Below are 57671 nucleotides of genomic sequence, written 5' to 3' on the forward strand. Positions count from 1 at the left end.
GACTGCCGCCGAATTCGGACCGCGCTTCCTGCACTCCACGGGTCAGGCCTACAAGGGCGGGCCCGACAGCGGCGTGTTCCTCCAGATCACTGCAGATGACGCCAAGGACCTGGCCGTGCCGGGCCAGAAGGCAAGTTTTGGCGTGATCAAGGCGGCGCAGGCACGCGGCGATTTCGACGTGCTCACCGAGCGCGGCCGTCGCGCGCTTCGGGTGCACCTGAAGGGGCCGCTCAAGAAAGGTCTCGCTGCGCTCAATGCCGCGCTCACTGACGCGCTGAATTAAGAGGAATTTCTCAATGCAACTCGGCATGATCGGCCTCGGCCGGATGGGCGGCAACATCGTTCGCCGGCTGATGCGCCACGGCCATTCGACCGTGGTCTATGACAAGGACGCCAAGGCCGTCGCCGGTCTCGCCGCAGACGGCGCAGTCGGCTCGGCGACGCTGGAAGAGTTCATCGCGAAACTGGAGCGGCCGCGCACGGCCTGGGTGATGCTGCCTGCGGGCCGCATCACCGAGCAAACCATCGACACGATCGCCGGCGTGATGCAGGAGGGCGACGTCATCATCGACGGCGGCAACACCTTCTGGCAGGACGACGTCCGGCGCGGCAAGGCGCTGAAGGCGCGCGGCATCCACTATGTCGACGTCGGCACGTCCGGCGGCGTCTGGGGGCTCGACCGCGGCTATTGCATGATGATCGGCGGCGAGAAACAGGTCGTCGACCGGCTCGATCCGATCTTCGCAGCCCTAGCGCCCGGCGCCGGCGATATTCCGCGCACGGAGGGACGTGACGGGCGCGATCCGCGCATCGAGCAGGGCTACATCCATGCCGGTCCCGTCGGCGCGGGCCATTTCGTCAAGATGATCCACAACGGCATCGAATACGGCCTGATGCAGGCCTATGCGGAAGGATTCGACATTCTCAAGAACGCCAATATCGACGCCCTGCCCGCCGATCATCGTTACGATTTCGATCTCGCGGACATCGCCGAAGTCTGGCGGCGCGGCAGTGTGATCCCGTCATGGCTGCTCGATCTCACCTCGACCGCGCTCGCCGACAGCCCCGCACTGGCTGAATATTCCGGCTTCGTGGAGGATTCCGGTGAGGGACGCTGGACCGTGAATGCGGCGATCGACGAGGCCGTGCCGGCCGAAGTCCTGACGGCTGCGCTCTACACACGTTTCCGTTCCCGCAAGGACCACACCTTCGCCGAAAAAATTCTCTCGGCGATGCGCGCGGGATTCGGCGGCCACAAGGAGCCGAAGCAGCCGGACGCTTCGAAGCCCAAATAAGAAGTCGAAGCAACAAGCAACACAGCGAAGGGCCAATCGTTCGTGACAAAAGACCCGCAAGCAAAGCCCAAGCCGGAAAATTGCGCCTTCGTCATTTTTGGTGCCACCGGCGATCTCACGCACCGTCTCGTGATCCCCTCGCTTTACAATCTTGCCGCAGAACATTTGCTGCCGGAGAAATTTTGCGTCGTCGGTGTGGGCCGCAACGCCATGTCGGATGACGATCTGCGCGACGGTCTGTTGAAGGGCCTGAAGCAATTCGCAACGCGACCCGTGGACGACGATATCGCCCAGAGACTGCTGGAATGCGTCACCTTCGTCGAGGCCGATCCGAAGGACCCGCCCTCCTTCGATCGTCTGCGCGAGCATCTGGATTCGCTGGAATGCGCGCAAGACACCGGCGGCAATCGCCTGTTCTATCTGGCGACCCCGCCCGCTGCATTCGCACCGACCGCACGCGAGCTCGGCCGCACCGGCATGATGAAGGAGAACGGCGCCTGGCGGCGGCTGGTGATCGAAAAACCGTTCGGCACCGATCTCACCTCGGCGCGGGCCCTGAATGCCGAGTTGCTGAAGATCATGGGCGAGCACCAGATCTACCGGATCGATCATTATCTCGGCAAAGAGACGGTGCAGAACATTCTGGTGCTGCGCTTTGCCAATGGCATGTTCGAGCCGATCTGGAATCGCAACCACATCGACCACATCCAGATCACGGTCGAGGAGAAGCTCGGCGTCGGCCATCGCGGCGGCTTCTACGACGCCACCGGCGCGCTGCGCGACATGGTGCCGAACCATCTGTTCCAGCTGATGTCGCTGGTCGCGATGGAGCCGCCGGCGCGTTTCGACGCCCATTCCGTGCGCTCCGAGAAGGCGGAGGTGCTCACCGCGATCCAGCAGCCGAGTCACGAGGAGGCGCTCAAGAATTCTGTCCGCGCGCAATATCTCGCGGGCCGGATCGGCGACGACGAAATACCGGACTATCGGAAGACCGAGGACGTCAAGCCCGGCAGCGCCACCGAGACCTTTGTCGCGCTGAAGCTGATGATCGACAATTGGCGCTGGGCCGGCGTGCCGTTCTATCTGCGTACCGGCAAGGCGTTGGGGCACAAGCGAACGGAAGTCGCAATCAAGTTCAAGCAGGCGCCGCTCTCGATGTTCTCCGGCACGGCGGTCGACCGTCTCTCGCAAAATTTCCTCACCATCGGCATTGCGCCGACCGAGACCATCGAGCTTCAGTTCAACGCCAAGATTCCGGGGCCGAGCATCACCATCGACGGCGTCGAGATGAAGTTCAAGTACGGCGATTATTTCCAGGCCGATCCCTCGACTGGCTACGAGACGCTGATCTACGACTGCATGATCGGCGACAACATCCTGTTCCAGCGCGCCGACGGCATCGAAGCCGGATGGCAGGCGGTGCAGCCATTCCTCGATGCCTGGAAGGACGCAGGCAGCAACGGCATCGAAACCTACCCCGCCGGCAGCGACGGCCCGGCCTGTGCCGACGAGCTGCTGCGGCGCGACGGCCGCAGCTGGCGGAAATTTTCGTGATGGCGACGGCCGGGCAGCCGAAGCTGATCGTCGTGGCCGACGCGGAAGCCCTCGCGCAGGCCGCCGCGGAGCGGGTGGTGGCGCGGGTGGTTGCCAATCCCGGCCGGATCGCAATCTGCCTCACCGGCGGCTCGAGCCCGAAGAAGCTCTACCAGCTGCTCGGCAGCGAGGCTTGGCGTGGCAAGATTCCATGGGATCGCGTACACTGGTTCATCGGCGACGAGCGTTTTGTCCCCGAGAGCGATCCCCTCAACAACATGGCCGTCGCGCGCGAGATCTTCCTCGATCGCAACGCGCCACCAGGCCATATCCATCCGATTCCGACCACAGCCGAGAGTCCCGACCAGAGTGCGGAAACCTATGCGCGCGAGCTGCAGGCCTTCTACGGCTCGGACCAGCTCGATCCGGCGCGGCCGCTATTCGATCTCGTCCTGATGGGCGCCGGTCCTGACGGCCACACTGCCTCGCTGTTTCCCGGCTATCCCGCCGTCGAGGAGACCGCGCGCTGGGTCGTCGGCGTGCCGAGGGCCAATGTCGCGCCCTTCGTGCCGCGGGTCTCGCTGACGCTGCCTGCGCTGGCCTCCTGCCGCGAGATGCTGTTCGAGATTGCCGGGCATGACAAACAGCCGATCTTGACGCGCCTCCTCAATGGCGAGACTCTGCCGGCTGTACGCGCGCGCTCGAATGGCGGGACCCTCTGGCTGGTCGACCAGGCCGCGCTTCCGGAGGGGATTCGTGGCGGGCGCTAAAGCACCTTGTGCGTTGATCGTGATGGGCGTGTCGGGCTCGGGCAAGAGCACAGTGGCGGAATTGCTCGGCAAGCGGCTGGGCTGGCGATTCGAGGACGGCGACAGCTTTCACCCCGCGAGCAATGTCGAGAAGATGAGAGCCGGCCGTCCGCTCACCGACGAGGACCGCTGGCCCTGGCTCAACGCCATCGCCGACGAGATCGCGCGGGTCTGCAACAAGGGCGAGCACGTCATCATCGCCTGTTCGGCACTCAAGCACACCTATCGCGACGTGCTGCTGCGCGGACGCGACGACGTGCGCTTCGTGTTCCTGAAGGGCACGCAGGAGCTGATTGCCGACCGGCTCGCGCACCGCAAGGGTCATTTCATGCCGCCCGGGCTCCTCACCAGCCAGTTCAACACGCTGGAGCCGCCCGAGGCGAGCGAGCATGTCATCACGGCGTCGATCGATGAATCGGTCGAGGCGATCGTGGACGGCATCGTGCGGCAGTTGAAAATCGACGGCGGGAAACGCAAGCCATGACGAAAATATCACTGGTGGTCTCCGACGTCGACGGCACGCTGCTGACCAAGGACAAGACGCTGACGGAGCGCGCGAGGTCCGCCGTGCAGCAGCTGCACCAGGCCGGCATCGGCTTCACCATCACCTCCAGCCGGCCTGCGATCGGCATGCGCTTCCTGATCGAGCCGCTGGCGCTGTGGCTGCCGGTCGGCCCGTTCAACGGCTCCTCGATCGTCGATCCCGAGATGAACCCGGTCGAGCAGCATTTGATCCCGAAAAGCGCCGCCGAACGGTCACTGCGGATCCTCCGTGAATTCGGCGCCGACATCTGGCTGTTCACCTACGACAAATGGCTGATCGACAACCCGGCCGGCAAATATGTCGCGCATGAGCAGCACACGATCCGCTCCGATCCGACCATCGTAACGGATTTCTCGCCCTATCTCGCCAGCGCCTGCAAGATTGTCGGCGCCAGCGCCGATGCGGCGGGCCTCGAGGCTTGCGAGAAGGCGATGCAGCAGGCGCTCGGCGGCGAGGCCACTGCCGTCCGCTCGCAGACCTATTATCTCGACGTCACCCCGCCCGGCTTCGACAAGGGCACGTTCGTGCAGGCCATGGCCAAGCGGCTGGGCATCTCCACCGACGCGGTCGCAACCGTCGGCGACATGCAGAACGACCTTGCGATGTTCCGCGTCAGCGGCGTCTCGATCGCCATGGGCAACGCCACCGACAGCGTCAAGGACCAGGCGACAAACGTCACCGCAACCAACGAGCAGGATGGCTTTGCGGAAGCGATGGAGATGATCTTGAAGCGGAACGGGGCCGGCTAAGTCACTACTTCGATCGCTGCATCGCCGGCTTCTCGCTCGCGTGCCTTGCTGCCGAAAGATTGTGCGCGGTGTTGATGAGCGCGATGTGGGTCAGCGCCTGCGGGAAATTTCCGGTCTGGCGGCGGGCGACGGAATCGTATTCTTCGGCGAGCAGCCCGACATCGTTCGCCAGCGCAGCGACGCGATCAAACAGCATTTGTGCCTTGTCGAGATTGCCCGCCAGCACATGGGCGTCGGCCAGCCACAGCGTGCAGGCCAGGAACGCGCCCTCGATCGGCTGTTTCTCCTCGGAGATCTCGCGGGGATCGTGCCGGAGCACGAAACCGTCGCGCATCATGTGCTTCTCGACGGCGGCGATGGTGCCGCGGATGCGCGGATCGTCCGACGGCAGGAAGCCTACGCCCGGCAGCAGCAGCACGCTGGCATCGAGCAGTTTCGAACCATAGGATTCGACGAAGGCGTTCTCCTCCGCATCAAATCCCCTGTGGCAGACGTCGCGGTGAATGGCCTCGCGCAAGGCGCGCCAATGCAAGAGCGGCGCCTTGAAGCCGAAGGTCTCGGCGCTCTTGATGCCGCGATCGAAGGCGACCCAGGTCATCACCTTGGAGAAAACGTAATGCTTCGGCTTGCCGCGCCGCTCCCAGATGCCGTGGTCGGGTTGGTCCCAGACCTCGGCGAGATGATTGAGCACGGCGCATTCCAGCGCCCAGGTCGCCTCATTGTCGAGCTTGAGCTTGGCCATGCGCGACTGGTGGAAGGCGTCGATCAGCTCGCCATAGACGTCGAGCTGGAGCTGGGCGTGGGCGGCATTGCCGACCCGCACCGGCTGGGCGCCTTCATAGCCATCGAGCCAGCCCGCCTCCCATTCCAGCAGCCGCCGCTGGCCCCAGATGCCGTACATGATCTGCATGTTCGCCGGCGAGCCAGCGGCGGCGCGCAGGAGCCAATTGTGCCAGGCCGAGGCTTCCTCGGTGTAGCCCGAGTTCATCAGCGCCAGCAGCGTGAAGGTGGCATCGCGCAGCCAGCAGAAGCGGTAGTCCCAATTTCTGGCGCCGCCGAGCTTTTCCGGCAGCGACGTGGTCGGCGCCGCGACGATGCCGCCGGTCGGACCGAAGGTCAGCGCCTTCAGCGTGATTAGCGAGCGCATGACGAGCTCGCGGTAGTCGCCCTCGCGAACGCAGCGGCCACTCCACTCCGTCCAGAATTTCCCGGTCTCCTGGAACGCGATTTCGGGATCGATTGGCTCGGGCGGATCGAGGTGCGAGGGACCATAGGTCAGCACGAACGGAACGGTCTCGCCGGCCTTGACCTCGAAGTCGGAGACGGTGGTCAGGTCCTCGCCGCGCGTCTCGACCGGCGTGCGCAGCACCGTCATGTCCTGGCCGGCGACTGCCAGCAGCGAGCGATCCTCGCAGCGGCGCACCCAGGGAATGTCCACACCGAAGCCGAAGCGGATCACGAGCTCCATCCGCATCTTGACGGTACCGGTGAGGCCGCGCACCAGCCGCACGATGTCGGAGGCCTTGCCCCGCGGCGGCATGAAGTCGATCAGCGCAACGGTGCCGCTCTTGGTCTCAAATCGCGTTTCGAGGATGAGGGTATCGCCGAGATAGCGGCGCGAGACCGTGGTGACGTCGTCGCCCGGCGCGACCAGCCAGCGGCCGTTCTTGTGCGTGCCAACGAGCGCGGCAAAGCAGGCATCGGAATCGAAGGCCGGCCAGCACAGCCAGTCGATCGAGCCGTTGCGCCCGACCAGCGCCGCGGTCTCGCAGTCGCCGATCAGCGCATAATCCTCGATCTTCTCTGACAATGTCTTGCGAGCCTGAAAGATACCCGCCTATCAACTCCCGCCGATCAGGGAACGTTCCCGCGTCGCGGCCCTTAAAGCCGCGAGATCGACCTTGGCGGCGATCTTGTCAAGCGCAACCGGCAGACGCTGGCGCCAGTTCGGATGCTCGTCGATCGTGCCGGGAATGTTGGGCTGGTCGATCACGCCGAGCAAATCTTCCATCGACACCGCGAGCAGCCGCGACGGCGTGCGCGACAGGAAATTGAGCACGGAATAGAGATCGTTGCCGGTAATGCCGTTCTGGCGCAGGATCTGGTCGAGTCCGCCGAGCGCGTTCCACCGCGCCTGGTCGTCCTCGCCGGGATCGAGCCCGAGCGAGCGCTTCATCCTGAGATCGCTAAAGGAGCGCCAGCCCGCATAGGTGCAGAGATCATGCGTGTTCAGCGTCACCAGCGCGTTCGGCCGGTAGTGGTCGATATTGCGGAAATGGCCGGCATCGTCGCGCTCGAACATCATCACGAGATAGGACCAGATGCCGAAATCCTGCATGGTCTCGCGAAAACCTTCCGGCACGGTGCCGAGGTCCTCGCCGATCACGATGCATTTATGGGTGACGCTCTCGCGCACGACCGCGGCCAGCAGCGCCTCGAGCGGCATCTGCACATAGGCGCCGTTGTCGGGCTTGAAGCCGCGCGGCACCAGATACAAACGCTTCAGGCCCAGCACGTGATCGAGCCGGATCGCGCCGGCATGCCGCATCGAGGCGGCCACCATGTTGGCGAACGGCACGAAGGATTGCGCCTCGAGGCCGCCGGCGTTGAAGCCGGCGAGGCCCCAGTCCTGCCCGACGGTATTGAGCACGTCGGGCGGCGCGCCGACCGCAAGGTGGCGGGAGATCGCCGTCTGCTCGTTCCAGGCGTCGAAGCCGTTGGACTGTACGCCGACGGCAACGTCGAGATAGAGCCCGACGCGCATGCCGAGCTCGGCAGACAGCTGCTTGGTGGCGTGCAATTGCGCGTCAGCGGTCCACTGCACGAATTCGACGAACTCGACCTCGCGGCGGTCGGGACCCCTGCGGAGCTCGGCGCATCTGGCATCGTCCGGTTGCCGCCATTCCACCGGCCATTCCCACCATGGCATATTGAAACGATGTCGCAGCACCTCGAAGCAGGCGAAGCGCGACAGCAGCGGCCCCCGATCGGCACGGAAAGCGTCAAACTGGTTGCGGCGGACGCCGCTCGCGCTTTTCACGAAACTGTCAAAGGCGGCGCGCAGGCCCAGCCATTTAAGAGCCGCCGTATCGGCATACGGGACGCGATCACCTTTGCGCAGCCGCGCGGCGGTCGTGGCCGCGTCCGGGATGAAGTCTGCCGAGAATTCCGGGATGGCCTCGACGTCGATATAGAGCGGATTGAGAAACAGCCGGCTGTTCGGCGAATAGGGGCTGCAATCGGCCGGATGATCGTCGAACAGGACGTGCAGCGGATTGAGCCCGACGCCGTCGGCGCCCAATTGCTTGGCGAGCCTGACCAGGCCCGCTAGATCGGTGAAATCGCCGATGCCCCAATTGCGATTCGAGCGGACGCCGTAGAGCTGCACGGCGAGCAGCCAACCGCGGTCGAAATCGCCGCCGAAGGCGCGCTCGGGTGCCACGATCATCGGCACCTCTTCCGTTGCACCTGCCGCGTCGGTCAGCGTCAACCGATGATAACCAAGCGGCAGGCCGTTCGGCCAGGCGATCACGGGCTCGCGCGTCTCGCCTTGGGCGATCACATTGCCGCTGCCCGTGATTTGCCATTGCAAGGGCGCGGCGCCGAGGGCGGCCAGCTCGGTGCGGGGACTGCCGAGAGCGCGAACCACGACCGGCCCGCTGACGAAGCGGTAAACCCGCTTCTCGGGCAGGGCGTCGAGGATCGATTTCAGCGCGCCGGGCGCGGTGACCCGCAGCTTTCCGAGGGCATCGACGAATTCGGATTGAACGCCCTTGATCCGGGCTTGAGCTAAAAGGTCCATTCGGCACGCAGCTTGCAGGCCATTCTCAGGCCGGGGGCATCGATTTTAACGTGGTCGCGGAAGAAGTTAGCTGCACTTAACTCGCAAACTGCGCCTGCCGTTCCCAAGGGAACCAATGACACACAAGCGGCTTTCTATATAGGTACCAAGCGTAGGTTCCCGACAAGGGAAACGGGCCCCTGCACTCTTGTCAATGGCATCACCGTGAACAAGACAATTCAAACTGTCGAGAGTGCCGCTGCCGGCAGCGCTTTCCTGATCGAAGACGTCTATCCGTTGATCGACGGCGGCCGCTTCGCCGTGAAGCGGATCGCGGGCGATCGCGTCGAGGTGTGGGCCGACATCTATCGCGACGGCGACGCCACAATCAGCGCCGCGCTGATCTGGCGCGGCGAGCAGGACCGCGAATGGCAGCGCGAGATCATGACCCACCATGGCGATGACCGCTGGTCCGGTGCGTTCACACCAGTCGTATCAGGTCAATATGTCTACGCCATCGAAGCCTGGACCGACGAATTCGCCACCTGGCGTCACGGGCTTGAGCGCAAGCAGCTGTCCGGCGGCGACGTCACGCTCGATGCGATCGAGGGCGCGGGCCTGCTGACCAAGGCGCATGGTGCGCGGCAGGACGCCGCGGTCGTGATTGTCAGGCAATGCGAAAACTATCTCGGCAGCGGCGATGTCGCGCCGCTGCTTGCGGCCGAATTGGGCGCGGCCATGGCCGAGAGCCAGGCGCGGCCCGACCTCACCCGCTCGCCGCTGTTTCCGTTGGTTATCGACCGCGACAGAGCGCGCTTCGGCGCCTGGTATCAGATGATGCCGCGCAGCCAGAGCCAGGCCGCCGGCCAGCACGGCACGCTCCGCGACTGCATCGCGCGGGTACCCGACATCGCCGCGATGGGTTTTGACGTGCTGTATTTCACGCCGATCCACCCGATCGGCCGTACCCGCCGCAAGGGCCGCAACAATGCACCTGTCGCAACCGAGGGCGAGCCCGGCTCGCCCTATGCGATCGGCGCCGCCGAGGGCGGCCATGATGCGCTGCATCCCGAACTCGGCACCATCGAGGATTTCCGCGCGCTGGTCGCGACCTGCCTGGAATACGGCCTCGAGCTCGCGCTCGACTTCGCCGTGCAATGCTCGCCGGACCATCCCTGGCTGACCCAGCATCCGGAGTGGTTCAAGTGGCGGCCGGACCGTTCGGTGCGCACGGCGGAAGGCCCCTATTCGGATATCGTCATTCCCGATTTCGCCTCCGTCGATCGGGTCGGGCTCTGGAACGCGTTTCGCGACGCGATGCTGTTCTGGATCGACCACGGCGTGACCATCTTCGCCATCGACAATCACGACACCGCGCCGCTTCCGTTCTGGGAGTGGCTCATCCTGGACATCCGCCGCCGGCATCCCGAGGTGATCCTGTTCTCCAAGACCTTTGCGCGGCCGAAGCTGATGAAGGGCCTCGCCAGGCTCGGCTTCGCGCAATCCTTCACCTATTTCCCCTGGCGCACCAGGAAGTGGGAGCTGGAGCAATATTTTGGCGAGCTGACGGGTTATCCGGAGCGGGACTTTTGTCGGCCGAACCTGTTCGTCAACACGCCGGACCTGCTGCCCTATCACCTCCAAAGCGGTGAGGCCTGGGCGTTCAAATCGCGGCTCGCGCTGGCCGCAACGTTATCAGGCAATTACGGCGTCTATAGCGGGTTCGAGCTGCTCGAGCATGAAGCCGTTCCCGGCCGCGAGGAATATCAGGATTCCGAGAAGTACCAGATCAGGCAGCGCGACTGGGACAAGGCCGGCAACATCAAGCCCTACATCACGGAGTTGAACCGCATCCGCAACGAGAACGCTGCGCTTCAGCAGACGGTGGACCTGCGCTTTCTCGGCCTCGAGGACGGCGAGACCATCGCCTTCGCCAAGGAGGCGGTTGATCCGGCCAACACCGTTGTCGCGGCAATCGCACTCTCACGTCATGCGCGCGAGTTCTGGTTGCCGCTCGGCGACCTCACCATCGATGTCGGCGGCGAACGCCGCCACGTCACCGCCCTCGAAAATCTCCTCACCGGCGAACAGTCCCGCATCGAATGGGGCGGGATCAAATTGCGTATCGATCCCGACCGCGATCCGGCGCTCTTGTTCCGCTGTCTGGCGTAAGGATTCACGCCATGAATGTTTTGTCTTCCGTCGATGCCAAGAAGGTCGAGGCTGCCGAGATCGTGGATGAGCTCTGGTACAAGGACGCCGTCATCTACCAGCTCCACGTCAAGGCCTTTGCCGACAGCAACAACGACGGCATCGGCGATTTCGCGGGCCTGACCGAGAAGCTGCCCTATCTGCAGGATCTCGGCGTCACCGCGCTGTGGCTGCTGCCGTTCTACCCCTCGCCCGGCCGCGACGACGGCTACGACATCGCCGACTACGGCGCCGTCAATCCCGATTTCGGGACGATGAAGGATTTCAAGCGCTTCATCCAGGAGGCGCAGAAGCGCGGCTTGCGCGTCATCACCGAGCTCGTCGTCAATCACACGTCCGACCAGCACAAATGGTTCAAGCGCGCGCGCCGCAGTCCTGCCGGCTCGAGCGCCCGCAACTGGTATGTCTGGAGCGACACCGACCAGAAATACCAGGGCACGCGGATCATCTTCACCGACACCGAGAAGTCGAACTGGACCTGGGATCCCGAGGCCGGTGCCTTCTACTGGCACCGCTTCTTCTCGCACCAGCCGGATCTCAATTTCGACAATCCGCGCGTGGTCAGCGCTCTCATCCAGGTGATGAAGCGCTGGCTCGATGCCGGTGTCGACGGCTTCCGGCTCGATGCGATTCCCTATCTCTGCGAGCGCGAGGGCACCTCGAACGAGAACCTCCCCGAGACGCATGCGATCATCAAACGTCTGCGCCAGGAGATGGATGCCTACTCCAAGGGAAAGCTGCTGCTGGCCGAAGCCAATCAATGGCCGGAGGACGTGCAGGAATATTTCGGCCGTGGCGACGAATGCCACATGGCCTACCACTTCCCGCTGATGCCGCGCATCTATATGGCGATCGCGCAGGAGGACCGCTTCCCGATCACCGACATTCTGCGGCAGACGCCGGACATTCCCGCGAGCTGCCAATGGGCGCTATTCCTGCGCAACCATGACGAGCTGACGCTGGAGATGGTCACCGACGTCGAGCGTGACTATCTCTGGACCACTTACGCCAATGATCCGCGCGCCCGCATCAACGTCGGCATCCGCCGGCGCCTCGCGCCGCTGATGGACAATGACCGGCGCAAGATCGAGCTGATGAACTCGCTGCTGCTGTCCTTCCCCGGCACGCCAATCATCTATTACGGCGACGAGATCGGGATGGGCGACAATATCTATCTCGGCGACCGCAACGGCGTGCGCACGCCGATGCAGTGGAGCCCGGACCGCAACGGCGGCTTCTCGCGCGCCGATCCCGCCCGTCTCTATGCGCCGCTGATCATGGATCCCGTCTACGGCTACGAGTCGGTCAACGTGGAAGCGCAGTCGCGCAGCCTGTCCTCGCAGCTCAGCGCCACCAAGCGGCTGATCTCGGTACGCAAGTCGACGCTGGCCTTTGGCCGCGGCACCATGACCTTCATCCGCCCGGCCAACCGCGCCGTGCTCGCCTATGTCCGGCAATATCGCGACGAGGTGATCCTCTGCGTCGCGAATCTGTCGCGCGCGGCGCAGGCGACCGAGCTCGATCTGTCGCCGTGGAAGGACCGCATCCCGCAGGAGATGCTCGGCCGCACGCGTTTTCCGTCGATCGGCGAGCTGCCTTACATGATCACGCTGGGGCCTTACGGCTTCTACTGGTTCCAGCTTCAGGAGCGCGACAAGTCCGAGCTGGTGGCGCCGAGCGCCGTGCCGGAATTCGAGACGCTGGTGGTCCCGGTTAATTCGACCTGGGTATCGCTGGCCCGCGAACGCGGCGTGTTCGAGCACGACGTGCTGCCGGGCTTCCTGTCGCGAACGCGCTGGTATCCCGAGCACAACCCCAAGCACATCAAGCCCACGCTGACCTCGGCGGTGCCGTTCTGCGACATCGGCGACAACCGGCCCTGGATCGCATTCTTCGAGACGGCGAAGGACGGCGTCACCACGCGCTATGTGCTGCCGATGCAGATCGAGTGGATGCGCTTCGACCGTGAACGCTTCAACCCGAAGGCACTTGCCGCCGTACGCCAGGGCGCGCGCGAAGGCACGCTGCTCGACGTCGCCACGGATCAGATCTTCATCGGACTGTTCCTGCGAGGCTTGTCGCAGAACCTGGCGGTGGAGGAGAACAATCTGAGGCTCGAATTCAGGCCGACCAGCCTGTTTTCCGAGTACACCGTGAAGGAGCCCGCGCGCATCCGCGCGATCGAGCAATCGAACAGCACAGCCCTGGTCGACAACCAGTATGTCGCCAAGATCTATCGCCAGCTCGAAAGCGGCGCCAACCCGGAGATCGAGATCGGCCACTATCTCACGGAGATCGTGCGCTTCCCCAATACACCGGCGCTGCTTGGCAGCGTCGAGCTGGTCGAAGGCGATAGCCGCAGCGCGGTCGGCGTTTTGCACGCCTATGTCGAAAACCAGGGCGACGGCTGGGCCGTGACCACGGGTTATCTCGACCGCTACATCGATGAGCAGCGGCTGGGGCCGGTGGACGAGATGCCCCGGGCCACCCAGGAGCAGGCGCCCTATCTGCATTTCATGGCGCAGACCGGCCGGCGACTTGCCGAGCTGCACGTGGCTCTGGCCGCCGCAAAGCCCGCCGCTCTCGCGCCAGAGCCGATCGGCTCAGCGCACGTCAAGCGCTGGATCTCAGACCTCAAGGCTCGCGCTGAGCGCGTCATCGAACGGCTGGCTGACAGCCGCGATGGCCTGCGTGAGGGCGACCGTCCGCTGATCGACCAGCTGGTCGCGGTGCGCGCGACCCTGCCCGACCACCTCAATGCGCTCTTGCCATCGGACATCGGCGGGTTGAACATCCGCCATCATGGCGACTTCCGCCTCGGGCAAATTCTGATCGTGAAGGACGACATCTTCATCATCGATTTCGACGGCGATCCGCGTCTCGCGCTGGCAGACAAGCGGGGCAAGCTGCCTGCCGCGCGCGACGTCGCGGGTCTGGTCCGCTCGATTGATCTTTCGGTTAACGCGGCGCTTAACCGGGCGATCTCCGGGGGCAGCGACGAGCAGGGCCGGCTCACGGCCGCGCTGGACGAATGGCGCGAGCGCGCCACCGCGACCTTCCTGTCCGCCTATCGCGAGGCCATGACCGATCGACGGCTCTGGCCGGAAGAGAACCATTCCGCGGACGGCATGTTAAGGTTTTTCCTGCTTGATCAAGCGTTCGACGAGGTAGAGTACGAGCTGTCCCACCGGCCGGAGGGGCTCAATGCGCCGCTGACCGGCCTGCTTCGCATTCTGTCCAATGCCGAGAGCGAAGCCCATGCCTAAACTGCCAGCCGAAGCCTACGCGATCATCGAGGGCCGCCACTCCGACCCCTTCCACTATCTCGGGCTGCACCCCGAGGGGAGCAAGAGCGTCGTGCGCGCCTTCCTGCCCGAAGCCTCGAATGTCGAGGCCGTCGGCGAGCATGGCGAAGTCGCCCAGCTCGACCGCGTCCACGATTCCGGCCTGTTCATCGGTGCCCTGCCCAACGGCTCGAAGCATTACCAGCTCCGCGCCAAATTCGGCGACAACGTCGTCGAGTTCGAGGATGCCTATCGCTTCCCGCCGATCCTGACCGATTTCGACCTCTACCTGCTCGGCGAAGGTACCCATCAGCGGATCTACGACAAGCTCGGCGCGCATCCGATGCGGCTGGAGGGCATCGACGGCATCGGCTTCGTGGTGCTGGCTCCGAATGCGCGACGCGTGTCCGTGGTCGGCGATTTCAATTTCTGGGATGGGCGGCGTCACCCGATGCGGGTGCGCGGCGCCGGCTATTGGGAATTGTTCATTCCGCACGCCAAGGCCGGCGACCACTACAAATTCGAGATCATCGGGCCACACGGCCACCTTCTGCCGCTGAAATCCGACCCGCTGGCATTTGCCAGCGAGGTTCGGCCGAAGACGGCCTCCATCGTGTTCGACGAAGCGCATTTGCCACGGCCGCGTCCTGCGCCCGACGGCATCAACGCGCTCTCGGCACCGATGTCGATCTACGAGGTCCATCTCGGCTCGTGGCGGCGCAAGAACGGCGACGAATGGCTGACCTATCGCGAGCTCGCCGAGCAGTTGCCGGCTTATGCGCGCGATATGGGCTTTACTCATCTCGAATTCCTGCCTGTCAGCGAGCATCCGTTCGACGGCTCCTGGGGCTATCAGCCGACCGGCCTCTATGCACCGACCAGCCGCTTCGGTTCGCCCGAGGATTTTGCCGCCCTGGTCGATGCCTGCCATCGCGAGGGCATCGGTGTGCTGCTCGACTGGGTGCCCGGTCATTTCCCGGACGATCCGCACGGGCTCGGCAGCTTTGACGGCACCTCGCTCTACGAGCACGCCAACCCGCTGCAGGGCCGCCACCTCGACTGGGGCACGCTGATCTACAATTACGGTCGCACCGAAGTGACGAACTTCCTGGTGTCGAACGCACTGTTCTGGCTCGAGCGCTACGCCATCGACGGCCTGCGCGTCGATGCGGTCGCGTCCATGCTCTACCTCGATTACAGCCGCCCGCCCGGCGCGTGGATTCCGAACCAGTATGGCGGCCGCGAGAACATCGAGGCCATAAACTTTCTGCGCCGCTTCAACACCGAACTGTTCGCGCGCTTCCCGCAGGCGACCACGGCGGCCGAAGAATCCACGGCATGGCCGCAGGTCTCGCGTCCGGTGGAATTCGGCGGGCTCGGCTTCGGCTACAAGTGGAATATGGGCTGGATGCACGACACGCTGAACTACATCAGCAAGGATCCCATCCATCGCAAGCATCATCACGGCGATATCCTGTTCGGCTTGCACTACGCGTTCTCGGAAAACTTCATCCTGCCGCTGTCGCATGACGAGGTCGTGCACGGAAAGCGCTCGCTCCTCGGTCGCATGCCCGGCGACGAATGGCAGCGCTTTGCCAATTTGCGCGCCTATTACAGCTTCATGTTCGGCCATCCCGGCAAGAAGCTGCTGTTCATGGGCGCGGAGATCGCGCAGAGCCGCGAGTGGAATCACGATCAGTCGCTCGACTGGCACCTGCTCGAATACAAATATCATTCCGGCATCCAGGCACTGATCCGCGACCTCAACCGGGCCTATCGCGCGGTGCCGGCGCTGCATCAGATGGATTGCGACCAGGCCGGCTTCGAATGGCTGATCACGGATGACGCCAACCGCAACGTGTTCGCCTGGATGCGCAAGGGATTTGATGAGCACGCGCGGTGCCTGGTGATCGTCAACTTCTCCCCGAACGTCTACCGCAACTACCGCGTTCGCGTGCCGTTTGCCGGCAAGTGGAAAGAGGTGTTCAATTCGGACTCCGCCCATTATGGCGGCACCAATGTCGGGAACATCGGCGAGGTCCAGACCGTTGACGGCAAGACGCCCGAGCTCCGCCTCACCATTCCGCCGCTCGCCGCGATCTTCCTCGTTCCGGAAAGCTGACCGATGCGTCTGACTACTGGATCGCACGCACGCCTCGGCGCAAGCTGGGACGGACGCGGCACCAATTTCGCGCTGTTTTCCGCCAACGCGCAGAAGGTAGAGCTCTGCCTGTTCGACCCCCAGGGCCGGCGCGAGCTGGAGCGCATCGAATTACCGGAGCGTACCGAAGACGTCTGGCACGGCTATCTCAACGACGTCTCGCCGGGCCAGCTCTACGGCTACCGCGTGCACGGCCCCTACGAGCCCGAGCACGGCCACCGCTTCAATTCCAACAAGCTGTTGCTGGACCCCTACGCCAAGCGGCTCGCCGGACGGCTGGTTTGGAGCGACGCGCATTTCGCTTACCGCACCGGCTCGGCGCGCGAGGATCTGTCCTTTGATCGCCGCGACAATGCGCGCGGCATGCCCAAGGCCGTCGTGGTCGACGAGACCTTCAACTGGGGCCGGCGCGAAATCCGGCCCAATATTCCCTGGGAAGACACCATCATCTACGAGGCTCACGTCAAGGGCCTGACGCAGAAGCGCGATGACGTGCCGCCAAATTTGCGCGGCACCTATGGCGGCCTGTCGTCGCCGGCGATGATCGAGCATCTGAAGAAGCTCGGCGTCACCACGGTCGAGCTACTGCCGATCCACGCCTTCGTCGACGACCGCGTGCTGGTGGAGAAGAAGCTCGTCAATTACTGGGGTTACAACACGCTGTCCTTCTTTGCGCCGGAGCAGCGCTACGCCCAGGACAACGTGCTCGATTCCTTCCGCACCACGGTAGCGCGCCTGCACGATGCCGGCATCGAGGTGATGCTCGACGTCGTCTATAACCACACCGCCGAAGGCAATCATCTCGGACCGACGCTGTGCTACCGCGGCATCGACAATGCCTCCTATTACTGGCTGAACCGCGAGAACCCGCGCTACTATGACGACTTCACCGGCTGCGGCTCGTCGGTGAAACTCACCCATCCGCGCGTGCTGCAGATGGTGATGGATTCGCTGCGCTACTGGGTCGAGGTCTGCCATGTCGACGGCTTCCGCTTCGACCTCGCCACCACGCTGGCACGCGGCCCGAACGGCTATGATCGCGGCATCTCGTTCCTCACCGCGATCCGGCAGGACCCGGTGCTCGCGACCGTCAAGCTCGTTGCCGAGCCCTGGGATCTCGGCCTCGGCGGCTATCAGGTCGGCGCATTCCCCTCGCAATGGTCGGAGTGGAATGACCGCTATCGCAGCGCCATGCGCCGCTACTGGAGCGGCGAAGGCAGCCTGATCGGCGACATCTCCAGCCGCATGACCGCGTCCTCCGACCTGTTCAACCACGACGGACGGCGCCCCCGCGCCAGCATCAACCACATCACCGTGCATGACGGTTTCACGCTCGCCGACCTGTTCAGCTATAACGAGAAGCACAACGAGGCCAACGGCGAGGACAATCGCGACGGCTCCAGCGACAACCACAGCAACAATTGCGGTGTCGAGGGCCCGACCGACGATCCGAACATCCTCAGCCTGCGGCGGCAGCTGCGCAAGAACGTGCTGGCCTGCCTGATGCTGGCGCAGGGCATTCCGCTGATCCTCGCCGGCGACGAGGTTGGCAACACGCAGTCCGGCAACAACAACGCCTATTGCCAGGACAACGAGGTGGGCTGGGTCGGCTGGGACAATCTCGGCAAGGACGGCGACGACATGATCGATTTCGTCGCCGACCTCGCCGAGATCCGCCGCCGGTTCTCGCAACTTCGCAGCCATCGCTGGCTCGACGGCCGACCGAAGGACGGCATCTCCTACGGCGCGCTGTGGCTGACGCCCGCCGGCGACGAGATGACGGAAAACGACTGGAAATTCCCGGAGGGCCGGTTCCTCTCTTATGTGATGGGACCGATGGAACCGGGCAGCGCGGCGATCTTTATCGTATTGAACGCCGCCCCCGAAGAGATCGCATTCAAATTGCCAAAAATGCCCGAATACAAGAGCTGGCAGCAGATCCTGAACACGACGGATGCCAAGCTGAACAGCGTTGATTTCCTGCCCGGAAGCGACAGCAAGGCGCCGCCGCGCTCGGTGCTCGCCTTCGCGGGGGCGCTATGAGGCCATCGTTCGGGGCGAAGCCGACCAAGGACGGCATATCGTTCCGATTGTGGGCGCCTGGCGCGCGTCGCGTCGATCTCCTGCTCGGAAGAGGGCACGCGATGCAGCGCCGCCAGGATGGCTGGTATGTCACCGAGATCGCCGGGCTGCCGGTCGGCAGCACCTACAAGTTTCGGATTGACGACGAGATCGACGTGCCCGATCCGGCGTCGGCCTTTCAGCCCGAGGATGTGTTCGGCCCGAGCGAGGTGATCGATCACGATGCCTTCGCGTGGCGCGCGAAGGATTGGCGCGGCCGCCCCTGGGAAGAGACGGTGCTGATCGAGACTCATGTCGGTACCTTCACGCGCGATGGCACCTACCGCGCCATGATCGACAAGCTCGATCATCTCGTCGCGACCGGCATCACGGCGCTGGAGCTGATGCCACTGGCCGATTTCGCCGGCCGCCGCGGCTGGGGCTATGACGGCGTGCTGTGGTATGCGCCCGACAGCGCCTATGGCCGCCCCGAACAGCTGAAGGCGCTGATCGACGAAGCCCATCTGCGCGGGCTGATGGTGTTCCTGGACGTCGTCTACAATCACTTCGGCCCCGAAGGAAACTATCTTGGCCGCTACGCGCCGACCTTCTTCACCGACGCGCACACGCCCTGGGGCAGCGCGATCGATTATCGCGTGCCGCAGGTGCGGGCCTTCGCCGTCGAAAACGCGCTGTCCTGGCTCAGCGACTACCGTTTCGACGGGTTGAGGCTGGATGCCGCCAACCACATCATGGCGATCCCCGGTGAACAATCAGTGCTGCACGACCTCAGCGCGGCCGCCGGTGAGCTCGCCAAGGCCACCGGACGACACATTCATCTGGTGCTGGAGAACGGCGACAACCGCGCCAGCCTGCTCGACGCCGCACAGGAGCCGCCGAACGGCAAATATCGCGCGCAGTGGAACGATGATTATCATCACGTCTGGCATGTGATGCTGACCGGCGAGCTCGCCGGTTACTACGCCGACTACCAGACGCCGCGCCTGGATCTCGCGCGCGCGCTCGGCTCGGGTTTCGTCTACCAGGGCGAGATCTCGGAATTCTGGGGCAAGAAGCCGCGCGGCGAAGCGAGTGGCGAATTGCCGCCGGCAAGCTTCGTCAACTTCCTGCAAAACCACGACCAGATCGGCAATCGTCCACTGGGCGACCGGCTGGAGAGTTTGGCATCGCCGCAGCAGATCGAGGCTGCACTTGCGGTCACGTTGCTCGTACCGATGGTGCCGATGCTGTTTCAGGGTGAGGAATGGGGCTCGACGGCCCCCTTCCCATTCTTCTGTGATTTCCACGGCGGCCTTATCGACGCTGTCCGCAAAGGCCGCCGGCAGGAATACGCCTGGGCCTACGAGAAATATGGCGATGACGTGCCGGATCCGTTCGATCCGGCAACACTGCAATCGGCCGTGCTGGACTGGACCGGGCGCACGCCGGCGCAGGATGCACGGCTCGCGCTGGTGCGAAAGCTGCTCGCAGTTCGTCGCAAGGAGATCGCACCGCGGCTCAAGGACGCGAGCTTCGGCGACGCCGAGGCTTCCGACAACGGCTTGCTTGCCGCCCATTGGCGCATGGGCGACGGCACCACGCTGCGCCTGACTGCAAATCTGTCGGACAAGGATATCGCGCATTCCATCGGCAATGCGGGCGCGCCGATCTGGGGCAGCGCAAGCGGCGATCGGCTTCCGCCCTGGTCGGTGATCTGGCATCTCGGAGGTTGATATGCCCTCCGCGATTCCTCTCGCGACTTACCGGCTCCAGCTCACTGCGGATTTCGACTTCGACAAGGCCGCGGCGGTGGTGCCTTACCTGAAGGCGCTTGGGATCACGCATCTCTACGCCTCGCCGGTCATGAAGGCGCGCAAGGGCTCGACCCACGGCTACGACACCGTCGATCACAGCCAGTTCAATCCAGAGCTCGGCGGCGAGGCTGGCTTTGCGCGCCTCAGCGACGCGCTCGCGCAGCACGATCTCGGTCTCATCATCGACTTCGTGCCGAACCATGTCGGCGTGCATTTTGCCGACAATCCCTGGTGGCTGGACGTGCTGGAATGGGGGCAGACCTCGCCGCACGCGGCCGCCTTCGATATCGACTGGGATTTGCTGCCCCACCGGGCCCGTGGCGGCGTGCTGCTGCCGATCCTTGGCTCATCCTATGGTGAGGCGCTCGAGCGCGGCGACATCGCGCTGCGCTATGATCCCGAGGAAGGCAGCTTTTCCGCCTGGTATTTCGAGCATCGCCTGCCGATCGCGCCGGAGCGCTATGGCGAGCTGCTGCGGATGATCGTGAAGGAGGCGGACGCTGCCGAGACCGAGGCCGGCAAACGCCTGCTCTCGCTCGCCGCACGCTACACCGGCCTGCGCCGGCCGAACCGCAAGGAAGCTCCCGGCTTCAAGACGGAACTGAAAGAGATCGCCGGCGCCGCCGACATCATCGCGCACGGCCTCGCCGCCTATCGCTCGGCAAAAGATCGCCCGGCGCAAACGCTGGCGCTGCATCATCTGCTGGAGCGGCAGAACTACAAGCTCGGCCATTGGCGCCTTGCGTCGAGCGACATCAATTATCGCCGCTTCTTCGACGTCAACGGGCTCGCCGGCCTGCGCGTCGAGGACGCGAGCACCTTCGCGGCCACGCACCGGCTGGTGAAGCAGCTCGTTGCCGACGACAAGCTACAGGGCATCCGCCTCGACCATATCGATGGCCTGCGCGATCCCGCGCAATATTGCCAGCGGCTGCGCCGGCTGGTGCGCGACGCGCAAGGCAACACAAAGCCGTTCTACACGGTGATCGAAAAGATCCTGTGCGAACACGAGCGACTGCCGCATTTCGCCGGCGTCCAGGGCACCACCGGCTATGAGTGGATGAACTCCATCACCCAGGTGCTGGTCGACGCCAAGGGGCTGGAGGCGCTGGACGAGACCTGGCGGCAGATCAGCAACCGGCCGCCGCGACTCGCGCCCTATGTCAAGGACGCCAAGCGGCGCGTGCTGGAGACACTGCTGACCAGCGAATTTACCGTGCTGGCCCGGCTGCTCGCGCGCATCGCCAATGGTCACTACTCGACCCGCGACTTTTCCGCCGACAGCTTGCGGCAGGCGCTGGAATTGTATGTGCTGCACTTCCCGGTCTATCGCACTTACCTGACGCATAGCGGCCCGACGGCGCTCGACCGAAAACTGATCGACGACACCATCGCGCGCGCCCGCGCCGAATGGTTCGCCGCGGACGAAGGCATTTTCGACTTCCTGCGCGATGCGCTCACCATGGACCTGCTCAAGCCCGGCCGCCCGCCGCACAGCGCCCCGCGCGTGCGCCGTTTTGCGCTGAAGGTGCAGCAGTTCACCGGGCCGATGATGGCGAAATCGCTGGAGGACACGGCTTTCTATCAATTCCACCGGCTGCTGGCGCTGAACGAGGTCGGCGGCGATCCCGCAAGCAAAGGCCTCAGCATTTCCACCTTCCACGAGGCCATGCGGGCCCGCGCCAGGGAATGGCCGCAAGGGATGACGGCGACCGCGACCCACGATACCAAGCGCGGCGAGGATGCGCGTGCGCGGATCGCGGCGCTCAGCGAAATTCCGGGCGAATGGACCAGCGCGGTTTCGCGCTGGAAGGTGCTGAACGCACCGCACCTCGCGCTCCACGGCAATCTGCGCGCGCCATCGGCGACGTTCGAATATATGCTTTACCAGACCCTGCTCGGCGCCTGGCCGCTCGAGGAAAGGGATGCCAGTTTCCTCGAGCGCATCCAGGCCTATGCGTTAAAGGCCGCACGCGAGGGCAAGGAAGAGACGAGCTGGCTCAATCCGCATGAGGCGTATGAGAGCGGCGTAAAGAGCTTCATCGAGAAAATCCTCGATCCCACGCTGTCAGGCGAATTCCTGGAGGCGATGCAGACCCTCGCCCGCCGCGTCGCGCTGCTCGGTGCGCTGAATTCGCTGAGCCAACTCACGCTGAAGGCGACGCTGCCGGGCGTGCCCGATTTCTACCAGGGCACCGAATACTGGGACCTGTCGCTGGTCGACCCCGACAACCGCCGCCCGGTGGATTTTGCCTTGCGGCAAGCGGCGCTAGGTTCGTTGGAAACGCTGGACTGGAGTGGACTGATCAAGAGCTGGCTGGACGGACAGCTCAAGCTCGCCTGGACGCGGCATCTCCTCAAGCTGCGCAATGAACTCGCCGACGTCTTCGCGCAGGGCGACTATCAGCCGCTCGATGTCCGTGGCGCACACGCGGACCATGTCATCGCCTTTGCCCGTCGCCGCGGCCGCGCTGCCGCGGTCGTCGTGGTCGCACGCCAGTTCGCACCCTTCACGCAAGCCGGGCGGGAATGGCCCACACTCGAAGGGTTTGACGCCACCGTCGACATCAGCGGCTATACCGCGTCGGGCCTTGCGGGCAACGAACTGCCGCTGGCGCAGGCCTTTCGCGACTTTCCAGCTGCGGTCATCGAAACCCGCGCAGCAAGCGCCATCAGGCCTCCGAGACAGCGCGTCCGCGCCTGACGCCTATTTTCTCTCGTCCTTGGTCAGCAGCAATTGTCCACGCTTGCGGATAGTCGCCTGCGCCATCTCGGCGAAGCGCTGCAGCAGCCACGGCAGCACCACCTCGACCTTGACGTGATCGTCGGCGACATCGACTTGGCCCGTCGCAATCTGCCCGAGCGCGCGAATGCGAAAGGCCAGAGTGTCGCCGCTCCAGCGCTCCTCCTCGACCTGCATCACGGGATTGCTCGCCGCGGCGCGGCCGAGCCCGGTCTTGAGCCGATGCACCGCTTCCTCGCGACCGAGGCGATGCGGAATGGAAACGACAAGCGGTGCTGACATGGCCCTGCCTGTGCTGGCTGATCCTCACATAGTCATGCCGGTCGGACGGTCAAAGGTTCCATGCAAGTTGGGAGCTGTCGACCCGTTTCAAATCCGGAACTTTAAAACCTGCGGCAAGTTGGCTCCGAACAACGGGACAGGTTGCAACGACCCTTTCAACAAAGGGCTGGAGGAGACTAGCATGTCTATTGGTACGATCATTCTGATCATTTTGGTCATCGCGCTGCTCGGTGGCTTCAGCGGCATCGGCGGTGGGCCGTTCTACGGCACTGGCTATTACGGCGGCGGCGGCCTTGGGCTCGTCATCATCATCCTGCTGATCCTCCTGCTGTTGGGGCGGATCTAGTCGATATCTCGTAGGGTGGGCAAAGTCGCAACGCGCCGTGCCCACCTCTTCGTTGCAAGACAAAAAGGATGGTGGGGACGCTTCGCTTTGCCCACCCTACTTCATTTTCCCCGCCAGCTTCTTCACCGCCGCCTTGATCGACGTAGCCGCTTCGTCGTAGCCGCTCCAGGCTTTCGAACGCGACAACAAGGCGGGCACGGTTCTCACCGTGAATTTCTTCGGATCGAGATCGCCCTTCACCTGCGCCCAGGTGACCGGCATCGACACGGTCGCGCCATCGCGGGCACGCGGTGACAGTGGCCCCACCGCGGTGGACATGCGATCGTTGCGCAGATAGTCCAGGAAAATCTTCCCGTTGCGCAGCTTCTTCGACATGTTGAGCAGATAGCGCTCGGGATCGTCATCGGCCATCCACTGGCAGATGCCTTGTGCGAACGCCTTGGCTTCCTTCCAGCTCACCTTGTCGCGCGCGCCATGGAGCAGCGGCACCACGACGTGGAGGCCCTTGCCGCCAGTGGTCTTGCAAAAGCTCTCCATGCCGACATCGGCCAGCCGCTGGCGCATCGCCTTTGCCGCTTCGACGACATCGGCAAATTTGACGTCCGGTGCAGGATCGAGATCGAACACCAACCGGCCCGGCGTGTCATAGGCGTCGGGCGCGCAATTCCAGGGATGCAGCTCGACGCCGCCGATCTGCGCGACCGCGGCAAGCCCCTCGACGCGGTCGATCTGCAGGTATGGCTTACGATCGCCGGAGACTTTTGCGAGCTCGAGCAGGTTCGAGGTGCCCTGCATCGCATGCCGCTGGAAGAATTTTTCACCGCCGATTCCGTCCGGCGCACGCAGAATCGAGCAGGGGCGGCCCTTGAGATGTTCGATCATCCAGCCGCCGACGGCCTCGAAATAGCGCGCAAGATCGAGCTTTGTGACGCCCTCGGCGTCGCCGCCGTCCGGCCATAGCTCCTTCTCCGGCTTCGAGATGACGACGCCCATCACCTCGGCGGTGGCAGCGCCCTTCGATTGCTTGCCCGTCTTCGGCACAGCGCGCTTCCTGGCGGAAGGCTTCGCGAGTTCGGTATCCGCAGGCGTTTCCGCCTCGACCTCCTCAGCCGGCTTGTCCTGCCGCAAGCCCTTGAACGCGGCCTGGCGAATATTGCCGTCGGCCGTGAAGCCAGCGAACTCGATCTCGGCCACCAGCTCCGGCTTCAGCCAATGCACGTCGCGGGTCTTCTTGGGCGCGTTCTTGCCGCCGAACGGGTTTTCGTTCGACGCAGCCTCCTTCAAGAACGGCATGATGCGCTTGACCTTGTCGGCGCCAAAGCCGGTGCCGACTATGCCAACAAAGGCAAGGTGATCGCCGCGATAGACGCCCGCCATGAGCGATCGGAATTTCCCGGCGGTCGTCTTCCAGCCGCCGATCACGACCTCATGCCCGGCGCGGCATTTGGCCTTGGTCCAGCTCTCGGTACGACCCGACCGGTAAGGCGCATCGAGCTTCTTCGAGACCACGCCTTCGAGCTCGAGCTTGCAGGCCGATTGCAGCACCGCGTCTCCGCCGCTTTCGAAATGCTCGACATAGCGGATCTGGCTGGATTTCTTCTTGCGTGCTTCGAGGAGTGCCTTGAGGCGATCCTTGCGCTCCCCGAGTGGCAGACGGCGGTAATCGAGGCCCTCGGCAAACAGGAGGTCGAATGCGAAGAAGATCAGGTCCTCCGTCCTCCCGTCGGACAGTGCGGCCTGGAGCGATGAAAAATTCGGCGCACCGTTGTGGTCGAGCGCGACGATCTCGCCGTCGATCAGCGCGTCCGGCAGTGCACTGGCCTCCTTCGCAATCGAAGCGAACTTGTCGGTCCAGTCGAGGCCCTTGCGCGTCTTCAGCGTCGCTTCGCCGTCCTCGACGCGAAGCTGCACGCGGTAGCCGTCGAACTTGATCTCGTGGCACCAGCCGTCTGCCGGCGGCGGCCGCTCGACCGGAGTGCAGAGCTGCGGCGCCACGAAGTCTGGCATCTCCGAGACCTTCTTGGGCGCGGTCGCAGTCGTCGCCTTCTTTTTCGAGGTTTTGACGCTCTTCAAGGCCGCGCGCGGCGCCGGCTTAATGGTCCGCCCTTTGGTCTCCTCGGCGCGGTTGGACTGCCAGACCGCATCGGCCTTGCCCTTGGCCCCCTTTGCCAGCATGAACGGCTTTGGCGCGCGGCCCCTGCCGCCGGCGATCTGCTCCATAGCGCGGCCGGACGCGACGGACTTGTCCTCGCTCAGAATATCCTCATCCTCGCTGGCATATTCGTCGCGGTGCTTGATCAGCAGCCAGTTGGTTCGCTTGCCGCCGCTGCGATCGTGTCGCATCCGCACCAGCACCCAGCTGCCATGCAGCTTCTCGCCACGGAGGGTGAACTTGAGGTCGCCCTTTTTGAAGCCGGCTTCGGGATCATCGGATTCCCAGGTGCCGCGGTCCCACAGCATCACCGTGCCGCCGCCATACTGGCCTTCGGGAATGGTCCCCTCGAAATCGCCATAGTCGAGCGGATGGTCCTCGACCTCGACAGCGAGCCGCTTGTCGTGCGGATCGAGCGAGGGGCCCTTGGTCACCGCCCAGGACTTGAAGACGCCGTCGAATTCGAGGCGGAAGTCGTAATGCAGCCGGGTCGCATCATGCTTCTGAATCACGAAGCGCCGCTGGTTGGACGGCGCGACCGCCGACTCGCCGGAGGGCTCCGGCGTCTTCTCGAAATCGCGTTTCTGTCGGTAGGTGGAGAGTTTTCGCAGCACGACCGGTCCCGCATTCTCTAATTGCGTTGAAGCCTATCACGGCCAAAGTCACACCCGGAACCAAAACCCCACGGGGCGGTTGGGGTTCCAAAACGCATTGAGAACGCTGGAGAATGGAAATGGCGCCCCGTGCCTATTGGAAGGGAACGTTGAAACTGTCGCTGGTCAGCTGCCCGGTCGCGCTCTACCCCGCGACCACGGCGGCCGAGAAGACGCGGTTTCACATGATCAACCGCGAGACCGGCAACCGGCTCAAGCAGCAGATGGTTGATTCCGAGACCGGCGATGTCGTCGAGAGCGACCAGAAGGGCCGCGGCTACGAGCTGCGCAAGGGCAAATCTGTCGAGATCGAGCCTGAGGAGCTCGAGGCGGTCCAGATCGAGAGCAATCACACCATCGACATCGAAAGCTTCGTGCCGAGCGAGGAGATCGACCAGCGCTATCTCAACCATCCCTATTACATCGCGCCCGAAGGCAAGGCTGCGGTGGATGCCTTTGCCGTGATCCGCGACGCCATGAAGGACCAGGACCGCGTGGCACTCGCCAAGATCGTGCTCACCAACCGCGAGCACATCATCGCGATCGAGCCGCTCGGCAAGGGCCTGCTCGGCACCACGCTGCGCTTCCCTTACGAGCTGCGCGACGAGGACCAGTTCTTCGACGACATCAGGAGCCCGAAGATCTCCAAGGACATGGTCGAGCTCGCCGGGCACATCCTCCACACCAAGGCGGCGCATTTCGACCCGAGCAAGTTCAAGGACGAGTACGAGACCGCGCTGAAAGCGCTGGTCAAGCGCAAGGCCAGCGGCAAGAAGATCGCGATGCCCGAGCCCGAGGAACGGCCGAGCAACGTCGTCAGCCTGATGGATGCGCTGAAGCAGAGCCTGAAGGGGCGCGGCGGGAAGAAGGCGGCGGCGAGGTCGCATGCGCGCCGCGCCACGGGGCGACAGAGGGCCACGCGGAAAACGCAGCGGATGACGGCGCGGCACAGGAAGGCGGGGTAGATCTCCGCCGCGCAATCTTCCCCTCGTGGTGGGGAGGTGATGGAGCCTAATCCCCTGCCTTCAGCCGGTACCCGATCCCCGTCTCGGTCAGCACATATTGCGGCCGCTCCGGATCCGCCTCGATCTTCTGGCGAAGCTGGCGGACATAGACGCGCAGATATTGCGCATCGGTCAGCTCGTCCCAGAGCTCTTTCAGCAGAAAGCGATGGGTCAGCACCTTGCCGGCGTGCTGCACCAGCACGCGGAGAAGGTCGTATTCCTTCGGCGAGAGTTTGACGTCGCGCTCGCCAAGCCTAACGATGCGGCGAACCAGATCAACAGAGAGATCACCGGAACGGAAGATCGGGCGCTCGCCCTGCACCTGAAGCTGGTGGCGCAAGGCTGCACGCAGGCGCGCCAAAAGCTCGTCCATGCCGAACGGCTTCGTCAGATAATCATCGGCACCGAGATCGAGCGCCTGCACCTTGCCGGCTTCGTCGCCGCGGCTCGACAGCACCACGATCGGCACGGCTTCATTGCGCGCGCGGATGGTGCGCAGCAGCTCGTGGCCCTGGATGTCGGGCAGGCCGAGATCGAGGATGATCAGCGCGGGCTCTTCGGTGAGCTTCTCCAGCGCGATCTTGCCGTTCGACGCCTCGAGGATCTCGTAGCCCTGGGTCGAAAGCCCCATCCGCAGCAATTTGCGGATCGGCGGCTCGTCGTCGATCACTAGAACCTTGATCTGGGCGGCGCTCATGCGGCGGTATCCAACGCGTGGGTCTGTGCCGGAACGGGCAGACGGATGGTGAGGACCGCGCCGCTCCGGTCACTGCGGTTGGCGGCCGTGACCGTGCCGCGCATCGCCTCGACAAAGCCGCGCGAGATGGCAAGCCCGAGCCCGGTTCCGGGACGGACATGGTCGCCCTTCTGCGCACGATAGAACTTGTCGAACACGCTTTCGAGCTCGTCGGACGGGATGCCGGCGCCCTCGTCGGCGATCTCCAGCGCCACCTGATCGCGCTCGCGCCGGCTCTTGATCGCAATCGTTGTCTCTGGCGGCGAGTATTTCGCGGCATTGTCGAGCAGGTTGAACAGCACCTGCTCGAACAGCACGGCGTCGAGCTCAAGCATCGGCAGATCGGCGGCCAGAACCAGCTCGACCTTGTGCGCGGTCAGGATCTTTGAAGCCCGCCGCAGCGCGCTGCCGACGATCTCGCCGAGATCGTGCAGCGCCGTGTTAGGCACGATGGCGCCGGACTCGAGCTTGGTCATGTCGAGCAGATTGGCGATGAAGCGATTGAGCCGTTCGGACTCGTCGATCACGGTGGCGAGCAGATCGCGCTTCTCGGTGTCGGACAGCGCGCCGGCGAGATCGCGCATGGTCGACGCTGCGCCCAGCACAGAGGCGAGTGGCGTCTTCAGATCGTGCGAGATCGACGTCAACAGCGCCGAGCGCAGCCGCTCGGACTCAACAGTACGCTTGACCCGGTCCATGTCCTCGACCAGCAGCACGCGCTCGATCGCGAGCGCGCCCTGATCCACCAGCGCGTCCAGCAGCCGGCGCTGGTCCGGTGTCAGCAGCGGTCCGGTGCGGTCGTTGTCGATGCCGATGACGCCGATCGGGCCGCGCCCGGTGCGCATTGGCAGGAACAGGCGCTTCGCGCCCGGCAACGTATCCGAACCGCGGCCGGCGGGACGGTCGTTGCTCCAGGCCCAGTTGGCGGCGGCGAGATCGGCCTGGTCGAGCTGGTCCTCCGGCGGATAGCCGGATTTCACCGTTAAGAGACCCTCCTCCGGCAGCAGCAGCACGACGCGCACTTTCAGCATCAGCGCGATCTGATAGGCAGACGCCCACAGCACGTCGTCGAGCGTGGCGGTGCCGGCGAGCTTGCGGCTGAAGGCGTAGAGCTGCTCGGTCGTCCTGATGCGGCCGATCGCGGTGTCGGCCTGCGTGCGCACGCGCGCGGCGACGTTCGACACCAGGATCGCGATCAGCATGAAGAAGAAGAACGCCGCGACGTTGGTCGGATCCGTGATGGTGAAGGTGTAGACCGGCGGCAGGAAGAAGAAATTGTAGGCGAGCGACGCTGCGAGGCTCGCGAGCAGCGACGGCCACAAGCCATAGCGCACCGCGACCGCCACCACGGCGGTGAGCAGCACGAGGTCCACGTTCTCGATGCCGAAGCGCGGCTGCAGCAGCACCGCGGCGCCGAGGCCGACCAGCACGATGCCGAGGGCCTTCAGATAGGGCCGCGGATTGAACGGCTCCGACCGCGCCGCGGTCTGCACCGCCGTTTTGGGCGCCGCCTCGTCCGGCAGCTCGTTGCCGGGGATGACGTGAACGCTGATATTGCCGGCGCGGCCGACCAGATCATGCACGACAGAGCCGCGCGTCATTTCGAACCAGCGCGAGCGCGTCGACTTGCCGATCACGATCTGGGTGACGTTGTTGCCTTGCGCGAAGTTGATGACGTCGTCGGCGATCCGCCGACCAACGGCTGGAATGGTCAAGCCTTCGCCACCCAGCGATTCGGCAAGCCGTAGCGTATCGGCGAGCCGGTCGCGCTCCTCATCAGAGAGCTGGAGCGACCGCCGCGTCTCGATCGAGATCGCGGTGAACGGCGCGTGCAGCCGGTCAGCCAGCCGCTTGGTGTAGCGCACGAGCCCCGCCGCGCGCGGGTCCTCACTGACGCAGACGAGGATGCGCTCGCCAACGGCCCATGGGCCGGCGATGGCGTTCGCCTGCATGTGAGTGAGCAGCTGCTCGTCGACCCGCTCCGCCGTACGCCGCAACGCGAGCTCTCGCAGCGCGGTCAGATTGCCCGGCGAGAAATAATGCTCCAGCGCCCGCTCGGCCTGCTTGGGGATGTAGACCTTGCCCTCACGCAGGCGCTGGATCAAATCGTCGGGCGTGAGGTCGATCAGCTCGATCGCATCGGCACGGTCGAAGATCGAATCCGGAACGGTCTCGCGCACCCGCACATGGGTGATCTGGGCGACGACATCGTTCAGGCTCTCGATGTGCTGGATGTTGACAGCGGTGTAGACGTCGATGCCGTGGGAAAGCAGCTCCTCGACGTCGAGATAGCGCTTGGGATGGCGGCAAAGGGGCGCGTTGGTGTGGGCGAGTTCGTCGACCAATGCGATCTTCGGGCGCCGCGCGATCACGGCGTCGAGGTCCATCTCTTCGACGATCTGGCCGCGGTAATCGAGCTTCTTGCGCGGGATCACTTCCAGCCCCCGCACCAGCGCCTCGGTCTCGGCGCGGCCATGGGTCTCGACGAATCCGACCACGACATCGATGCCGCCCTTGCGCCTGGCATGGGCGCTCTGCAGCATCTCGTAGGTCTTGCCGACGCCGGGAGCGGCCCCGACGAAGATCTTCAGCTTGCCGCTCGCGCCCTCCTCCCGCCGCGCGGCTTCCAGCAGCGCCTCGGGAGACGGACGTTGTTCGGGATCGCGGCGCTGCTGAACCATTAGGCTAATATAATCATCCGGGCATCCCCAGCCTAGACCGCTACTTCGCGGACGCACGATCCAGTGCGAGGTTCAAGGCAAGAACGTTAACCCCGGGTTCGCCGAGCAGGCCGAGCAGACGGCCCCGGGTGTTTGAAGCAACGATCTGCCTAAGCTGTTCCTCCGGCATATTCCGCACCTTGGCCACGCGCGGCACCTGGAATTGCGCCGCTTCCGGCGAGATGTCCGGGTCGAGCCCGCTGGCCGAGGTCGTGACCAGATCGACCGGCACGGCGGCATTCGGGTTCTCGGCTTTCAACCTGTCCACGTCCTCTTTCAGCCGGTCGGCCAGCGCCTTGCTGGTCGGGCCAAGGTTGGAGCCGCCCGAGTTGGCGGCGTTGTAGAGCGCCGAGACGGTCTTGGTCGAATCAGTCGGGTCCGGCGCCAGCGTCGCCGAGGGACGACCGTGGAAATATTTCTCGTCCTTGAACTCCTGACCGATCAGGGCGGAGCCGACCACCTTGCCGTCCTGCTCGATCAGGCTGCCTTGCGCCTGTGACGGAAAGACCGCGCCGGCAATGCCGGTCATGGCGAGCGGATAGGCCAGGCCCGTGATGGCGGTCAGCACCAGCAGGAGGGTGATGGCGGGGCGGATTTCTCTGAGCATATGTATCTCCTAATTTTATTCGTCATTGCGAACGAAGCGGAGGCAATCAAGAATCTTTCCTTGGAAGCAGTCTGGATTGCTTCGTCGCTTCGCTCCTCGCAATGACGGGGGTTATGCCAGGTGCAAAGCGACAACGACGAGGTCGATCGCCTTGATGCCGATGAAGGGAATCACGATGCCGCCGAGACCGTAGATCAGCAGGTTGCGGCGAAGCAGCGCGCCGGCACCGACCGCGCGATAGGCGACACCCTTCAGCGCCAGCGGGATCAACCCGATGATGACAAGCGCGTTGAAGATGATCGCCGACAGGATGGCGCTCTGCGGGCTCGAGAGGTTCATGACGTTGAGCACGTTGAGCTGCGGGTAGAAGGCCAAGAACATCGCCGGGATGATCGCAAAATATTTTGCGACGTCGTTGGCGATCGAGAAGGTCGTCAGCGCACCGCGCGTCATCAACAGCTGCTTGCCGATTTCGACCACCTCGATCAGCTTGGTCGGATTGGAGTCGAGGTCGACCATGTTGCCGGCCTCGCGCGCGGCCTGCGTGCCGGTATTCATGGCGACACCGACGTCGGCCTGCGCCAGCGCGGGCGCATCGTTGGTGCCGTCGCCGCACATGGCCACCAGCTTGCCCTTGGCCTGCTCGTCGCGGATCAGCTTGAGCTTGTCCTCGGGCGTAGCCTGCGCCAGGAAGTCGTCGACGCCGGCTTCCGCCGCGATCGCGGCCGCCGTCATCGGGTTGTCGCCGGTGATCATGACGGTCCGGATTCCCATGCGGCGCAGCTCGGCAAAGCGCTCCCGGATACCGCCCTTGACGATGTCCTTGAGCTGGACGACGCCGAGCAGCCTGCCGTCCCTGGCCACGGCCAGCGGCGTACCACCGGCTTTCGAGATTTCGTCCGCGATAGTCTGGATCTCGCGACCGATATCCGAGAGACCGGCGGGCTGAATGGCGCGCGCCGTGTTGCCGGAGGCAACAGCCAGCGGCGCGCCGCCGCCGACATAGTTCAGCATCGCGTCGACCGCGCCCTTCCGCACCGACGATCCGCCGGCATCGACGCCGCTCATGCGGGTCTGCGCCGTGAACGGGATGAAGGTGGCACCAAGCTCCGCCATCTCGCGGCCGCGGATGCCATACTTCTCCTTGGCCAGCACGACGATGGATCGGCCTTCCGGCGTTTCGTCGGCGAGCGAGGCGAGCTGGGCAGCATCCGCCAGTTCCTGCTCGCTGACGCCGCGCACGGGACGAAACGCGGTCGCCTGGCGGTTGCCGAGCGTGATGGTGCCGGTCTTGTCGAGCAGCAGCGTATCGACGTCGCCGGCGGCCTCGACCGCGCGGCCGGACATCGCCAGCACGTTGAAACGGACCAGGCGGTCCATGCCGGCGATACCGATCGCCGAGAGCAGCGCACCGATCGTGGTCGGGATCAGCGTCACGAACAGCGCGACCAGAACGACGACCGAGATCGAGCCACCGGCATAGGCCGCGTAGCTCGGAATGGTGACGGTGGCGAACACGAAGATGATGGTGAGGCCGGCGAGCAGGATGTTGAGCGCGATCTCGTTCGGCGTTTTTGCCCGCTCGGCGCCCTCGACCAGCTTGATCATGCGGTCGATGAAGGTCGAGCCTTGCGCCGCCGTGATGCGGACGCGGATCCAGTCGGACAGCACTTGGGTGCCGCCGGTCACCGCCGAGCGGTCACCGCCGGACTCGCGGATCACGGGCGCGGATTCGCCGGTGATGGCAGCTTCGTTGACGGATGCGACGCCCTCGATCACCTCGCCGTCGGAGGGAATGGTGTCGCCCGCCTCGACCAGCACGATGTCGCCGACCTTCAGGCCCGTGCCCGGCACGAGCTTGAAATCCCGGCCCGCGCCGGTCATGAGCTTGGCCTGGCTTTCGGTGCGGGTCTTGCGCAGCGAATCGGCCTGCGCCTTGCCGCGGCCTTCGGCGACGGCTTCAGCAAAATTCGCGAACAGCACCGTGAACCAGAGCCAGAGGATGATCTGGAAGGTGAAGCCGAGATTGGCGCCACCTGTGACGAGGTCGCGCAGAAAAATCACCGTGGTGAGCGCGGCCACGATCTCGACCACGAACATCACGGGGTTCTTGATCATCAGCCGCGGGTCGAGCTTGCCGAAGGATGCCCGGATCGCGGGCACGACGATCCTGGGATCGAGCATTGCCGAGACGGAGGCGCGTTTTTGCAGTTTCATGGTGTCCACGGAGGTCGCTCCAAACAATCAGAAGACGTTACCGGCGTTCATCGCGAGATGCTCGACGATGGGACCGAGTGCAAGCGCCGGGAAGAACGTGAGGCCGCCGATGATCAGGATCACGCCGACGACGAGACCGACGAACAGTCCGCCGGTGGTCGGGAACGTGCCCGCCGACGGCGGAACGGATTTTTTCGCGGCCAGCGAGCCCGCGATCGCCATCGCCGGGACGATCATGAAGAAGCGGCCGACGAACATCGCGCTGGCGAGCGTGAGGTTGTAGAACAAGGTGTTGCCGGTGAGGCCCGCGAAGGCCGAGCCGTTGTTGCCGGTCGCCGAGGTGAAGGCGTAGAGCACCTCGGTGAAGCCGTGCGGGCCGGCATTCGCCATCGAGGCGACGGCGGGCGGATAGATCACGCCGACCGCGGTCCAGCCGAGGATCATCAGCGGCAGTACCAAGATGGCCAGCATCGCCATCTTGACCTCGCGCGCCTCGATCTTCTTGCCAACATATTCCGGCGTGCGGCCAACCATCAGTCCTGCGACGAAGATTGCGAGAATGACGAACAGCAACATGCCGTACATGCCGGCGCCGACGCCGCCGACCACGATCTCGCCGAGCTCGATGTTGATCAGCGGGATCATGCCGCCGAGCGCGGTGAAGCTGTCATGCATGGCGTTGACCGCGCCGCAGGAAGCGGCCGTGGTGATCACCGCGAACAGCGAGGACGCGACGATGCCGAAGCGGACTTCCTTGCCCTCCATATTGCCACCGGTGAGGCCGAGCGCCTGCAGCGTCGAGGTGCCATCGGCTTCCGCCCAATAGGTGACGGCGACGCCTGCGACGAACAGCACGCCCATCACGGCCAGGATCGCCCAGCCCTGGCGCTGGTTGCCGACCATCCGGCCGAACACGTTGGTCAGCGCGGCGCCCAGTGCAAAGATCGAGATCATCTGCACGAAGTTCGACAGCGCGGTCGGGTTCTCGAAGGGGTGCGCCGCGTTGGCGTTGAAGAAGCCGCCGCCATTGGTGCCCAGCATCTTGATCGCGACCTGGGAGGCGACCGGGCCGACCGCGATGGTCTGCTTGGCGCCTTCGAGCGTGGTGGCCTCGACATAGTCGCCGAGCGTCTGCGGCATGCCCTGCGAGACCAGGAACAGCGTGTAGACCACGCAGATCGGCAGCAGCACATAAAGCGTGGTGCGGGTGACATCGACCCAGAAATTGCCGACGGTGCGCACCGAAGCACGCGAGAAGCCGCGGATCAGGGCGACCGCGAGCGCAATACCGGTGGCCGCCGACAGAAAATTCTGGTGCGTCAGGCCCAGCATCTGCACCAGATAGGAGATCGTGCTCTCGCCGCCGTAGTTCTGCCAGTTGGTGTTGGTGACGAAGGAGATCGCGGTGTTGAAGGAGAGGTCTTCAGAGACCGCACCCTGCCCCGCCGGATTGAAGGGCAGCACCGCCTGCAAGCGCATCACGCCATAGATGATGAGGAAACCGCCGACATGGAACAGCAGCATCGCGACCGTGTAGGTCAGCCAATGCTGCTCGCGCTTCTCGTCGACGCCGGAGATCCAGTAGATGCCGGCCTCGATCGGACGCAGCACGGGCGAGAGGAACGTCCGCTCGCCGTTGAACACGCGCGTCATGTACCAGCCGAGCGGCTTTGTGAGCGCGACGATGATAAGGCAGAAAAGAATGATCTGGAGCCAGCCGATCACAGTCATGGCATCAACCCTTCAGGCTTGGTGTCCGCCGCAGCAGCGGCAGGAGCACCACAAGCAGGCAGCCGACGAGCGCAACGTCCGCCAGCAGCAATTCGACAAGCAGCAGCAAGGGTCAGAACCGTTCCGGCCGCAGCAGCGCGTAGGTGAGGTAGAACAGGAGGCCGAACGAGACGGCACCGGCGAGCGCATAATCGAAGATCATGGTTCGCTCCGTCACAGCCGTTCGCAGGCGTAGGTGTAGCCGATCGCAAGGGCGAAGAAGCCGAAGCCCAGCGCCAGCATCAGAATGTCCATCATGGAATTGCTCCTCGTTGCATCCCTCTATCGGGAGCAACACTTTCTCGGGGTCCCGGCGGAGCCCGTGGAGAAAAGCGCGACGCATTTCCACGGCCCAAGCGGGACTTTTGACCGGGCTGAAGTGCCACCGCGGGCATAGGTTTTCGAGACGTGGGCTATGACGAAGTTATAGGAATCTCATAAAGGGTGGGACGGTTGACGGCGCATCGCATCCCTCGCGGAGGGCGCCCGCATTTATGAAATCTTTATATCTCCCATCCCCTTCCCATCTCGTTTTCCAATGTCCTTCTCGCCATCCTGAAGACGCCGGCCGACTGACCGACGCCAATTCCAGGAGGCCTGACATGACCGTCGCTTATCGGCACCACGATGCCCCGGCCCTCAGCGAGCCCCTGCGCAATGCACTGGGCATGACGCGGCCGTTGATGCTCGAGATCATCGACAAGGCCTGCCGCCGCTTTCACTCGCTCGGACAGACCGAGCGCACCGCTCGCCTCATGCGCCTGATCGACGCGGAGGCCTGGGCCGACGCCGCGCTGGCGTTGATGGAACTCGAACTGCCGCTGTGGCACATCCGCCGGATCGCCTATGACGAAGGTGAATGGCATTGCGCGCTCTCGCGTGAACGCGAGCTGCCGGATTGGCTCGACGCGGCTGTCGAGGGATGCCACGGCGACCTCGCGCTCGCGCTGCTGTCGGCGTTCGTCGAAGTCCAGGCATTGGCCGTGGAAGCGCCGCGACCGAGCGTCCCCAACGTGCGGCCCGCCCCGGATCCGCTCTATGAGCCGGCCGCGTGCGAGAATTTCAGCTGATCGAACGCCGAGCCTTGATGCGAGGCCTTATGGCGCTCCTATGAGATCGCCGCGCGCCCTCTCTCGAAATCCTATCCAATCGAAAAGATATTGATCCGGCCGATGTGGGAGGAGATCCCGCCCCCCGCGTCAATTGGAAGGATACCATCCGTGAAACTCGTCGAACCTCCCTCGTGCAGCGCGCCCTCGACCATCGTCTTCATCGGCCAAAACCATCGGGGCCAGTGGATCGCGCAACAGCAGAGCGGCCTCTATGGCGGCCTGTTCGTCAGCCGCGCCCAGGCCATCAAATACGCACTGTTCGAGAACGGACAGCATCCCGAGACCATCGTCGAGCTGCCGCGCGAGATCGAGCTCGACATGGGTAAACACCCCGACCTCTCGCAGCGCGCCGCCTGAGCCGGCGCCTTTCGGCGAGCAAGCCATGTTCATTCCCTCCTCAGCCTGGTTCACCGGCTTCATTCCGGATCTGCCGACGCCGTTCGATGCGGCTGACACGATTGACCTCAAGGCGTTCGCCGCACTCTGCGAGCGCCAGGTCGCGGCCGGCGTTCCCGCGCTCGTGGTCTGCGAGACGGCGGGCGAGGCACCGACACTCTGGCCCGCCGAGCAGGAGCTCGTTATTCGCACCGCAGTCGACGTCGCCCACGGCCGGTCGCGGGTCGTCGCGGGCGCGATGTCGAATGCCACCGGCCGCGTTGTCGAACTTGCGCGGCGCGCAGAAGCGGCTGGCGCGGACGCCATCATGGCGGTGGTGCCCGCCTACAACAAGCCGATGCAGGAGGGGATGCTCGCGCATTTCCGCACCATTGCCGGTTCAACCGGACTTCCGGTGATCCTGCACGACGCTCCCGCCCGCACGCTGCGCCCACTTGCCGACGAGACGCTTCTACGCCTCGTCGAGTCTCGCCGGTTCGTGGGCCTCCGTGATGCGAGCTGTGACATCACCCGCCCGATGCGGTTGAACCGACTGCTGCCGGCAGGCTTTCGGCTGCTGTCCGGCGAGGACGCGACCGCCTTCGGCTATATCGCCGGCGGCGGCGACGGAGCCATCTCGGAAGTTTCCAACATCGCACCGGATCTGTGCCGGACGATCTTCTCACAGGTCAGGCAAGGTCGCCTGCAAACAGCGCGCTATCTGCACAAGCGCTTGATGCCACTCATCGCCTGTCTCTCCAAGGACAGCCCCGCGGCGCTCAAGAGCGCCCTGAGCGTGCTTGGCCTGGTGTCGCCGGCCACACGGCTGCCGATCGTGCCGCTGGACGCGGCCGCGCAGAGGGAGGTGGTTAGGGCACTCGCCGCCATCGCCGACGAGGAGCTGATCGACGGCGTAGGTGCCTGAGGCGTCAAGAGGCAATTTCATGCTGCAGTCACCCGAAGGACCTCGCAGGCTGCTCCGCGCCTGGCAGCTAGCGCTGCTGCGCCTCGCCGTGACGCGGGATGAATCCGACAGGCTCAACGTGGTGGCGCTGGCGGCCGAGCTCGATTGTCTCGGCGGCGAATCCCTCCACTTCTTCCGGCGGACCAGCTGGCAGCTCTGCGCGGCCCTCAGGGGGCAGCTGCAGGATCCGGAAGCGACGCTGGAATGCTTCTGCAGGCAAATCGAGGAACCGCGGCTGCGGCTCGCCTTTGCCGCAGCGATCGGCATGCCACATTCCAATCATGCACCGTCTCGGGCTCCCTCGAAGCGGAACTCCGATCTCTTCAGAGGGCTACCAGCGCGTGGAACGGCGTCTTTATGACATTCCTATGCGGCGGCGCCAGCGGTCATCTCGCAATCTTACGCGGCGGTGGCCATCATACGAGACAGATCGGAGCGGCCGTCTCGCCGCATGAGGCAAGGACTTACAAAATGTCGATCCTGACACATGGCTTTGACCGGCCCCTCGGGTCCGAGCTTCCGGCGCGCATCTCCGGGGCGCGCAAGGCGCAGCTCAAGGATCTCGCTCTCGGCGCGCTCACTCTGCTCTCGATGGGCAGCGTGCTCACTGCGCTCATCGCGCTGAAGACCGCAATCTATGTCTGGCACCTGAACGTCTGAGCAGCGGGAGGCTCCCATGACCTTGCAGATGTGTGAAGAGGCCGCCATGGCCGCAATTGCCCTTCAGGCCCCTCGTCGCCAGGCCGACGCCAAACGGGCGGCGGCACTCAAGCCACTCGATCCGGATGTCATCAGTACCGCCATCCCCGTCTTCTTCATCGGGCGCAACAACGCCGGCCTCTGGGTCGCGCGCGAAGCGAGTGGACAGGTCGGCGGCCTGTTCCTGTTCAAGAGCTCGGCGGTGGATTTCGCTAACCGTCAGAGCGCGCCGGCGCGCTGCGCCCTGGTGTTCCCCACCGAGAGTTTCGAGCTCGATGTCGAGAACCGCGGCAGTTTCCTGATCGTGCTGGCGGCACAAGCCCGGCGGCTCGTTGCACGCCTCGCCGTGAGGTAACGCGACATGATAGAGTTCAAGATCGCCATGCTGCTCGCGTTAATAGTCACGCTTCTGCTCGGCCTGCGCGTCACGGCTGCGCCCGCCTCGGACAGCTAGCATGCCTCTCTTCAGGGGACATCTCGAGCACGCGGTCACCACGACCATCCTGACCATGACGCTAAGCCTGGTCTGGGGTGCGGTCCTGACGATCGTGATCACGCTCGCAGCCCGCGGGCTCGGCGTCTAGACTTCACGGCGATCGACCGCGAATTGACCATGGCTGCCTACGAGGCAAGCAATCGGGGGCGCGAACGGCGGTCGCGCAGCCCGGCCAGGCCGCCTCTCCTTGCGGAAAACGCCCGGCCGATCTGGCGCTGTTTCACGGAACCGTGTAGATCGGTTTCATGAGCACAAGCAGCGTCAACGTCGTCGCCCATCCCCTGGTCCAGCACAAGCTTTCCTTGATGCGGGAGAAGGACCGCTCGACCAAGAGCTTTCGCGAAATCCTGAACGAGATCGGGATGCTGCTGGCCTACGAGGTGACGCGCGACCTGCCGCTGGAGCTGGTCGAGATCGAGACACCGATCTCGCCGATGCAGGCGCCGAAGATCGCCGGCAAGAAGCTCACGCTGGCGCCGATCCTGCGCGCCGGCGTCGGCTTCCTCGACGGCATGCTGGCGCTGATGCCCTCGGCCCGCATCGCCCATATCGGACTCTACCGCGACCCCGAGACATTGCAGGCCGTGGAATATTACTTCAAGGCGCCGCAGGACCTGTCCGACCGCACCGTGATCCTGATGGACCCGATGCTGGCGACGGGAAATTCGGCCTGCGCCGGCGCGTCGCTGCTCAAGGACCGCGGCGCCCGCGACATCCGCTTCGTCTGCCTTCTGGCCGCGCCCGAGGGCATCGCAAAATTCCAGAGCGAGCATCCCGACGTGCCGGTCTGGACCGCCGCCATCGATGAGCGTCTCAACGACCACGGCTACATCGTGCCGGGCCTGGGCGATGCCGGCGACCGGATGTTCGGCACCAAGTAGACAGGTTTGCACGATCGCGCTACTCCGGTTGGCATGCATGCCGACGATGTTTCACTGCATTCGCTGATCGGATCGGAGATAGCCGCCGATCCTGCCTTCGTGTTCAACGGCACGCCCGTGTCGCGCGCGGAGTTTTCAAGGATGGTCGCGCAGACCACGGCCTGGCTCGCGGCGCAGGGTATCGGCAAGAGCGACGTCGTCGCAGTCTGGCTCGTCAACCGGGTCGAATGGATCACGGTGCTGTTCGCCGCCGCCCGGCTGGGTGCTGTCGTTGCCGCCGTCAACACGCGCTACCGCGGCGCGGAAGTCGCGCATCTCCTGAAATTGTCGGGCGCCAAGCTGCTGGTGCTCGAGGCGGCGTTCCGCTCGATCGATTTCGCCGCTGTTCTCGCCGACATTGCCAAGGCCGATGTGCCCGCATTGCAAAAGCTCGCGGTGGTCGGCGCGGATGCGATCCCCGCGCAATGGCCCTGCATTCGCTTCGATGCGTTCGACAAACCCTATCCGGCGGCTGCCGTCCAGGATGACGTCGACCTACCGGTGCTGCTCTACACCACATCCGGCACCACCAAGGGGCCCAAGCTGGTCGCGCATTCGCAGCGGACGCTGGCGACCCACGCCAACTCCGTTGCCAAGACGCTCAAGCTCTCGCCGCAGCGTCACTCGCTGCTGGCGATGCTGCCATTCTGCGGCACCTTTGGCATGACGAGCCTGCTTGGCTTCATCGCAGCCGGCGCGACTATCCACGTGCTAGACGCCTTCGAGGCGGCGCCGGCGCTGAAAATCCTCAGCGAGCACAAGATCACGCACTGCTTCGGCTCCGACGAGATGTTCCGCCGTATCCTTGCGCTGACCGATGAGCCGCGTCCCTTCCCGCATCTCGAGGTCTGCGGCTTCGCCGCGTTCCAGCCCGGCTGGCGAGAGCTGGCTGCGGAGGCCGAGGCGCGCGGCCTGCCGCTATTCGGCCTCTACGGCTCGAGCGAGGTGCAGGCATTGTTCTCGATCGCCCGTCCCGGCGACGCCTTCGCCGATCGCATCGAGGGCGGTGGCTGGCCAATGTCCCCCGAGGCCAAGGTCCGCGTGCGCGACACCGAGACCGGCGAGCTTGCAGCGCAAGGCGTCTCCGGCGAGATCGAGATCAGCGCGCCGTCGCGCTTCCTCGGCTATTTCAACAACCCCGATGCGACGCGCGATGCGTTCACCGCGGACGGCTTCTTCCGCACCGGCGACATCGGCCGGCTTCGCGATGGCGCCTTCGTGTATGAGACCCGCGCGGGTGACGCGATGCGGCTCGGCGGCTTCCCGGTCGCACCCGGCGAGATCGAGGACGAGCTCAAGTCCTGTGCCGGCGTCGCCGATGCCCAGGTCGTCGCGGTCGACCTGAAGGGCCAGGCGCGCTGCGTCGCCTTTGTCATCCCGGCCGGCACTTCGCCGCAACAGGAGGTGCTGACGGCACGCCTGCGCGAGCGGCTCGCCGGCTACAAGGTTCCGGCACGGATCTATGTCGTGGACGCCTTCCCCGTGACCGATAGCGCCAACGGCGTGAAAATCCAGCGCGCCCGGCTTCGCACCATGGCGATGGAGCGGATAGCGGCCGAATAGGCCTCTCCTATTTCAGATAGCTCGCGAGATTCATGCCGAGGATCTTGGACATTGCCGAATAGGAAGCCGTCAGCTGCGCCTGGTAGGTGGAGAGCTGGGCGGTGATGGCGGCGACATCGACGCCGGTGAGGTCGTTCGACAGGCTTTCGGCGTAGCTCTTGTAATCGGTCTGTTGCGTGCTCGCCGACTCGATCGAGGACGACGAACTCGAGAGTTTTGCCTGCACCGCCGCGGTGTCGTCGAGCGCCGTGCTGGCGAGGTTGAGCGCGCTGGAAATGTCGGAGGATGACAACGAGGTGCTGTTGGCCACGAACTTCAGCACGCGCATGACTTCCTCGAACGCCGAATTGTCGCCGGTAACACCATACGACACGGTGTTATCGGCGGCGACGCGTACCGAGGCAATCTCGTCATCGCCCGTGTAGTAGCTGGTGTCCGCCGTGGTGACGGAACCGGTCCCCGACGAAAAGCTGGTGAGGTCGACCGGCGCCGTGTCGGTCTTGCCACCGGCAAAGACATACTGGCCGTCATACTGCGTGTTCATCAGCGAGCCCATCTGCTCCAGCATCTGCTGGGCGGAGGAGATCACCGAATTCGTTTCGGTCGAGCTCCCGGTCGAAGCCGCGCTGAGCTGGGAGCGAAGCTGGGTGATGATGTCCGTCACCGAGCCGACGGCCGAATACATCACCTGGATCTTGCTGTCGGCCAGCGTGGCCGCATCGATATAGGATTGCGCGCGCGTCACCGACACCTGGAGATTGACGACATGCTGCGCGTTCGAGCCGTAGCCGCCGAAATCGGTCGAGACGACGCCCGACGATTCCTGAACTTGCTCGTTCGCCATGACCGACTCCACGCGCATCGCGTCGGCGATCATCTTGCTCGACTGGGCGAAGGTGGCGATCCGCATCGCGACCATGGAGCTGCTCCCGCGCGCTTTACGACGACTGCACGGCGGTGATAAGCGCCGAGTACATACTGTTGATTGCCGAGATCAGCGCGGATGCTGCCGAGTATTGGCTTTGCAGCGTGCTCAGATTGGCGGATTCCTCGTCGAGGTTGACGCCCGACTGCGACGACAGCGAGCTCGCATAGGTCGACTGCGCAGTCTCCTTGGCAGTGTAATTGGTGGACGCCTGCGAGGCCTTGCTCGCGACATCGGCCACGATTGTCGAGGCATAGTCGGCAAAGGAGCCGGTGGTGGCGGCGAGCCCCCCGGTGGAGGAAAACGTCCGTGAGGCCGTCAATGCGCTGTAGAGCGCATTGACCGCGGTCGCAGATCCGGACGTCAGCACATTGCTGCCGACCGTAAGGCTCGAGGAGGAATCCAGCGTTGCAAGCTGCAACGCGCTGGTGCCGGACAGGATGTTGCTGTTGACAGCGATATCCGACGCGCTTGTTCCGGTCACGAGATCGTTGAGGCCAAAATAGTCCGAAAATCCCTCGCTTGAGCTACCGACCGAACTGGTCATCTCATTGACGGCGACACCGTTGCCCGAGCCTGTCGCCGTGATCGAGAGATGCCCGTCCGCATCGACCGATGCCGAGATCCCGGAAATGCCATTGATGGCGGTGACGAGATCGCCGACCGTGGAATAGGACGACAGGTCGAGATCGCTATAGGAGACCAGATTGCCGCTCTGGTCGGTCACGGCGAGGCGCACTGTGCCGGTGGCGGACAGCGCCGTGCTGCTGGTGACGCTGGTGGTTCCGGTCAGGCTGGTCGATGCCGGTACCGAGGAGGCGCTGTTTGAGACGGTATTGACCGCAGAGGCAAGCTGGGTCGCGAGCTGGTCGAGCTGCGACTGTGCCGCCGGCAGGATTTTGTCGCGGAGTGAGATCAGCGCGCCGATGTCACCGCCGGTGATCTGCGAGGTGATGTCGACGCCATTCACCGTGATCGCGCTGAAACCGCTCGACGATGAGCCCGCCGTGTAGGTCGTCGACGACGACACGATGGCGGCGGCGGTATAGCTGATCTTGTGTGCGGAGCTGTCGACCAGCGCCTGTCCGGTCGTGGTGTAGATCTGGAGATCGCCGTTCGACGCCGTGTAGTAGCTGACGTTCATCTTGGAGGCGACGTCCTGCAGCGCGGTGTTGCGCTGGTCCTCCAGGTCCGCGGTCGACTGCCCGGTCGCCGCCGTCTGCTTGATCTCCGCGTTCAGATCCGCGATGTTCTGCAGGTCCGTATTAACGTCGACGATCGAGGACGAGATGTCCTGGTCGGCATTGGAGCGGAGCTTCTGGATGCCGCTCGAGGTCTCGCGCAGCTGGCTCGTGACGTCGTCGAGCGCGCTGACGACGTTGGATTGCAGCGAGGCGCTGCTCGGCGTGCTCGCCAGCGACGACAGCGCCGATTCCAGCGAGGCGATGCCGTTGGCCAGCGAGGTCCCGGTCGACGAGCTGTCGGTGCTGCTGGTCAAGCCGTAAAGCTTCTCCAGCGAGGTCAGATAGGTATTGGCCGTGTCGGCCGAACCGAGATCGGAGTCCGCACTGACCAGCGATTTCAGCAGCAGCTTGTCGACCGTCGAGGTGATGCCCGTCACCGTGACGCCGGTACCGACGCCGTTGGTGACGCTGCTCGACTGGTTTGCGGTCTTCTTGGTATAGCCCGTCGTGTCGGCGTTCGAAATGTTCGACGACGTCACGCTGATCTGCACCGACGTGGACGACAGGCCGCTGAAGGCGATCGATCGTGCGATATCGAGCGACACGGCGGGCTCTCCTGCTCATTAGGCGCTGCGGCTGGTGCCGCTGGAGACGGCGCGCGCAGCGACCCGGCCGGAGGCGCCATAGGGCGATACCGCAGCGATCTGCTCGCGGATCGCCTGCATGACGGCCTCGATCCGGCGGTTGCTGGCCTCGATCGCCGCGCGCAGCCGCACCAGGTTTTCGTCCATTGCCGCGCGCAGCTTCAGGATCCGATCCAGCAACTGTTCGCGTAGGATCCGGTCCCGCACGTTCAGGGTGGTCCCGCCCGCCGCACATTCGGCGACGGATCGTTCGAAGATCTCCGCAAGGCGATTTTTCTCGTCGACCTGCTTCAGGCGTGAGGCCGGCAGACCTTTGGCGAGCTCGGCATTCTCTTCCGCCACCAGCGCGGTCAGAACGTCGATCAGTCCGATCAGCGACTTGATCCGGGCGTCGCCATTTGCGGCGTTGGTCCGCGTGGCTTGGCTATTGGCTTGGGCTACACTCATGGTCATCGCCTTCTTCTAATTTTGCCGTTTGCCGCGATGCACTTGCGAGTTGCGCAAATAAGCGCCGATCGCGGTCGTCCTGACGGTCGCCTGTCTCATTTCGCCCTCGACCGCTGCGCATTCCTTCAACAAGCCGCGGCGGGTCGTCTCGAGATCGTCGAGCAAGGCAAGCACCTGCTTGTGGTCACTGTCCGTCACGGTAGCGGCCCGTGCCACCAGCCGTCGCACCCGGCGCAGCAGCGCTTCTCCGGCGGCCTTGGCCTCCTCGCCGCGCATCGCTCACCTCATCGCCGAGATCAGGGTGTCGTACATCTTGCTGACGGTGGAGATGACCTGGGACGCCGCCGAATAGGCCTGCTGCGCCGAGATCATGCTCGAGAACTGGCTGGAGGTGTCGGTGGTCGAGGATTCCAGCTCGCTGCCGTAGATCGTGCCCGCACCGTTCTCGCCGGACGCTTGCAGCGCGGCATTCCCCGACGTCACGGTCGCGGAATAGAGGCCGTCGCTGGCTGCGGAAAGCCCGGTTGGATCGGCGAAGGTCGCCACCGCTATCTTGTAGATCGCGATGGTCTGGCCGTTGGAATAGGTGGCGTCGACGATGCCGTTCTTGCCGATCGAGATGCTGGACAGCTTGCCGTAGGAGAGGCCGTCCGAGGAGATGCTCGTGACGTTGACGGTCGGCGTCGTCTCGCCCGAAGCATATTGCGTCAGACCGTCCGTGCCTCCGGCGGTGCCGAGACTCATCGTGATCGTGCTGTCCGCTGCACCATCAGTCCAGCCCGTCACCGCGACGGTCGCCGGGCTCGGGCTGGTGCTCGCCAGCGAGCCGTCGCTGTTGAAGGTGATGTCGATCGTGCCCGAGGCCGTGCCGGTCGCGGTCGTGGTGTCCGACGTCGAGGTCGGATTGGCGAAGCTCGCGCTCCAGGTGTTGGTCCCGGTCTTGGTCCAGGTGACCTGCATCGAGTTCGCGGCACCGAGCGAATCGGTGACGGTCATCGAGCTGGTGTAGGTGTCGCCGGTCGCGGCATCCGACGGCAGGTTCGCCGCAATCGTGGTCTTGGTGGTGGCGCTGCCGCTGGTCGAGGCGACCTGGGTATTGATGGCCTCGAGATTGCTCGCCGATTCATTGCCGACGACATTGCCGTCCGAATCGGTGCGCCATCCCTCCAGGTAACTGCCATTGTTCTCGAGATAGCCCGCATTGTCGGTCGAAAAGGCACCGTTGCGGGTATAGGACGTGGTGCCGCCCGACGTGGCGCTGGTCACGACGAAGAAGCCCGATCCCTGGATCGCGACGTCGGTCGCGTTGGAAGTGGCGGCCAGCAGGCCTTGCTGGGTGATGTTGGCGCGGCCCGAAACGGTGACGCCGCCCGAGGCATAGGAGGTCGCGTTGCTCGATGCGGTGACGAGGTCGTCGAACATCGCCGACGTCGTCTTGTACCCCGTCGTGCTGGTATTGGCGATGTTGTCGCTGATCATCGACAGGGACTGGCTCTGCGCGCTGAGCGCGGAGATCGCCGAAGAGAGTGCACCGGTGAGACTCATGATGAAACTCCAGAGGGATCAGGACGCAGGATCAGGACGTGACGCCGATGATGTCGGCGGCGCTGACGGAGACACCGTTCACCGTGAGCGAAGGCGTTGATGTTGAGGTGTCGATGCCCGTCACCGTGCCGGAGATGGTGGTATAGTTGAGCACCGAGTTGCCGGCGGAATCCGTCGCGGTCACCGAGATTGTGTACTGGCCGCCGTCCGTGAGCTGGGTGCCGCTGGAATTCTTGCCGTCCCAGGTGAAGGTGTTGGATCCGGAATTGCCGGTCCCGGTGCCGGTGTAGACCGTGTTACCCGAGTCGTCCTTGATGGTGACCGCGACGTCGGAAGCGGCCGAGGACAGCGAATAGCCGAACGTCGCCGAGCCGTTGCTCAAGGTCGACGTGTCGGTCTTCGCCTCGACGGTGTGGCCGATATAGTTGACCGAGTTGAGCGTCACGAGGCTCGAGAAGGAGCTGGAGAGCGAGGTCAGGTTGGAATTGATCGACTGCTGCTGGCTGAAATTCGCGTAAGACGTGAGCTGATTGATGAAGTCGGTGGTCGAGGTCGCGTTCAGCGGGTCCTGGTTCTGAAGCTCGCTGACGAGCAGGCTCAGGAAATCGCTCGAGGTCAGCGTCGAACTGGACGAGGTGCTCGACGAGGACGACGTCGTCGTGGTCGCAGTCGTTGCAGAACTCGTTGCGGAAACTGTCATCAGAAACTCCGGCTTTCTCGCGCGGCCGGCGACAGCGATGTCGGTCAGCGCGCTTGAAATCTGTGTGCTGATGAAACGCGTGGCCGCGCGGATTCAGGCGCGGATTCACGGCTGCGAAATTCGCTTTCGACGCGGCAAAATCTGCCGCGTGGAGGCGCGAACGCTTCCACGACGTCATGGCCGGGCTTGTCCCGGCCATCCACGCGATGCTTGCGAGCTTAAGAACGTGGATGCCCGGGACATAGGCGAGCGGAAGCGACGCCGTCCTTCAGACGGCTATGCCCGGGCATGACGATCTCTTGGAGCAAGTGGAGATATGAAGAATTCGAAGAGCCGATCAGCTCCCCGCGGTCTCGCCTTCGGTGCGCGGCTCGGCGGTGTCGGTCTTCATTTTCGCAGCGGCGGCGGCAATACGGTCGGCGAGGCCGGCGGGTGCCCGCACTGGAGGTGCCGCGAGCGCCTGGCGCAGGGCGCGCATCTCTTCAAGCAGTGCCTGGGCAGCAGAGGAACGTTTCAACAGCTCTTCAGCGGGCAAGCGCCGATCTTCGGGCCAGAGGGAGAGATCCTCGCCCAGCCGGTCGATCAGTTCTTCAAACTCGGTGACGTCCATCGCCCGCCGATCCCGCCTCGGTCAGGCCCCTCATAAAGCATTGCAAGCGCGTCGAAAACCGATTTCCCGCCGCTTCGCGCGCCAAAAGCGCCCGGAGCACTACGGGAACGGGCCAAACTGCGGTCCGCGGCGGTCGTGGTTTCAGCCCGTGCGGGCCGAATCGGACGGCGCGATCTTGCCGCCCCGCGCCGTCGCGTCGACGTGCTCCCAGGCCTCCCGCAACTCGGTCACGGCCGCGATGATCCGCCGAAAACTCGTCGGGGCATGCGGCCGGCCGAACGCCTTGTGGCTCGCCACGATCAGGCTGTTGTAGGTCTGGAACAGCCGCTCGGCCACCGCCCCGCCCTTGGTGAAGTCGAGATTGTGGCTGAGCCCGCGCAGAATCGCGGTCGCCTTCAGCAGATATTCGTGCCCTTCCTCGAAGCGCCGCGCTTCCTGCGCGGCCAGCGCCTTCTGGAGGAAGGTGATCGCGCCGCCAAGCAGCATCGAGATCGCCTTCAGCGGCGGCACGCTGGTGGCCGCGCCCCGATAGGCCTGATTGGCCATGTACGCCATCGGATTATGCATCATCAACCACTCGAGCTGGAGTTAAGCAAGGCTTTGAGATAGGTGAGCGTGTTGTTCGCGCTCGTGATCGCGGCCTGGTAATTCGCGTATTGGGTCTGGAGCTGGGTCTGGTAGGCGGACGCTGCACTCTCGATGTCGTCGACCTTCTGCTGGAGGTCGGTGTCGCGGTCAGTCAGGTTCGTGATCAGCGTCTGCAACGAGCCCGAGGTCGATGAATAGGTCTTGGACAGCTGATAGAGCTGCGTGGCGATGCCCGAGGTCGAGGTCACCGTGATCGATTGCGACGTTGATCCCGAATAGGTGAAGGCCATGCCCGCATAGGCCGTTCCGGCCGCGCCAAGGATCGTCGTGCCACTCACCGTGAACAGCGAGGAATCGCCGCCGACCGACGCAGAGCTGAGATTTCCGGATGAGTCGACGGTCAGGTCGAGCGTGAAGGATTGCGGCGACGTTCCGGTATTGACGACGCTGAGCTGGCTCGACGAGGTCTTGGTCTGCGCCGACAGCAGCGTGGTGACGCCGCTCAGGTTCGTGCTGAGAACATTGGACAGCGTCGAGGTGTCGAGCTCGAGCTCGTTCTTCTCGTTGAAGGACAGGCCGAGGTCGGCCATGGTGAGGTCGCCCACCGTGCTGTTGAGCGCGTTCTGGAGCGAATCCATGATGTCGCGCATGGTGCCGTCGCCGAACAGCACCGCGCTCGAATCCGCCGTGCCGTCCGAGGCGGTTGCCTGCTGCGCGATCACCGCATCGCGGAACGTGTTGTAGTTGGTGACGAGGCTCTCGACCGCCGTTTCGATCTGGCTGGTGTCGGGCTCGATGCTGATGCTGAGCGATGTTCCGCTGGGCGTCGCCTGGAGCAGGTTGAAGGTCACGCCCGTGAGCACGTCGGTGATGTCGTTGGTATCCCGCGTCATCGAGATGCCATCGAGAGAAAAATCAGCCGCCTGCGACGTCTGCAGCACGTCGGCAAAGGCGCCCGTGCTGTCGGTCACGCCGAGCTTGTTCAGGATATCGTCGCCGGAGGTGCTGGAATAGCTGATGTCGGCGGCATCCTCGGTGCCGGACAGCACCATCTCGTACGACCCGCTCGACACCTGGACGATCGAGGCCTGCACGTTGGTGGTCGAGGTCTGGGCGTTGATGGCATCGACCACGTCCTGCATCGACATCGTGCTGGTGACGGTGATGTCGGCGGTGTTGCCGCTACCGAGACCAAGGGAGAAGGTGCCGGAATAGCCGAGCGCGCTGGTCTGGCTCGACTGCGAGGTGCCGATCACCTTCTGCGCGGTCGCGACCTGGCTGATGGTCAGCGTGTGGTCGCCGGTCGCAGCACCGTTGCTGACGGACATCGAGAGCGCGGAGGAGGCGCTGACGTCGCCGGACGAGCTGATGGTCGCCGCCCGCGTGGCGAAGGCGTTGGTCGCGAGCGAATTGACGACGGCCGTCGCGAGCGAGGAAAGGCCGCTGGAGAGCGTCGAAAGATCGGTCTGGAGCGTCTTGTAGGCGGAGATCTTGGCTTCGTTGCTGGTGATCGAGGTGGAGATCGTGGTCGCTGCCGTCAGCTTGGCGTTCACCGCCGCGGTGATCAACGCGCTCCAGTCCACGCTGGTCGATGTGGTGGTGCCGGTCGTGGTCACGGTGGACGCACTCGACGTGCTGGTGCTCGCAGTGCTGCTGGTGCTCGAACTGACTGACGTCACTGTGCTGCCCGATCCATCCCGGGGTGAACCGGGCCGGCATCAAGCCGGCCCGGCGATCGCTAGCCTCAGCGCTTAGCCGAGCAGCTTGAGCAGGTACTGCGGCATCTGGTTCGCCGCGGATTCCGCCGACACCGCGGCCTGGGTCTTCACCTCGGCCGAGGACAGCGTGGCCTGCTCGGCCGCAATATCGACGTCCTTGATCGCGGAGTTCGCCGACTGCAGGTTCTGGGTCTGGGTCGAGATCGAGTCCGACGAGAAGTTGAACCGCGATTCCTGCGCGCCGATGCTGGCGCGGGCGGCGGAGACGGTGTCGATCGCGGTATCAAGCGTGGTCAGTGCCGAGGTCGCGTCAGAAAGGGAGCTGACGTCGAGCGAGGACACGCCGAGCGAGGATGCCGTCAGGCTCGTCAGCGTGATTGTGATGTTGTCCGAGCCGGAGGAGCCGACCAGCACCGAGACGCCGGAGGCGAACACGCTGGAGCCATCAAGCAGGCTCTGGCTGGAATAGCGGGTGCCGGTCGCGATCGAATCGATTTCGCTCGTCAGCTGCGTGAATTCCGAGTTGATGTAGGCGCGGCTGGAGTCGGTCGTGGTGCCTGAGGCCGACTCGGAGGCCAGCGACTTCATGCGCGCCAGGATGTCCGAGATGTTGGAGGCGCCACCGTCGGCGGTCTGGAGGATCGCGGTCGCCTGCGAGGCGTTGGTCGCGGCCTGCTGCAGCGTGGTGACGTCCGACGAGATGCGGGTCGAGATCGCAAGACCGGCGGCGTCGTCGGAGGCCGAGGTGATGCGCGAGCCGCTCGACAGCTTGGCGAGCGCGCTGCTCTCCTGCGCGGAATTGATGTTGAGGTAGCGGACTGCAGAGTTCGCCGCGGTATTGGTGGAAATTGCAGGCATTGGAAACTCCTGTGCTGATGGGCATGGCGTGCCGCATCGTTGAAGACGATTGACGACGCGGACCGCAGCCCCGTCCGTTCGCTCAAACGGCGGAGCGCACGGAGATCAGGCGCGAAAATTTTCGCAGCGCCAGTTTTATGGTTAGCAATCCGTAAACGCCGTGCGGATGTCGCGCTCGTGCTTGCGCAGCAACTGACGCAGCTGCTGACGTCCGCGCTTGAGCAGGGACTCCACCGCGGCCACCGTGGTGTCCATCACCTGGGCAATCTCGCCGTTGCTCATATTCTCGTGGTACGAGAAGATCACCGCGATACGCTGCTGCTCGGGCAGGCGCTGCATCGCGAGCTCCAGCATGCCGTTCAGCTCGTTGCGCTCGATGATCTCGACCGCGCCAGGCTGGCCGTCGGCGACCTCCGGCACGGTCTCGACATTCTCGTTGCGCGGCTTGCGGCGCAGATCGATGCAACGATTGGAGATGACGCGGTAGAGCCAGGTCGAGAACTTGGCGCGGCCGTGCTGCCAGCGCCCGCGATGGCTCCAGATCTTGAGCATGGTGTCCTGCACCACGTCTTCGGCATCGGCAGCATTGCCGACGATACGCAGCGCGATCGCATAGGCGCGATCGATGTGACGCTCGACCAGCATGCGGAACGCAGCCTCGTCGCCGGTGGCTAGCCTGTCGAGAAGTTCGCTGTCCTCATCGAAGACGATTTCGGCAGCGACCGGCGTGCTGCCCGGCGCCAGCGGTACCGACGGCATCACGGGCACGATCTCTTCAGCCGGCAGCGTCGTCGTGATCCCGGCCTCGGCGGGAGCCCAGACATCAGCAGCGTAACTCATCCCGCAATCTCCAACCCGCAATGCCGGCGGCGCACATGCCACACGGCTTCCAGGCGTTGAACGCGGGGCAAAAACAATCCAGGCGGAGAATTTTTGTTATTTTTCAAGATGTTATCCGGTATCTTTTGCCGAGTATCGGGCAATAATTGCCGAGCGCGCGCTACTCTCGCGCATCAATCCCGCAATCATCACATCGTCTCGCGCCATGGCGGATCATCCATCCTGAACAGATGTCATTGAGAGAAAACGCTGACATTACGCAGCACTAGGCGATCAAGCGCGACGCGCGCCCTGCGCATCAGGACGCGATTGTTTCCGAGTGTGAATGAACGCGAGACGACTTCCGCACCCGGCAATTTTTTCCGAATCACCTTTTCGAACCTAACGATTTTTTTGAATCTGTCAGTCGCGGCGAATGCGTTTTTGAATCGCGCGTGAATTATTTTCGCGCTTGTGGCGCCTGACATGGTGAACGTGCGCGTTAATTGATCTGACTGGCGGGGAATCTGCACATGACGATCGCAACGGCCGGCACGAAGCGCCGCGCGCAAATTGTTTCTGCTTGGTCGTTCGATGTTTTCGATACATTTCTGCTGCGCGCCTGCACGACGCCGGACGGCGTATTTGAAAGGACTTACGAGCTTTCCGGCATTTCACGGACTTGTCCTAATGTTTCCGTGAGTTTCGTTCAGCATCGGATCCAGGCCGAAGCACGCGCGCGGAGGACTGCGAAAGAGAAGCGCGGCGGCAGCGAAATTCGCATCGATGAAATCTATTCCTGTTTTCCATTCAAGCTGTTCGGTCTCACGCGTCATCATCTGAGCGATCTCGCCGAATCAGAGTTCGCAGCCGAGCTCGAGCTCTGCCGCGCCAATCCGGACATGCTTCGGCAATATATGGACATGAAGCAGGCCGGCCATCGCGTCGGCTTCATCTCCGACACCTATTGGGATTCCGCTTCGCTGGCGCGATTGCTGCGGGCATGCCGCCCCGGGCTGACATGGGACTTCCTCTACGCCTCCTGCGACCACGGCAGCGGCAAAAGCGAGACGCTTTTCGCCAAATACCTGTCCGAGCAGGGTATCGACGCGGGCGTCTCCTTTCACGTCGGCGACAACGACAAGGCCGATATCAGGGGGGCGAAGCGCCATGGCATTCGGCCGCGCTATTATCCGCAGGCGACGCCGCAATTGGCGTCGAAATTCCAGCGCGAGACCGCGCTGCTCGAGCTGTTGTGCGCCGGCGCGCCGGTGCGGCTCGATCATGGCGCGCGGACCTTGCGGCGCATGGTCGCCGCGCGCAACGCCGAGAAGTCTCCCGCCTTTCATCTCGGCATGAGTGTGCTCGGTCCGGTGATGACGGCCTTCGATGCCTTCATCGCCCGGCGCTGCCGGGAGGTTACCGGCTCCGGCCGGAAGGTCGCGCTCGCCTTCCTCGGTCGCGACGGCTTCTTGCCACACCGGATCTGGCAGGACTTGCACGGCACCACATCGGTCTATCTCGAGATCAACCGGCGCGTCAGCCTGATCGCCTCGGCGGATACCATGCAGCCGCTCATTGACCTTCTCAGCAAGGTGTTGAAGATCGACGCGCCGACCTTCCGCGACATGATCAAGACTTTGCCGCCGGAGGTCGCCGCGTTCTTCGCGGCTTATCCTGACGGAATTGCTCCCGGCGAAGATCTCGCCGAAGCCCTGCCGAAGCTGATGGATGCCGGCGAGATCGTCGATCTCGCCGCGGCACTGCGCGCGCGATTGCTCGCCTACCTGCGTCACGCGATCCCGGATTTCGACGACTGTACCGACCTGGTGCTCGCCGATCTCGGTTATTCCGGGAGCGTGCAGAAGGCATTGCGTCGCGTGTTCGACATGGAAGGCATCAAGATCCGTCTCCACGGCGCCTATCTGATCTCGCTCGACGATGCCTTCGATGATGTCGCCGAACAGGACACCGCGGCGGGCTTCATCTCGGACCTCGTGGTGACGCCGCATATCAAGCGCATGCTGATCCGCAACGTTGCGCTGCTTGAGCAGATCTGCTGCTCCGCCGATGGCTCGGTCCGGGATTATGACGGCGACCGGGTGCTGCGGGAGATCAATCCGCGACCGGCCAGCCAGATCGCGCTCGCCGCGGAGATTCAGGCCGGCGCGCTGGCCTTTGCGAAGAGCGCCGAGGATGTCGCGCTCGACTTCTGTCTCGACCCCAATGCCGCGCCTGATATCGCTGCGCGCTGGTGCACGGCGACACTGGCGCGGTTCCTGCTGCTGCCTGATGAGGACGAGCTGGCGCTGCTCGGCGGGCTGAAACACGACGTCAATCTCGGCACGCATGCGTTGGCGCCGATGATCGACAGCGACTTCCTCCGCCGGCAGATCACCGCCCGCGGTTTTTCCGCCGCCTGCGCGTCAGCCGCCCCGCCGATGTGGCTCGCCGGCAGCTTTGCCCGGCTGTCACCGTCGAACGCATATCTCTACACGCTGTTCGGGGCCAACCGTCTGCCGGCCGACGTCTTCGAAGAGAGCCCTTGTGGTCAGGTCCAGATCGGACTGTTCCGCGCCAATGCCGCTGCCACGCTGGACACCGTGACCCTCTATCGCACTGGTTTCGGCGAGCTGCGCCTGCGCATTCCCCTCTCGCGCACGATGGCCATCGCCATGATCGCGCTGCCGCTACCGAAATTCGCCGCAGAAGGTCTCCTTCATGACGTGACCATCCAGTCAGCCGACGATATTCGCGACGCCGCCGAGAGCCAGGATGTGGCCGGTATCGCCGCCGAAAGCCTCATCTCAGCCGGCGTACAGCACAACGGTGCCCATTATCGCACCGAGAACGACGACGCCTGCCTGCTGATCCCCGTCGCCGCGATGACGCACGACATCGCGATCTATTCGGTTGCGATCACCCCGCTCGGTTCCAATCCCAAATAGTGCGCCTGATCGCGCCGCCCCAGCCGTTCAAGTCCAAGGGCTGACTGGCGAGGCGAGGGGCACGAAATTGACGGACGGGATGCACGCAAACCTTGATGACCTCCTACAATCCGGCGGCATCCGGCTCGGCCGGGCCCAGCGCGATCGACTGGACTGGCTGACCGGCCAATATGGCGCGCCGACGCTGGACGACCTCGCTGGGGATCGGCGCTGCGGCGTTCTCATCCTCAAGGAGCCGCCAAGCGGCGCGGCCGCGGAGCTGTTCTACCGCTCGCTCAATCCCGGCTGTGCCGTCGTCATTCCGGCCAGCGAGAACCCCGGATTCGATTTCCTCAAGTCCAAGCTGACCGAGTTCGGCACGGTCGGCCCCTGCGGCGCTGACGGCCCGCACGAGATGTGGTGGGGCGGCATCGGCTGGTCGAAATTCCTCGCGGCCGCCGATACATCCACCGCCCGCCCGCGGATCATCTCCTGTTACCCGCACGGCGGCGACGCGACCGCCGCCTTTGCGCTCCGGCACTCGCTCGAACGATTTGATCTCGCCTGTCATATCGAGCCGATCGATACCCAGTTCGGCGACCGCCTGCTCTGTTTCGAGAAGGCGGAGTTCATGCTGCGGATGTGGAACAAATATCGCGAGCCGCTGCTCTTCATCGAAGCCGGCGCCGTGCTCCGCGAGGCGCCGCTGCTGCCATCGTTCCTCGGCGGCGACATCGCACTCCACAAGTGGAATCGCTGGGAGATGTCGGCCCGCACGCTCTATCTCGGCCGCACCGGGGCTGCGGAGATGCTGCTACGCACCTGGCAGCATCTCGCCGCGTCCTATCCCGCGATCTGGGAGGGCTATCTGCTCGACCAGGCCTGGAGCCTGACCTCGTCGCAGGTGCCGCTCGACACGGTGTGGCTGCCGCGGTCCTATCACGCGCTGGCGGGCGATCTCGGCGCGATGCGCGCCACGGTTCTGCATCACCAGCAGACGACGACGTTGGAGCTCGGGCCCGATCCCACCTTCGCCGGCCTCGTGCGCACCGCACGCCGGGCCGGCCGTACCGGCGCGCGCGATGCCTTCATGGTCATGACGTCGAAGGCCGAGGCCGGCAAAGGCATCGCGGTGATCCTGCGCGATATCTCGGCCAGCGACGCCGGCGCGGTCGCCGCCACCGTCGAAGCCGTGACTGGCGCCTATGCCACCGATTGCGGTGGTTATGGCCGCCTCGAACTGTCGCTCTGCGCCTGGCAGGACGATGTCGGCGCGGCGCGTGATGCGGCGGCGCTGGCGCATTACCGCATCCTGGAGATCGCGCCGGGACAGAGCATCGCCAACGACTTCTTTGCACACTGCGCAGCCGACGACGCCGTCATGACCGCCCGCCATCTCTTCCTCTGAGGGACATCACGCGATGCTCAAGACCATCATCCTGCTCACCGACACCGTGCAACAGCAGCAACCGCTAGCCAACCTGCTGCGCGAGCACAATCGCGAGCTCGCGTTCTGCTCCGCGCTCCGCGCCCAGGACCTCAGAGCCATCGAGCCGGAGATCCTGAGCGAGGCACGTCTGGTGTCTTTCGCCGCCGACGTTGCGGTCCCCGAAAGATTCCTGCTGCAGCTCGGCTACGGTGCCTACAAGTTCTACGCCGCGGCGACGCAATATCCGGGGCTGCCGCCTGCGCCCGACGAAAGCGACGAGAATCCGCACTGCTACTCCGTCATCGCGCAATCGATGATGATCTGGCCCGACTTTAAGAAAGTGGTCGGACTGGAGACCGTGACGATCCCGGACGGCACCGTTGCCGCCGAGCGCGAGCGGCTGGTCTTCTCGCGCCTGGCCCATTTGTTCTGGCGGATGTCGATCATGATCGCGGGCGAAGTGACCGATCTCCCCGGGATCATCGGATCTGCCGAGAGCGAGCGGCCGACGCTGGCAATGATGAACTGAGCTAGCGCACAGAGCTGCGGAGCTGCTCCGACAACACATCGCGGTGCTCCGGTGCCGCGATCGCAATCATGCGCCGCCCGCGCTCGGCGAGACCGCAGCCGCGCAACTCGGCGACGCCCCATTCGGTGACTATGGCATCGACATCGGCGCGGGGCGTCGTCACGGTCTCGACATGGGCGACGATCCGGCTGGTGCCATCCGATGCCGTCGCCGGCAGCGCGATGATCGCCCGCCCGCCGGGAGACGCATTGGCCCCACGTACGAAATCGAGCTGCCCGCCGATCGCCCCGATCGCAATGCCATTCAGCGTCTCGGAGTTCACGCTGCCATCGAGCCCGACCTGAAGCGCCGAATTGATCGCGACTAGCCGGTTGATCCGCGCCAGCACGCCGTGGCCGTGCGTGTAGGACGTCGGCCGCACTGCGACCGCCTTGTTCTCGTGCACGAAACGATAGAGCCGCTTCGTGCCGATCACCTGGTTGGTGACCGTGACCCCCGCATCGATTCCCTTCTCCGCATTCGTGACCGCGCCGCGCTCGATCAGGTCGACCACGGCATCGTTGATCAGGCCGGAGTGAATGCCGAGATCGCGTGCGTGGGAGAGCGACGAGAGGATCGCGTCCGGAATGCGCCCCACACCGAACTGGAGCGTGCTGCCATCTACGATCAGGCTCGCCGCGTGCGCGGCGATGCGCCGTGAAATATCATCGAGCGGCGGTGACGCCAATTCGACCGGCGGGCGTAGGGCCGCCACCTGGATGTGGATCGGCACGTCGCCCGGCCATTCGGCTCCGAATGTGAAAGGTGCATCCCGGTTGATCTCCGCGATCACGAGGCGCGCACCACGCGCGGCATCGATGACGTAATCGTTGGAGAGGCTGGCACTGAGCCGCCCCCCGGACTCGGCGAGTTGCACCAGGACGACATCGGCCTGATGGCGCCGCGAGGCGAAGTCGGCACAGAAGGCGCTGTAGTTGCTCGGGATCGTTTCGAGCCGCCCAGCCCTGGCGAGCCGCCGCGCATTGCCGATCACGCCATAACTCTTAAACGACACGTTGGGCGCGCAGGCCGCAAAGAACGTTTCCGAGAAGATCGGCCCGACCATCATCCGGAATGCCGGCAGATTTCCGGCCTGCGCCATCAGCGC

Annotated in this window: 49 protein-coding genes (2 of these 49 running past the window's edge); 26 read left to right on the forward strand and 23 right to left on the reverse strand. The window is 64.4% G+C overall.

All coding sequences use genetic code 11. The features are described from left to right. The 6 genes in view from ABID58_RS24455 to ABID58_RS24480 are tightly spaced (at most 42 nt apart) and all read left to right on the forward strand, a layout consistent with a single transcriptional unit that may run on beyond the window. Positions 1-283: the final stretch of a bifunctional transaldolase/phosoglucose isomerase gene (locus tag ABID58_RS24455; RefSeq protein ID WP_354035232.1), read on the forward strand. Its footprint begins 2567 nt before the window's first position; the window shows 283 of its 2850 coding nt (coding positions 2568-2850); its start codon lies off the left edge, out of view; its stop codon occupies positions 281-283. A gap of 13 nt (positions 284-296) precedes the next feature. Next, on the forward strand, positions 297-1295 hold the full coding sequence (gene gnd, locus ABID58_RS24460; protein ID WP_354035234.1) for a phosphogluconate dehydrogenase (NAD(+)-dependent, decarboxylating): 999 nt from the start codon (positions 297-299) through the stop codon (positions 1293-1295). Between the two features lie 42 nt (positions 1296-1337). Then, on the forward strand, positions 1338-2849 hold the full coding sequence (zwf, locus tag ABID58_RS24465; RefSeq protein WP_354035235.1) for a glucose-6-phosphate dehydrogenase: 1512 nt from the start codon (positions 1338-1340) through the stop codon (positions 2847-2849). After that, positions 2849-3598 carry a 6-phosphogluconolactonase gene (gene pgl, locus ABID58_RS24470; protein ID WP_354035313.1) on the forward strand — a complete coding sequence of 250 codons (750 nt, stop codon included), beginning with the start codon at positions 2849-2851 and terminating at the stop codon, positions 3596-3598. Before zwf ends, pgl begins: the two co-directional genes overlap by 1 nt. Then, a complete protein-coding gene (locus ABID58_RS24475) occupies positions 3585-4121 on the forward strand; it encodes a gluconokinase (RefSeq protein WP_148754752.1) in 537 nt (178 codons plus the stop codon). The genes pgl and ABID58_RS24475 overlap by 14 nt, the downstream gene beginning before the upstream one ends. Further along, positions 4118-4930 carry an HAD family hydrolase gene (locus ABID58_RS24480; RefSeq protein WP_354035237.1) on the forward strand — a complete coding sequence of 271 codons (813 nt, stop codon included), beginning with the start codon at positions 4118-4120 and terminating at the stop codon, positions 4928-4930. Before ABID58_RS24475 ends, ABID58_RS24480 begins: the two co-directional genes overlap by 4 nt. A 4-nt stretch (positions 4931-4934) precedes the next feature. Here ABID58_RS24480 and ABID58_RS24485 read toward each other — a convergent pair whose 3' ends face one another. Both ABID58_RS24485 and malQ read right to left on the reverse strand, forming a co-directional pair. Further along, positions 4935-6740, reverse strand: a complete 1806-nt coding sequence (locus ABID58_RS24485; protein WP_354035239.1) for a glycoside hydrolase family 15 protein — start codon at positions 6738-6740, stop codon at positions 4935-4937. Between the two features lie 30 nt (positions 6741-6770). Then, a complete protein-coding gene (gene malQ, locus ABID58_RS24490; RefSeq protein ID WP_354035241.1) occupies positions 6771-8732 on the reverse strand; it encodes a 4-alpha-glucanotransferase in 1962 nt (653 codons plus the stop codon). Positions 8733-8936: 204 nt separating this feature from the next. On the opposite strand from malQ, the gene ABID58_RS24495 reads away from it, so the two are divergent. Genes ABID58_RS24495 through treY form a run of 6 tightly spaced genes read left to right on the forward strand, consistent with a single transcriptional unit; the run spans position 8937 to position 22946 of the window. After that, complete coding sequence (locus ABID58_RS24495) at positions 8937-10883, forward strand: maltotransferase domain-containing protein (RefSeq protein WP_354035243.1); 1947 nt, start codon at positions 8937-8939, stop codon at positions 10881-10883. Positions 10884-10894: 11 nt separating this feature from the next. Continuing rightward, complete coding sequence (treS, locus tag ABID58_RS24500) at positions 10895-14188, forward strand: maltose alpha-D-glucosyltransferase (protein WP_354035245.1); 3294 nt, start codon at positions 10895-10897, stop codon at positions 14186-14188. Next, entirely contained in the window at positions 14181-16328 is a 2148-nt protein-coding gene (gene glgB, locus ABID58_RS24505; RefSeq protein ID WP_246230258.1) for a 1,4-alpha-glucan branching protein GlgB, read from the forward strand. Before treS ends, glgB begins: the two co-directional genes overlap by 8 nt. A gap of 3 nt (positions 16329-16331) precedes the next feature. Further along, positions 16332-18410 (forward strand): glycogen debranching protein GlgX, encoded by a 2079-nt coding sequence (glgX, locus tag ABID58_RS24510; RefSeq protein ID WP_354035247.1) that lies wholly within the window; start codon positions 16332-16334, stop codon positions 18408-18410. Next, the gene (treZ, locus tag ABID58_RS24515; RefSeq protein WP_354035249.1) at positions 18407-20161 is read left to right on the forward strand and encodes a malto-oligosyltrehalose trehalohydrolase; all 1755 of its coding nucleotides are present in this window, start codon (positions 18407-18409) and stop codon (positions 20159-20161) included. Before glgX ends, treZ begins: the two co-directional genes overlap by 4 nt. A 1-nt stretch (position 20162) precedes the next feature. Continuing rightward, positions 20163-22946 (forward strand): malto-oligosyltrehalose synthase, encoded by a 2784-nt coding sequence (treY, locus tag ABID58_RS24520; protein WP_354035251.1) that lies wholly within the window; start codon positions 20163-20165, stop codon positions 22944-22946. Positions 22947-22949: 3 nt separating this feature from the next. On the opposite strand, the gene ABID58_RS24525 is transcribed toward treY, so the two are convergent. Beyond that, positions 22950-23267, reverse strand: a complete 318-nt coding sequence (locus ABID58_RS24525; RefSeq protein ID WP_354035253.1) for a polyhydroxyalkanoic acid system family protein — start codon at positions 23265-23267, stop codon at positions 22950-22952. A gap of 181 nt (positions 23268-23448) precedes the next feature. On the opposite strand from ABID58_RS24525, the gene ABID58_RS24530 reads away from it, so the two are divergent. Beyond that, the gene (locus tag ABID58_RS24530) at positions 23449-23613 is read left to right on the forward strand and encodes a DUF3309 family protein (protein WP_084292022.1); all 165 of its coding nucleotides are present in this window, start codon (positions 23449-23451) and stop codon (positions 23611-23613) included. A gap of 96 nt (positions 23614-23709) precedes the next feature. On the opposite strand, the gene ligD is transcribed toward ABID58_RS24530, so the two are convergent. Beyond that, positions 23710-26379, reverse strand: coding sequence for a DNA ligase D (gene ligD, locus ABID58_RS24535; RefSeq protein WP_354035255.1), 2670 nt, complete (start codon positions 26377-26379; stop codon positions 23710-23712). Positions 26380-26498: 119 nt separating this feature from the next. On the opposite strand from ligD, the gene ku reads away from it, so the two are divergent. Further along, positions 26499-27383: a non-homologous end joining protein Ku gene (gene ku, locus ABID58_RS24540; protein WP_354035257.1), complete on the forward strand. Its 885-nt coding sequence runs from the start codon at positions 26499-26501 to the stop codon at positions 27381-27383. Positions 27384-27429: 46 nt separating this feature from the next. On the opposite strand, the gene ABID58_RS24545 is transcribed toward ku, so the two are convergent. The 6 genes from ABID58_RS24545 to ABID58_RS24570 all read right to left on the reverse strand — a co-directional run bounded on the left by ABID58_RS24545 (position 27430) and on the right by ABID58_RS24570 (position 35635). Further along, entirely contained in the window at positions 27430-28119 is a 690-nt protein-coding gene (locus ABID58_RS24545; protein ID WP_354035259.1) for a response regulator, read from the reverse strand. After that, positions 28116-30839, reverse strand: a complete 2724-nt coding sequence (locus tag ABID58_RS24550; protein WP_354035261.1) for a DUF4118 domain-containing protein — start codon at positions 30837-30839, stop codon at positions 28116-28118. The genes ABID58_RS24545 and ABID58_RS24550 overlap by 4 nt, the downstream gene beginning before the upstream one ends. Positions 30840-30879: 40 nt before the next feature. Continuing rightward, positions 30880-31485 (reverse strand): K(+)-transporting ATPase subunit C, encoded by a 606-nt coding sequence (locus ABID58_RS24555; RefSeq protein ID WP_354035263.1) that lies wholly within the window; start codon positions 31483-31485, stop codon positions 30880-30882. A 111-nt stretch (positions 31486-31596) separates the two neighbouring features. Continuing rightward, complete coding sequence (kdpB, locus tag ABID58_RS24560; protein WP_354035265.1) at positions 31597-33711, reverse strand: potassium-transporting ATPase subunit KdpB; 2115 nt, start codon at positions 33709-33711, stop codon at positions 31597-31599. An 18-nt stretch (positions 33712-33729) separates the two neighbouring features. Further along, positions 33730-35433, reverse strand: coding sequence for a potassium-transporting ATPase subunit KdpA (gene kdpA / locus ABID58_RS24565; protein ID WP_354035267.1), 1704 nt, complete (start codon positions 35431-35433; stop codon positions 33730-33732). 112 nt (positions 35434-35545) lie between these two features. Beyond that, on the reverse strand, positions 35546-35635 hold the full coding sequence (locus ABID58_RS24570) for a K(+)-transporting ATPase subunit F (protein ID WP_038965694.1): 90 nt from the start codon (positions 35633-35635) through the stop codon (positions 35546-35548). Between the two features lie 439 nt (positions 35636-36074). On the opposite strand from ABID58_RS24570, the gene ABID58_RS24575 reads away from it, so the two are divergent. The 3 genes from ABID58_RS24575 (at position 36075) to dapA (ending at position 37884) form a co-directional block, all read left to right on the forward strand. Further along, complete coding sequence (locus tag ABID58_RS24575; RefSeq protein ID WP_354035269.1) at positions 36075-36542, forward strand: hypothetical protein; 468 nt, start codon at positions 36075-36077, stop codon at positions 36540-36542. A gap of 150 nt (positions 36543-36692) precedes the next feature. Next, positions 36693-36941 (forward strand): hypothetical protein, encoded by a 249-nt coding sequence (locus ABID58_RS24580; RefSeq protein ID WP_354035271.1) that lies wholly within the window; start codon positions 36693-36695, stop codon positions 36939-36941. Between the two features lie 25 nt (positions 36942-36966). Next, complete coding sequence (dapA, locus tag ABID58_RS24585; protein ID WP_354035273.1) at positions 36967-37884, forward strand: 4-hydroxy-tetrahydrodipicolinate synthase; 918 nt, start codon at positions 36967-36969, stop codon at positions 37882-37884. A gap of 67 nt (positions 37885-37951) precedes the next feature. On the opposite strand, the gene ABID58_RS24590 is transcribed toward dapA, so the two are convergent. Beyond that, on the reverse strand, positions 37952-38197 hold the full coding sequence (locus tag ABID58_RS24590; protein WP_354035275.1) for a hypothetical protein: 246 nt from the start codon (positions 38195-38197) through the stop codon (positions 37952-37954). Between the two features lie 197 nt (positions 38198-38394). Between ABID58_RS24590 and ABID58_RS24595 the strand changes: the two genes are divergently transcribed. The 5 genes from ABID58_RS24595 (at position 38395) to ABID58_RS24615 (ending at position 41601) form a co-directional block, all read left to right on the forward strand. Next, a complete protein-coding gene (locus ABID58_RS24595; protein WP_148754774.1) occupies positions 38395-38583 on the forward strand; it encodes a hypothetical protein in 189 nt (62 codons plus the stop codon). A gap of 16 nt (positions 38584-38599) precedes the next feature. Beyond that, on the forward strand, positions 38600-38977 hold the full coding sequence (locus ABID58_RS24600; protein WP_354035277.1) for a hypothetical protein: 378 nt from the start codon (positions 38600-38602) through the stop codon (positions 38975-38977). Positions 38978-39077: 100 nt separating this feature from the next. After that, positions 39078-39206: a hypothetical protein gene (locus tag ABID58_RS24605; RefSeq protein WP_354035279.1), complete on the forward strand. Its 129-nt coding sequence runs from the start codon at positions 39078-39080 to the stop codon at positions 39204-39206. A gap of 157 nt (positions 39207-39363) precedes the next feature. Beyond that, positions 39364-39999, forward strand: coding sequence for a uracil phosphoribosyltransferase (gene upp, locus ABID58_RS24610; RefSeq protein ID WP_148754776.1), 636 nt, complete (start codon positions 39364-39366; stop codon positions 39997-39999). Positions 40000-40032: 33 nt separating this feature from the next. After that, entirely contained in the window at positions 40033-41601 is a 1569-nt protein-coding gene (locus tag ABID58_RS24615; protein WP_354035281.1) for an AMP-binding protein, read from the forward strand. 7 nt (positions 41602-41608) lie between these two features. Here the strand turns inward: ABID58_RS24615 and ABID58_RS24620 are convergent, their stop codons facing one another. From ABID58_RS24620 to fliD, 9 genes are all read right to left on the reverse strand, one after another. Then, positions 41609-42520, reverse strand: coding sequence for a flagellin (locus ABID58_RS24620; RefSeq protein WP_354035282.1), 912 nt, complete (start codon positions 42518-42520; stop codon positions 41609-41611). Between the two features lie 19 nt (positions 42521-42539). Next, positions 42540-44315, reverse strand: a complete 1776-nt coding sequence (gene flgK / locus ABID58_RS24625; protein WP_354035283.1) for a flagellar hook-associated protein FlgK — start codon at positions 44313-44315, stop codon at positions 42540-42542. Between the two features lie 18 nt (positions 44316-44333). Then, on the reverse strand, positions 44334-44807 hold the full coding sequence (locus ABID58_RS24630) for a flagellar protein FlgN (protein ID WP_187435269.1): 474 nt from the start codon (positions 44805-44807) through the stop codon (positions 44334-44336). A gap of 9 nt (positions 44808-44816) precedes the next feature. After that, entirely contained in the window at positions 44817-45077 is a 261-nt protein-coding gene (locus tag ABID58_RS24635; protein ID WP_148754781.1) for a hypothetical protein, read from the reverse strand. A gap of 3 nt (positions 45078-45080) precedes the next feature. Beyond that, positions 45081-46346 (reverse strand): flagellar hook protein FlgE, encoded by a 1266-nt coding sequence (gene flgE, locus ABID58_RS24640; RefSeq protein WP_148754782.1) that lies wholly within the window; start codon positions 46344-46346, stop codon positions 45081-45083. 31 nt (positions 46347-46377) lie between these two features. Further along, positions 46378-47046: a flagellar hook assembly protein FlgD gene (locus tag ABID58_RS24645; RefSeq protein WP_354035284.1), complete on the reverse strand. Its 669-nt coding sequence runs from the start codon at positions 47044-47046 to the stop codon at positions 46378-46380. Between the two features lie 337 nt (positions 47047-47383). Next, positions 47384-47656, reverse strand: a complete 273-nt coding sequence (locus ABID58_RS24650) for a hypothetical protein (protein WP_354035286.1) — start codon at positions 47654-47656, stop codon at positions 47384-47386. 141 nt (positions 47657-47797) lie between these two features. Then, entirely contained in the window at positions 47798-48226 is a 429-nt protein-coding gene (locus tag ABID58_RS24655) for a flagellar export chaperone FliS (RefSeq protein ID WP_354035287.1), read from the reverse strand. Continuing rightward, a complete protein-coding gene (fliD, locus tag ABID58_RS24660) occupies positions 48226-49860 on the reverse strand; it encodes a flagellar filament capping protein FliD (protein ID WP_354035315.1) in 1635 nt (544 codons plus the stop codon). The genes ABID58_RS24655 and fliD overlap by 1 nt, the downstream gene beginning before the upstream one ends. Between fliD and ABID58_RS24665 the strand changes: the two genes are divergently transcribed. After that, positions 49769-49999, forward strand: coding sequence for a hypothetical protein (locus ABID58_RS24665; protein WP_354035317.1), 231 nt, complete (start codon positions 49769-49771; stop codon positions 49997-49999). The genes fliD and ABID58_RS24665 overlap by 92 nt on opposite strands. Here the strand turns inward: ABID58_RS24665 and ABID58_RS24670 are convergent. Both ABID58_RS24670 and ABID58_RS24675 read right to left on the reverse strand, forming a co-directional pair. Next, entirely contained in the window at positions 49996-50820 is an 825-nt protein-coding gene (locus tag ABID58_RS24670) for a flagellin (protein WP_354035288.1), read from the reverse strand. The two genes, ABID58_RS24665 and ABID58_RS24670, sit on opposite strands and share 4 nt — an antisense overlap. 141 nt (positions 50821-50961) lie before the next feature. Beyond that, positions 50962-51660, reverse strand: a complete 699-nt coding sequence (locus ABID58_RS24675; protein WP_148754788.1) for an RNA polymerase sigma factor — start codon at positions 51658-51660, stop codon at positions 50962-50964. A gap of 677 nt (positions 51661-52337) precedes the next feature. Here ABID58_RS24675 and ABID58_RS24680 point away from each other — a divergent pair. The 3 genes from ABID58_RS24680 to ABID58_RS24690 all read left to right on the forward strand — a co-directional run bounded on the left by ABID58_RS24680 (position 52338) and on the right by ABID58_RS24690 (position 56524). Then, on the forward strand, positions 52338-54587 hold the full coding sequence (locus ABID58_RS24680; RefSeq protein ID WP_354035289.1) for a hypothetical protein: 2250 nt from the start codon (positions 52338-52340) through the stop codon (positions 54585-54587). Between the two features lie 67 nt (positions 54588-54654). Next, positions 54655-55974, forward strand: a complete 1320-nt coding sequence (locus ABID58_RS24685) for a hypothetical protein (RefSeq protein WP_502916429.1) — start codon at positions 54655-54657, stop codon at positions 55972-55974. A gap of 13 nt (positions 55975-55987) precedes the next feature. Beyond that, positions 55988-56524, forward strand: a complete 537-nt coding sequence (locus tag ABID58_RS24690) for a hypothetical protein (RefSeq protein WP_354035292.1) — start codon at positions 55988-55990, stop codon at positions 56522-56524. A 1-nt stretch (position 56525) separates the two neighbouring features. Here the strand turns inward: ABID58_RS24690 and ABID58_RS24695 are convergent, their stop codons facing one another. Then, positions 56526-57671, reverse strand: partial view of an acetyl-CoA hydrolase/transferase family protein gene (locus tag ABID58_RS24695; protein WP_354035294.1) — the 3' portion only. It continues 102 nt past the right edge of the window; 1146 of the gene's 1248 nt are visible here — the last part of the coding sequence; its start codon lies beyond the right edge, outside the window; the stop codon is at positions 56526-56528.

Origin of the sequence: Bradyrhizobium sp. S3.2.6, from assembly GCF_040546885.1 — a bacterium.
Classification (GTDB): Bacteria; Pseudomonadota; Alphaproteobacteria; order Rhizobiales; family Xanthobacteraceae; genus Bradyrhizobium; species Bradyrhizobium cytisi.

What these genes read in the sequence shown, in the direction of transcription:
- gnd (WP_354035234.1), top strand. Translation starts at nt 297, where the DNA reads ATGCAACTCGGCATGATCGGCCTCGGCCGGATGGGCGGCAACATCGTT.
- pgl (WP_354035313.1), top strand. Translation starts at nt 2,849, where the DNA reads ATGGCGACGGCCGGGCAGCCGAAGCTGATCGTCGTGGCCGACGCGGAA.
- ABID58_RS24480 (WP_354035237.1), top strand. Translation starts at nt 4,118, where the DNA reads ATGACGAAAATATCACTGGTGGTCTCCGACGTCGACGGCACGCTGCTG.
- malQ (WP_354035241.1), bottom strand. Translation starts at nt 8,732, where the DNA reads ATGGACCTTTTAGCTCAAGCCCGGATCAAGGGCGTTCAATCCGAATTC.
- treS (WP_354035245.1), top strand. Translation starts at nt 10,895, where the DNA reads ATGAATGTTTTGTCTTCCGTCGATGCCAAGAAGGTCGAGGCTGCCGAG.
- glgB (WP_246230258.1), top strand. Translation starts at nt 14,181, where the DNA reads ATGCCTAAACTGCCAGCCGAAGCCTACGCGATCATCGAGGGCCGCCAC.
- glgX (WP_354035247.1), top strand. Translation starts at nt 16,332, where the DNA reads ATGCGTCTGACTACTGGATCGCACGCACGCCTCGGCGCAAGCTGGGAC.
- treZ (WP_354035249.1), top strand. Translation starts at nt 18,407, where the DNA reads ATGAGGCCATCGTTCGGGGCGAAGCCGACCAAGGACGGCATATCGTTC.
- treY (WP_354035251.1), top strand. Translation starts at nt 20,163, where the DNA reads ATGCCCTCCGCGATTCCTCTCGCGACTTACCGGCTCCAGCTCACTGCG.
- ABID58_RS24525 (WP_354035253.1), bottom strand. Translation starts at nt 23,267, where the DNA reads ATGTCAGCACCGCTTGTCGTTTCCATTCCGCATCGCCTCGGTCGCGAG.
- ABID58_RS24530 (WP_084292022.1), top strand. Translation starts at nt 23,449, where the DNA reads ATGTCTATTGGTACGATCATTCTGATCATTTTGGTCATCGCGCTGCTC.
- ku (WP_354035257.1), top strand. Translation starts at nt 26,499, where the DNA reads ATGGCGCCCCGTGCCTATTGGAAGGGAACGTTGAAACTGTCGCTGGTC.
- ABID58_RS24545 (WP_354035259.1), bottom strand. Translation starts at nt 28,119, where the DNA reads ATGAGCGCCGCCCAGATCAAGGTTCTAGTGATCGACGACGAGCCGCCG.
- ABID58_RS24550 (WP_354035261.1), bottom strand. Translation starts at nt 30,839, where the DNA reads ATGGTTCAGCAGCGCCGCGATCCCGAACAACGTCCGTCTCCCGAGGCG.
- ABID58_RS24555 (WP_354035263.1), bottom strand. Translation starts at nt 31,485, where the DNA reads ATGCTCAGAGAAATCCGCCCCGCCATCACCCTCCTGCTGGTGCTGACC.
- kdpA (WP_354035267.1), bottom strand. Translation starts at nt 35,433, where the DNA reads ATGACTGTGATCGGCTGGCTCCAGATCATTCTTTTCTGCCTTATCATC.
- ABID58_RS24570 (WP_038965694.1), bottom strand. Translation starts at nt 35,635, where the DNA reads ATGATCTTCGATTATGCGCTCGCCGGTGCCGTCTCGTTCGGCCTCCTG.
- ABID58_RS24575 (WP_354035269.1), top strand. Translation starts at nt 36,075, where the DNA reads ATGACCGTCGCTTATCGGCACCACGATGCCCCGGCCCTCAGCGAGCCC.
- dapA (WP_354035273.1), top strand. Translation starts at nt 36,967, where the DNA reads ATGTTCATTCCCTCCTCAGCCTGGTTCACCGGCTTCATTCCGGATCTG.
- ABID58_RS24590 (WP_354035275.1), bottom strand. Translation starts at nt 38,197, where the DNA reads ATGTGGCATGCCGATCGCTGCGGCAAAGGCGAGCCGCAGCCGCGGTTC.
- ABID58_RS24595 (WP_148754774.1), top strand. Translation starts at nt 38,395, where the DNA reads ATGTCGATCCTGACACATGGCTTTGACCGGCCCCTCGGGTCCGAGCTT.
- ABID58_RS24600 (WP_354035277.1), top strand. Translation starts at nt 38,600, where the DNA reads ATGACCTTGCAGATGTGTGAAGAGGCCGCCATGGCCGCAATTGCCCTT.
- ABID58_RS24605 (WP_354035279.1), top strand. Translation starts at nt 39,078, where the DNA reads ATGCCTCTCTTCAGGGGACATCTCGAGCACGCGGTCACCACGACCATC.
- upp (WP_148754776.1), top strand. Translation starts at nt 39,364, where the DNA reads ATGAGCACAAGCAGCGTCAACGTCGTCGCCCATCCCCTGGTCCAGCAC.
- ABID58_RS24615 (WP_354035281.1), top strand. Translation starts at nt 40,033, where the DNA reads ATGCATGCCGACGATGTTTCACTGCATTCGCTGATCGGATCGGAGATA.
- ABID58_RS24620 (WP_354035282.1), bottom strand. Translation starts at nt 42,520, where the DNA reads ATGGTCGCGATGCGGATCGCCACCTTCGCCCAGTCGAGCAAGATGATC.
- ABID58_RS24630 (WP_187435269.1), bottom strand. Translation starts at nt 44,807, where the DNA reads ATGACCATGAGTGTAGCCCAAGCCAATAGCCAAGCCACGCGGACCAAC.
- ABID58_RS24635 (WP_148754781.1), bottom strand. Translation starts at nt 45,077, where the DNA reads ATGCGCGGCGAGGAGGCCAAGGCCGCCGGAGAAGCGCTGCTGCGCCGG.
- flgE (WP_148754782.1), bottom strand. Translation starts at nt 46,346, where the DNA reads ATGAGTCTCACCGGTGCACTCTCTTCGGCGATCTCCGCGCTCAGCGCG.
- ABID58_RS24645 (WP_354035284.1), bottom strand. Translation starts at nt 47,046, where the DNA reads ATGACAGTTTCCGCAACGAGTTCTGCAACGACTGCGACCACGACGACG.
- ABID58_RS24650 (WP_354035286.1), bottom strand. Translation starts at nt 47,656, where the DNA reads ATGGACGTCACCGAGTTTGAAGAACTGATCGACCGGCTGGGCGAGGAT.
- ABID58_RS24655 (WP_354035287.1), bottom strand. Translation starts at nt 48,226, where the DNA reads ATGATGCATAATCCGATGGCGTACATGGCCAATCAGGCCTATCGGGGC.
- ABID58_RS24670 (WP_354035288.1), bottom strand. Translation starts at nt 50,820, where the DNA reads ATGCCTGCAATTTCCACCAATACCGCGGCGAACTCTGCAGTCCGCTAC.
- ABID58_RS24675 (WP_148754788.1), bottom strand. Translation starts at nt 51,660, where the DNA reads ATGAGTTACGCTGCTGATGTCTGGGCTCCCGCCGAGGCCGGGATCACG.
- ABID58_RS24690 (WP_354035292.1), top strand. Translation starts at nt 55,988, where the DNA reads ATGCTCAAGACCATCATCCTGCTCACCGACACCGTGCAACAGCAGCAA.